Origin of the sequence: Streptomyces sp. NPDC102406 (assembly GCF_044765725.1) — a bacterium.
Taxonomy (GTDB): Bacteria; Actinomycetota; Actinomycetes; order Streptomycetales; family Streptomycetaceae; genus Streptomyces.
In genome coordinates, this window is record NZ_JBIWKP010000007.1 from 171,350 (window position 1) to 227,287 (window position 55,938).

Here is a 55,938-nt window from a genome sequence, read left to right on the forward strand (position 1 = left end):
CGCGTCGACGACGGTGAGCATGGCGCGGAGCGCGACCATGGTCTTGCCGGAGCCCACTTCGCCCTGGAGCAGCCGGTGCATCGGATGGTCGGTCGCCAGATCGTCGAAGATCTCCTTGGAGACCTTCTGCTGGCCGTCGGTGAGGGTGAACGGGAGCTTCGCGTCGAAGGCCGCGAGGAGACCGTCGGGCTTCGCCGCGCGCGGGGCGGCGGTCAGTTGGGTGTCCGCGAAGCGGCGCCGGGCGAGGGCGACCTGGAGGACGAACGCCTCGTCCCACTTGAGGCGGGCGCGCGCGTCGGCGACGTCGGCCTTGGTGTGCGGCCGGTGGATCTTGAGCAGCGCCTCCGGGAGCGGGACCAGGCCCCGGCCCTCCCGCAGTGACTCCGGCAGCGGGTCGACGGCCTCCCGGGCGCTGGGCAGCACCAGGTCGACGGCCTTGGCGATCTTCCAGGACTCCAGCTTGGCGGTGGCCGGGTAGATCGGGAGCAGCGCACCCGCCCAGGAGCCGACGGTCTCGGCCGCCTCCTCCGACGAGTCGGCGCTCAGCAACTGGTACGCGGGATGCGCGAGCTGCATCTTCCGGTTGAACACCCCGACCTTGCCGGCGAACATCGCGCGGGTGCCCGGCAGCAGGTCCTTGTGCGGCTTGTGGATGCCCCGGCCGAAGAAGACGAGCTGGAGCTGGCCGCTGCCGTCGGTGATGGTGACTTCGAGGCGCTGCCCGCTCCCTCCGTTGAACCGCAGGACGCGGGCGGTCGCGACCTGGGCGACGACCGTGACGTGCTCGTCGAGGGGCAGCTCCGCGAGGCGGGTCAGCTCGCCGCGCTCCGCGTATCTGCGCGGGTAGTGGTGGAGCAGGTCCCCCACGGTGTGCAGGCCTAGGTGCTCGGCCATCACCTTCGCGGTGGGGGGACCGAGCACTTTCTTCAGCGGTTCTTCGAGCACGGGCACGAGATCCATTGCACACCACGCCACTGACAATCCCGCGAACGTCCCTGAAAACCGCTGGTCACAAGGGGCTCTCCAGCCCTAGGATGACCGGCTCCGGCCCTTGATCGCGGTCACCTCCCACGGGACCGCCCGACCCGCGCCGTCGCCCGTCCCCCCACCGGCGCAGCGACGATGAACTCACAGACACCGCACACCTTCCAGGTCGACCTGCGCGGCCTCGTCGACCTGCTCTCCCACCACCTGTACTCCAGCCCGAAGGTCTATCTGCGCGAGTTGCTCCAGAACGCGGTGGACGCCATCACGGCCCGGCGCGCCGAACAGCCCGACGCCCCCGCCACGGTGCGCCTGTTCGCGGAGGGCGGGTCGCTGCGGGTCGAGGACTCCGGCATCGGCCTGACCGAGGCCGACGTGCACAACCTGCTGGCGACGATCGGCCGCAGCTCCAAGCGCGGCGACGGCCTGGAGTCGGCCCGCGCCGACTTCCTCGGCCAGTTCGGCATCGGCCTGCTCGCCTGCTTCGTCGTCGCCGAACGGATCCGGGTGGTCAGCCGCAGCGCGCGTACGCCCGACGCGCCGCCGGTCGAATGGACGGCCCGTGACGACGGCTCGTACACGGTCCGTACGCTCCCGGACACGGCCCGCGCGGAACCCGGCACGACCGTGCACCTGGAGGCCCGCGCGGGCGCCGCCGACTGGCTGGCCGGGGAGCGGGTCCTGTCGCTGGCACGGAACTTCGGTTCGCTGTTGCCGTACGACGTGCGTGTGGGGGACGCGCAGGTCACCGACCTGCCCGCCACCTGGAGCCGTGCGTATCCCAGCCCGGCCGCGCGCCGCGTGGCGCTGGCCCGCCACTGCCAGGAGTTGTTCGGCTTCGCGCCGCTGGACTCGATCGACCTGGACGTGCCGCTCGCCGGGATCCGGGGCGTCGCCCATGTGCTGCCGCAGGCCGTCAGCCCGGCGCAGCGCGCGGGGCATCGCGTCCACCTCAAGGGCATGCTGCTCACCGACCGGGCCGAGCATCTGCTGCCCGACTGGGCCTTCTTCGTGCGCTGCGTGATCGACACGGACAGCCTGCGCCCCACCGCCTCACGGGAGTCGCTGTACGAGGACGAGACCCTGGCCGCCGTACGGGAGGCCCTGGGTGAGCGGATCCGTGACTGGCTGACCTCGCTCGCGGCCGGTGACCCCGAGCGGCTCGCGGCGTTCTTGTCGGTGCACCACCTGGGCGTCAAGTCCCTTGCGCGGCACGACAAGGAGATGCTGCGCACGATGCTTCCCTGGCTGCCCTTCGAGACGACGGACGGGCGGCTCTCCTTGGAGGAGTTCGCCCAGCGACACCCCGTCGTGCACTTCACACGGACCGTCGAGGAGTACCGGCAGGTCGCGCCGATCGCCTCCGCGCAGGGCATCGGGGTCGTCAACGGCGGTTATACGTATGACGCCGATCTCGTCGAGGCACTGCCCTCGGTGCGCCCCGGCACGACCGTCTCGCAACTCGACGCGGACACGGTGACCGCGCACCTGGACGCCGTCGACCCGGCCGAAGAACTGGCGCTGTCCGCCTTCCTGGCCGCCGCGCGGGCCAGGCTCGACCCGTTGGGCTGCGACGTCGCCCTGCGCGCCTTTCATCCGCTGACGGTGCCCGCGCTGCACCTGGACGACCGGGCGGCCCGGCACGAGCAGGCGCGCGCGGAGGCCGAAGCGCAGGCCGACGATCTGTGGGCGGGCATCCTCGGCTCACTGCGCGGCAGCGCCCCGCGCGCGCGGCTGGTGCTCAACCACCTGAACCCGCTGATCCGCCGGGTGAGTTCGCTCGCGGACCCGGAGCTGATCGGCACGGCGGCCGAGGCGCTGTACGGGCAGGCGCTCCTGATGGCGCAGCGCCCGCTGCGCCCCGCCGACTCCGCGCTCCTGAACCGCTCGTTCATCGGCCTCCTGGAGTGGGCCACGCACCCTGGCACCGGAAAGGACGACGCCCGATGAACACGGCCATGGACCTGGACGCACTGCGCCGCGCGATGGCGGAGAACGCCGCGCAGCCCGAGGGGCCCGCCCGCGGCGCCCGTGCGGAGCGGTTGCTCGTGGAGGCGGAGAAGGTCGGTGAACCGCTCGCCGTGATCGAGGCGCTCGGCCACCAGCTCCAGATGTACAACTACAGCTCCGAGAAGGACAAGATGTTCGTTCCCTTCGCGCGCCTGCTGCGCATGTGGGACGAGCGCCCCGAGGACTTCGACGCCTACGAGACGCATTCGCTGCACTGGGTCTTCAAGTGGATGTCCGGCGGCATGCTGAACCAGCCGCACATCCCGCTCGCCTCCGTAGAGAAGTGGCTCGGCGAGATGGAGCACCGCTACAAGGTGGCCGGTCACTCCGAGCGGGCTGTCCGTATGAGCGAGTTCTACGTCGCCGACCACGTGGGCGACGAGGAGCGGGCCACGCGCGCGTACGAGGCGTGGCTGGCGGCCGACCGCGACGACATGGCGGACTGTCATGCCTGCGAGCTGAACGGGCAGGGTGAGCGCCAGTCGGACCTGCGGCGGGACGAACGGGCGCTTGAGTTGTGGCGGCCCGTCCTGGAGGGTGAGCACCGTTGCGCGCACGAGCCGCACGCCACGCTCGCCGCGTCGCTGCTTCCCCTGTTGCGCCTGGGCCGTCCCGAGGAGGCCCGCGCGAACCACCTGCGCGGCTACCGTCTCGTACGGTCCATGGAGTCCATGCGGACCGCTTTCGCCGCGCACGTCGAGTTCTGCGCCCTGACCGGCAACGAGGCACGGGCCCTTGAGCTGCTGGCGGAGCGGCCCGCGTACTTCACGGACAGCGGTAACCCGCAGGCCCTGATGCAGTTCCTCGCCGTGACGGCGCTCGTCATGGACCGGCTGGTCGTGCTCGGCCTGGGCGAGCAGGAGGTTCCCGGGCCCGTGGGCCGCGCGTGGACGGCCGCCGAACTCGCCGTCCACGCGCGCGCGGAGGCGTTGTCCCTCGCCGCCCGCTTCGACGAGCGCAACGGCACCGCCCGCGTGAGCACGCGGATCCGGCGCCGGATGGACCAGCCGCCTGTGCTGGAGCGACTGCCCCTGGGCGTACGCGTCGTACGGACGGCCCCTGCGAAGCCTGCGGCCCCGGTGCCCGCGGAGCCGGCCTTGGACGCGGCGGCCCTGGTGGCCGAGGCGCGGCGGACGTCGGAGTCCGAGGGCGGCCCCGACGCGGCCCGCGCCTGGCAGGCGGCGGCGCGGGCCGCCGAGGCGGAGGGCCTGGAGCTCACCGTCCACGACCGCGCGGAGATCACCGACTACGCGGCCATGGAGTCCGAGGACGCGCCCGAACTCTTCGCTCGCGCGGCCGAGTTGTACGAGGCGGCAGGCGCCCCGGACGAGGCGAGGGCGGCACGCGCGCGGGGTGCGTACGCGCTGTCCCGCGCGGGGCGGACCGACGAGGCCTTCGCCGCCGTCCAGGAGCCGTACGAGCAGGTGCTCGGCATCCTGGAGGGCCTGGACGCCACGGGGGCCCGCCCGGCGGCCGCCGTGTTGGCGTGCCGCGCGCGCATCCTGCTCGCCGTCCACTCGGGGGACGCCGAGATCGCGGCGGCCGAGGAGTGCGTCCACCGGCTGCTCGCCCTCACGGAGCGGTTCGGCGACGTCCCGCGGCTCGCCTCGCAGGCCGCGTCGGCGCGGTCGATGCTCGGGGACATCGCGGTGCATCGCGGGGATGCCGGGACGGCCGTGGCGCTCTACGAGGAGGCCGCCGCCGCGCACGTGGCGGCGGGGCGTCCCTGGCTGGCCGTGGACTGCTCGGTGCGGCTCGCGGGGCTCGCGCGGGAGCGGGACGACGTGGCGGGCGCCGAGCGGGCGCTGCGGGCGGCGCTGGAGCACGGAGCGGCGCACCTGGACCCGCACGGCGCGGCACGGCTGCACCTTCAGCTCGCCGACGTCCTGGCCGCCACCGAGCAGTACGGGGCCGCGTCCGCGCACGCCCTGGAGGCCACGCACTGGGCCGACGAGGCGGGCGGCGACGCCGGGCTGGGTGCCTGGGCGCGCTTCCAGTTGGGCGGCCATCTGGTGCGCGAGGAGCGGATGGCGGAAGCCGCCGAGGTCCTGGAGTCGGCGCTGCTCGACCTGACCGAGGAGGACCACGGCGACGGGGCGATCGTGCAGGCCCACTGGTGGCTCGGTGACTGCGCCCGCGCGCTCGGCGAGCACCTTCGGTCCGCCGAGGCGTGGCTGAGGGCGGCGGAGACCGCCCAGCACTGGCCCGAGCAGCGTGACCACGCGATGCTGGCCAACCTGGCGGCGGACGCCCTCGACCGCGCCGGACGGCCCGAGGACGCGGATCGCGCCTACGCGCGCGCGGGCGAGCTGTGGGGCTCCCTCGGGCAGGTGTACGCGGTGGTGCGGTGCCTGCGCGCGCGTGCCTGGCTGGACTCCGCGTCGGCGGACGACGAGCGGGAGCTGATGGGCGCGGCGATCCGTGCCTGCGAGGAGGCGTTGGCCCGCGACGACGCCGACCGCCGGGCCCTGCTGTCCGAACTCGGTCACACGCACCGGCAGTTCGCCGAGCTGCTGGTCAGGCGCGACGACGAGGAGGGCACGGTCCACCTGGAGCGGGCCGTCGCCGCGTTCGACGGAGCGGGCGACACGGAGCGCCGGGACGAGGCCCGCGCGGCGCTCGCGCGATAGGCCCTCGGGGCGAGCGGCTACTCGACGCCGATCAGCAGGGGCGCCGACTGCCGCCCGCCCCGGTACACCACGGTGTCCACGGCCAGGTAGGTCTCGCGCACATGCTGTTCGAGGCCGTCCGCGACCTCCTGGGGGATCTCCTCGCCCAGGACGAGCGTGACGAGTTCGCCGCCGGCCGCGAGCATCCGGTCGAGCACGGTGCGGGCGGTGGCCGGGACCTCGTCGCCGATGACCGCGACATCGCCGTCGATGAGGCCGAGGACGTCACCGGCCTGGCAGATGCCGGCCATCGTCCACGACTGCCGTTCGGCGACGGCCAGCTCGGCGTACCTGGTCGCCCCGGCGGCCGAGGTCATCGCGACGACGTCCTCGTCGAAGCGCCGGTCGGGCTCGTGCACGGCGAGCGCGGCGATGCCCTGCACGGCGGACCTGGTGGGGATGAGGGCGACGCGCACTCCCTCGGTCCTGGCCTGCTCGGCCGCGGCGGCCGCGGTGTGCCGCAGCTCCGGGTCGTTCGGCAGCAGCACCACCTCGTGCGCGTGGGCACGCCGGATCGCGTCGACCAGTTCCCCGCTGGCGGGCGGCTCGCCGGGCCGGTCGGGCACGGTCGTCGCCCCGGCCTGCGCGTACAGGCCCGCGAGCCCGTCGCCCGGCACGACTGCCACGACGGCCCGCTGCACCCGCTCGGGCGGCGGCGCCGAGGAGCGGGCGGCGTGCGCGTCGCCGAGGCCGAAGTGCGTAATGCGGATCCGGTGCGGGCGGCCCGCCTCGACGCCCGCCTCCACGGCCGCGCCCGCGTCGTCCACATGGACGTGGACGTTCCACAGGCCGTCCCCGCCCACGACGACCAGGGAGTCCCCCAGAGCGTCGAGCCTGGCCCGCAGCCGGGCCACGGCGGCGTCGTCGGCCTCCAGCAGGTAGATGACCTCGAAGGCGGGCCCGGCCGCGCCGTCGTCCTCCGGGCAGTCGAGGGGAGGTTCAGCGGAGTCGGCGTCCCCGCGCGCGTGGGCGGCGGTACGGGCGCGTACCGGAGCGGCCTGCCCGGAGACGGCCTCGCTCAGCGCGCCGAGCACCACGACCAGGCCCCGTCCGCCCGCGTCCACGACGCCGGCCCGGCCCAGCACGGCGAGCTGCCGCGGGGTCGCGTCCAGGGCCGCGCAGGCTCCTTCGTAGGCGGCGCGCAGCACTGCCGCGCAGTCACCGCCGACGGTGGCCGACGCCGCTTCCGCCGCCGCGGTCGCGACGGTCAGGACCGTGCCCTCCACCGGGCGGGCGACCGCCTCGCGTGCGGACTCGGCGGCCCGGCGCAGCGCGAGCCGCAGGGCGCCCGCGTCCGCCGCGCTGTGATTCGCGTCACCGTCCCGGCCGTCGGCGAGCACCTGCGCCATGCCCCGCAGGAGCTGCGCGAGGATCGTCCCCGAGTTGCCGCGAGCGCCCAGGAGGGCGCCGTGGGCCATCGCGCGCATCACGTCGGGCAGCGCGGGCACGGCGGGGCGGAGACCGGCCTCAAGGCCCGCGAACACCGCTTCGACGGCCTGCTGCGCGGACTCGACGGTCAGGTAGAGGTTGGTACCGGTGTCGCCGTCGGCCACGGGATACACGTTGATCGCGTCGATCTCCGCGCGATCGCGGCCGAGCGCGTCGAGGGCCAGCGAGCACCAGGCGCGTACGGCGACGACGTCGAGCACCTGCGGCACCTGCGCCTCCTTGAGCGGCTGATCCGGCCTCGCAGAGTAGACCCCGGCGGGTGACCTCCGGGGAAGGGGCCCGGTCCGGCTGCCGGGGCGGTGGCCTGGGCAGTCATGGTAGTTTCGTTGAACCGAAGCAGCCGTTGTATGCTGCTCCGGTTGCCCGATATCCATCGGGCTCTCCCTGGCACCGCCACTCAGATCTTCGATCCTGATTCCGGCATGCCGGGATCAACCGTAAGTGCATCTGAAGTCTTTGGAGTGACCCGTGGCTGCCAACTGCGACGTCTGCGGCAAGGGGCCGGGCTTCGGCAACAACATTTCGCACTCGCACCGCCGTACGTCCCGTCGCTGGAACCCGAACATCCAGCGTGTGCGTGCAGTGGTCGGTCGGACGCCGAAGCGGCTCAACGTCTGCACCTCGTGCATCAAGGCCGGCAAGGTCTCGCGCTGACGTTTCGCGTAGCGCGGCCACCTCGCTGGTTGCTTGAAAGAGCCGGTCCCCTCGGGGGCCGGCTCTTTCGTATGCCCGTCCGCGGGGACGGCACGCGGCTCACCGCGTACCGGCGTCGGCCCTGAACCGCCAGCCGTGGTCCACGGGCCCGATCCCGCCGCCGAGGGCGAACCCCGCGGCGATCGCTCCGGTCACGTAGTCCTTGGCCGCGCGCACGGCCTCGGGCACCGTGCGCCCCTGTGCCAGATGGGCCGCGATGGCGGAGGCGAGGGTGCAGCCCGTGCCGTGCGTGTGGCGGTTGTCGTGGCGCGGGGCGCGCAGCCAGTGCTCCTCGGCGCCGTCCGTCAGCAGATCGACCGCCTCGGCCGAGCCCCCGGGCACGGCACCCGCGCCACCGGCGCCCAGATGTCCGCCCTTGATGACCACCCACCGCGGCCCGTACGCCAGCACGGCGGCGGCGGCGCGGCGCATGTCGTCCTCCGTCGCGACGCGGACGCCGGTGAGCTGGGCCACCTCGTCGAGGTTGGGTGTCGCGACGGTCGCCGTCGGCAGCAGTTTCGTGCGGACGGAGTCCAGCGCGGACGCGGCGAGCAGCGAGTCCCCGTGCTTGGAGACGCCGACCGGGTCGATCACGACGGGGGCATCGGTGTCCGTGAGCAACTCGGCGACGCACTCGACGAGTCGGGGTGAGGACAGCATGCCCGTCTTGACGGCCTGGACGCCGATGTCGTCGACGACGCTGCGGTACTGGGCGCGTACCGCCTCCACGGGAAGCTCCCAGGCTCCCTGGACGCCGAGGGAGTTCTGCGCGGTGACGGCGGTGAGCACGCTCATACCGTGGGTGCCCAGGGCGAGCATGGTCTTGAGGTCGGCCTGGATGCCGGCCCCGCCGCCGGAGTCGGATCCGGCGACGGTCAGCACCCGCGCGGGCGCGGCGGTGGAGGCGGTCACGACTCGATCTCCCCGCCGGGGACGTCGTCCCCGAAGTGGTCCCAGCCGCCCTTGCTGGTCCAGGGCGCCCCGTCCACGGTGACCTGCGGCAGGGCGGAGGGGTGCACCACGTCGCCGATGACCTTCCAGCGGGCGGGCAGTTTCACGTCCGGCGGGAAGGTGGCCACGATCGCGTGGTCCTCTCCCCCGGTCAGCACCCATTGCAGTGGGTCGACGCCGACGGCCTGGCCGATGTCGTTCATCTGGGACGGCACGTCGACCTTCCCCGACTTGATGTCGATGCGGACCTTGCTGGCCTCGGCGATGTGGCCCAGGTCGGCGATGAGCCCGTCGCTGACGTCGCACATGGCGGTCGCGCCGAGTCCGGCCGCGGCGGGCCCCGCGTGGTAGGGCGGCTCGGGCCTGCGGTGTGCCTCGACGAAGGCGCGCGGGGAGCGGAAGCCGCGGGACAGCACGGCGTACCCGGCCGCCGACCAGCCCAGCCACCCGGTCACGGCCACGACGTCGCCGGGCCGTGCGCCGGCGCGCGTCACGGGATCGTGGTTGCGCAGATCGCCGAGCGCGGTGATGGCGATGGTGATGGTGTCGCCGCGCACGACGTCGCCACCGACCACCGCGGCGCCCGCCACCTGGCACTCGTCGCGCAACCCGTCCATCAGCTCGGACGGCCAGGACGCGGGCAGTTCGGCGGGTACGACCAGGCCGAGCAGCAGCGCGGTGGGCACGGCGCCCATGGCCGCGATGTCGGCCAGGTTCTGCGCGGCGGCCTTGCGCCCGACGTCGTACGCCGTGGACCAGTCGCGCCGGAAGTGCCGGTTCTCCAGCAGGACGTCCGTGCTGGCGACGACCCTGCGGTCCGGCGCGGCGATCACCGCGGCGTCGTCGCCGGGGCCGATCCGTACGGCCGGGGTGGTGGTGAGCCGTGAGGTCAGTTCTCGGATGAGTCCGAACTCCCCCAGCTCGCCGACGGTGCCCTTCATGCGCGTACTGCCCCTTCTGCCCCGGCCTGCTCGCGGTCGCGGGCCGTCTCTGTCATGGGTACGGTTTCTGTCATGGGCCCGCCCTCTGCTTCCCTCATGGGCCTGCCTCTACGCTCGCTCGTGCGTCCGCCGCGGACACGGCGGGTACGCCACAGCCACCCCGGGTCTCCCCGCGACGAGCGGCGACGCGATACCGTGGCGTCCCTTCTCCCCACATGATCCTCGTGGCCGCCCTGGAGGTTCCGTGGTACAGGCGTACATCCTGATCCAGACCGAAGTAGGCAAGGCGTCGACCGTCGCCGAGCTGATCGCGAAGATTCCAGGAGTGATCCAGGCCGAGGACGTCACCGGCCCCTACGACGTGATCGTGCGCGCGCAGGCCGACACGGTCGACGAACTGGGTCGCATGGTGGTCGCGAGGGTCCAGCAAGTGGACGGCATCACGCGCACTCTGACCTGCCCGGTCGTCCACCTGTAGCCCCCGTCTACCCTGTGCCGGTGAACTCTTTCCGTCACCGGCTCCGCACTGTCATCGGGCTGCCCGCGCTCTGCCTGCTGGTCGGCGCAGCGGGCTGTTCCCCGGCGGACGGTGGCGCGTCGGTCGCGGTTCCCCGTCCCGGCGCGACGGCCACGAAGCTGTGCGAGAACCTGGACAAGGTCCTGCCGTCGAAGATCGACGGCCTGAGCCGCGAGGACCCCGAGCCTGCGTCCACGTTGACCGCGGGCTGGGGAGGCACCGCGATCATACTGCGCTGCGGTGTCCCGCAACCCCCCAAGATGATCGATCCGAAGGTGGCCGAGGGCGCCGACCCCGACGCCGTGGCCGGCGGGGTGAACGGTGTCGACTGGTTGATGGAGGAGCAGGACGACGGGTCGTACCGCTTCACCACCGCCGGCCGCGAGGCGTATGTCGAGGTGAGCGCGGAGAAGGGGCGGGACAGCTCCGGGCCCCTCGTGGACCTGGCACCGGCCGTGAAGAAGGCGATCCCGAAGGGGATCGCCTCCTGAACCGGTGCGCGGCCCGCGCTAACGCAGGCCCGTCGAGCGCCGCAGGGCCGCCTGGAGCAGGCGGTCCACCAGCTCCGGGTAGCTGACGCCGCTCTCCTGCCACATGCGCGGGTACATCGAGATCGGCGTGAAACCGGGCAGCGTGTTGATCTCGTTGATCACGAACTCGCCGTCCTCCGCGAGGAAGAAGTCCGCCCGGACGATCCCCTCGCAGGAGACGGCCTCGAAGGCGGCCACGGCGAGCCGCTGGACCTCCGCCGTCTGCTCCGGGGTGAGCGGCGCGGGCACGATCCCGGCCGCGGAGTCGATGTACTTGGCCTCGAAGTCGTAGAAGTCGTGGGCCTGTACGGGCGGGATCTCGGCCGGGACGGAAGCGCGCGGCCCGTCCTCGAACTCGAGCACACCGCACTCGATCTCGCGCCCGACGATCGCCGCCTCGACGATGACCTTCGGGTCGTGGGCGCGGGCGGTCTCCATGGCCTCGTCGAGCCCCTCGAAGGACTCGACCTTGGTGATGCCGATGGACGATCCCGCGCGCGCGGGCTTGATGAACAGCGGCCAGCCCTGCTCGCCCACGAACTCGGCGATACGCCGCCGCGCGCCTTCCTGGTCGCGTTCCCACTCGCGCGGGCGGACGACGAGGTACGGCCCGACCTTCAGCCCGAAGGACGTGAAGATCCGCTTCATGTACTCCTTGTCCTGGCCGACGGCCGAGGAGAGCACACCGCAGCCGACATAGGGCGTGCCGGACAGGTCGAGGAGGCCCTGGAGCGTGCCGTCCTCGCCGTACGGGCCGTGCAGCACGGGGAAGACGACGTCGACGTCGCCGAGCACCTTGGGCACGGAGCCGGGCTCGGTGTAGACGACCTCGCGCGAGGCCGGGTCGACGGGCAGCACCACGCCGCCCTCCAGTGAATCCGCGAGGTCGGCGACGTCCGGCACCTTGCGGTCGGTGATGGTCATTCGCTCGGGGTCGTCCGAGGTCAGCGCCCAACGCCCCTCGCGCGTGATGCCGATGGGCAGCACGTCGTACGTGGAGCGGTCGATGGCGCGCAGGACGGCACCGGCGGTGACCACGGAGACGCCGTGCTCGGAGCTACGACCACCGAAGACGACGGCGACACGCGGCTTCTGCCCGCTCGCACCGGCCTCCGCGGAGGCAGAAGGCGCGGCGGGCGCAGGGCTCTGGGGGAGGTTTTCGCTGCTCATATCGCGTTGAGCGTACCTGCTGGTAGTACGTGAGTCAGCGTCCGCGAAGCCTTGCCGCCGGTGGGGCTCAGCGTCGTTCGGGCTTGGCGGAGCGCGACATCAGCTCCTTGACGGCGACGACCGGCGGCTTGCCCTCGTGGACGATGCCGACGACCGTCTCGGTGATCGGCATGTCGACTCCGTGACGGCGCGCCAGGTCGAGCACGGACTCGCAGGACTTGACGCCCTCGGCGGTCTGCTTGGTGACGGCGATGGTCTCCGCCAGCGTCATGCCCTTGCCGAGGTTGGTGCCGAAGGTGTGGTTGCGGGAGAGCGGCGAGGAGCATGTGGCGACGAGGTCGCCGAGCCCGGCGAGTCCGGCGAAGGTCAGCGGGTCGGCGCCCATGGCGAGGCCGAGCCGGGTCGTCTCGGCGAGGCCGCGCGTGATGAGCGAGCCCTTCGTGTTGTCGCCGAGGCCCATGCCGTCCGCGATGCCGACGGCGAGCCCGATGACGTTCTTGACGGCGCCGCCGAGTTCGCAGCCGACCACGTCGGTGTTGGTGTACGGCCTGAAGTACGGGGTGTGGCAGGCGACTTGGAGGCGCTGGGCGACGGACTCGGCCCGGCAGGCGACGACCGCGGCGGCGGGCTGGCGGGCGGCGATCTCCCGGGCGAGGTTCGGCCCGGTGACGATCGCGACACGGTCCGGCCCGACCTGCGCGACGTCCTCGATGACCTCGCTCATCCGCATCGCCGACCCGAGCTCGACGCCCTTCATCAGCGAGACGAGCACGGTGTCGGGGGCGAGCAGCGGCGCCCACGCGGTGAGGTTGCCGCGCAGCGTCTGCGAGGGCACGGCGAGCACGGTGAAGTCGGCGTCCGCCGCGGCCCGCGCCACGTCGGTCGTCGCCCGCACGCTCGCGGGAAGTTCGACGCCGGGCAGGTAATCCGGGTTGGTGTGGGTCGAGTTGATGGCGTCGACGAGTTCGGCGCGCCGGCCCCAGAGCGTGACCTCGCAGCCCGCGTCCGCGAGGACCATGGCGAAGGCCGTGCCCCACGAACCGGTTCCGAAGACGGCTGTCCGCACGGGTCGGGTCACTTGTTCTCCTCCGAACTGCCGCTGTGCGTCTGCGACTTGCGGCGCTGCTGGATACGCGCCTCGCGCGGGTCGTAACGCTTCTGCGGAGCCTTCTCACCGCGCAGCTCGGCCACCAGGGAGGTGATCTCGCTCATGATGACCTCGGTCGCCTCCTTCAGCAGATCCGGGGTCATCTCCTTGTCGTAGAACCGCGTCAGGTCGACGGGCTCACCGGCGAGGACACGGTGCGTCTTACGGGGAAAGAAATGCGGCTTCTTCGCATAGGGGGCGAGCGCCTCGGTGGCGCCCCACTGGCCGACGGGAATGACCGGACACTGCGTCTGCAAGGCGACGCGCGCGACACCGGTCTTACCGGCCATGGGCCACAGATCCGGGTCCCGGGTGAGCGTTCCCTCCGGATAGAAAGCGACGCACTCGCCGCGCTCCACGGCGGCGATCGCGGCACGGAAGGCGCTCAGCGCGTTCGTCGTCTCGCGATAGACGGGAATCTGGCCGGTGCCGCGCATCGCGGCGCCGACGAAGCCCTTGCGGAAGAGGCTGTGCTTGGCGAGGAATCGCGGGACCCGCCCGGTGTTGTACTGAAAGTGGGCGTAGAGGAACGGGTCCAGATGCGAATTGTGGTTCACCGCGGTGATAAATCCGCCGTCAGCGGGAATGTTCTCCATTCCGCGCCAGTCCCGCTTGAACAGAACCACCAGGGGCGGTTTGCACAGGACCGCTGCGAAGCGGTACCAGAAGCCGATTCTGCGGCGGGACACTCGGACACCTTCCTCTAGGACCTGGCAGGTCGGCCCGTCGGGCCGCACAAGTGTCACCCCAGGCCACCGGTCTGTCGAGAACACCGTACGCCCGCCCGAACCGGCCCACCTCATGCACAGGTCACAATAGGCGGGTGCAGTGGACCCTGGTGATACCGCTGAAACCGCTGGTGCGGGCCAAGAGCAGGCTGGCGCCCGCGGCCGGGGGCCTGCGTCCGGGCCTGGCGCTGGCATTCGCCCAGGACACCGTGGCCGCCGCACGGGCCTGTGCGGCGGTGAACGATGTGGTGGTCGTCACGGACGACGCGCGCGCGGGCGCTGAACTGGCCGCTCTCGGTGCCCGTATCGTCCCCGACACTCCCCGGGCGGGTCTCAACGCCGCTCTCGCACACGGTGCGGCAGCCGTACGGGCGCGTCGGCCCGCCGCACCCGTGGCGGCACTGAACGCGGATCTCCCCGCACTGCGTCCCGCCGAATTGGCCCGAGTTCTCGGCGCGGCCACCGCATTTCCCCGGGCATTTCTGCCGGATGCCGCCGGAATCGGTACCACGCTCTTGTCGGCGGCGCCCGGCGCGGAATTGCGGCCCGTATTCGGCGCGGCGTCACGCGCCCGGCACACGGCGTCCGGCGCCGCGGAACTCACCCTCGACGGCGTCGACTCCGTACGCCAGGACGTCGACACCGGCGACGATCTGCGCACCGCGCTCGCCCTGGGCGTGGGCGCGTACACCGTGCGGGCCGCGGCCGGGCTGCTGACGGTGGACTGAGTACGCTGCCTGTATGCAGGCCACCGCGTACACGTACGACCCCGACTCCCGCTCCGGCAGCGTCCTTCTGGACGACGGCACGCCGGTGCCGTTCGACGCCGCCGCCTTCGACGCGGGCGGACTGCGCCTGCTGCGGCCCGGCCAGCGGGTGCGGATCGAGGTCCACGGTGCGGGCGAGGCGCGGCAGATCACCCTCGTGACCCTCCAGACCTTCTGAGCGCCCGGCCTCGGACATGCCGCGGGCCGGGCCCCCCGAGGGGAGCCCGGCCCGGCGCGTGAGCAGCCCGTGGCGTACGCCCTTACTTCTTGCGGGCGGTGGTCTTCTTGGCGGTGGTCTTGCGCGCCGTCGACTTCTTGGCGGGCGCCTTCTTGGCCGTGGCCTTCTTGGCGGGCGCCGTCTTCTTGGCGGTGGTCTTCTGCGCCGTGGCCTTCTTGGCGGGGGTCGCCTTCTTCGCGGCGGCCGTGGTCTTCTGCGCCGTGGCCTTCTTCGCGGGGGACGCCTTCTTGGCCGTCGTCTTCTTCGCCGCGGCCGTGGTCTTGGCGGCGGAGGTCTTCTTCGCCGGCGTCGCCTTCTTCGCGGCGGAGGTCTTCTTCGCCGTCGTCTTCTTGGCCGCGGCCTTCTTGACCGTCGCCGAAGCGGCGCCCGTCAGGCTGCCCTTGGGCGCCTTCTTGACCGCGACATCGTTCTTGGGGAGCTTCTTCGAACCCGCGACGAGGTCCTTGAAGCCCTGGCCCGCACGGAAGCGCGGCACCGAGGTCTTCTTGACCCGGACGCGCTCACCCGTCTGCGGGTTGCGGGCGTAACGGGCCGGACGGTCGACCTTCTCGAACGAACCGAAGCCGGTGACCGAGACGCGGTCACCGTTGACCACGGCACGGACGACGGCGTCGAGTACCGCGTCGACGGCGTCGGCGGCCTGCTGACGGCCACCGACCTTGTCGGCAATCGCTTCTACGAGCTGCGCCTTGTTCACGTCTTCCCCTTCGGAGACATTGCCGGAACGAATCTCTTTCGGCCCGGCTTTTTCGCACGTTAGGCAGATATATACCGCAAATCAAACATGAAACGGGCTAATCACCCTTGTGCCGCAACGAACTCGGCCGTCTCAGAGTTCCTCTTCGGTACCGGAACCCTCTTCGAAGTCGTCGAGGTCCGCACTGAATCGCTCCAGACGTCCGGCCGCGCCGGCGAGATCATGTTTGGCCGCGGCCGTAATGGCCAGCAGCTTCCGGGTCAGCGCCATCCGTACGCCCTCCGGGACTTGCAGTGCGCGCACTCGGGCGTGCGCTTCCTTGAGCTGGTTCGCGACCGCCATGTAGAGCTGGAGTTGGCCGTCGTGTTCCATGCACAGATTGTGCCATCTGGGGCGAGTTGTCGCCTCCGCAGGGGGTAACTCCCGCCCCGCACGGGCCTTCTGGCCCCCTGCGCGGCACGCCCGCCCAGAGCAGCACCGATGGCCGCCTACCCCGGGAACACCCCTGTCATACAAGGGAGTTGGCAGGCCCCGGAGGCCACGCTCCGGGAGCCGCCGGGCGCCTTCGGGGGCGGACATGGAAGTACCCCCAACCGATGCACGATTGGGGGTACGGGCCTTTCGGATGTGGCCTGAATGCGCCTTGCCCAGCGGCGGATCAGACCTGGATCGTCCGCGGCTTGTGCGCGGGACGGTTCGCCTCGTAGGCGGCGATGTCGCTCTCGTTGCTCAGCGTGATGCTGATGTCGTCGAGCCCGTTCAGCAGTCGCCAGCGGGAGTTCTCGTCCAGTTCGAAGGGGGCGGTGACGCCTTCGGCGCGGACTTCCCGCTTCTCCAGGTCGACCGTGACCTCGGCCTGCGGGTCGCTCTCGACCAGCTCCCACAGCGCGTCCACGACCTTCTGGTCCAGGACCACGGTCAGCAGGCCGTTCTTGAGGGAGTTGCCCCGGAAGATGTCGGCGAACCGGGAGGAGATGACGGTCTTGAACCCGTAGTTCTGCAGGGCCCACACCGCGTGCTCACGGGACGATCCGGTGCCGAAGTCCGGACCGGCCACCAGCACGGTGGCACCCGCGCGCTCCGGCTGGTTGAGGACGAACTCGGGGTCCTTGCGCCAGGCCTCGAACAGCCCGTCCTCGAACCCGTCCCGTGTCACCTTCTTGAGCCAGTGAGCAGGGATGATCTGGTCGGTGTCGACGTTGCTGCGGCGCAGCGGGACGGCCCGGCCGGTGTGCGTGGTGAATGCTTCCATGGCTGATCAGACTCCAGCGGGCGTACGGGCGTCGGCGTCGGACAGGTCGGCCGGGGAGGCCAGATGGCCGAGTACGGCGGTGGCGGCGGCGACCTGGGGCGAGACCAGGTGCGTACGGCCGCCCTTGCCCTGCCGGCCCTCGAAGTTGCGGTTGGAGGTGGACGCGGAGCGCTCGCCGGGGGCGAGTTGGTCCGGGTTCATGCCCAGGCACATGGAGCAGCCCGCGTGCCGCCATTCGGCGCCGGCCTCCTTGAAGACCTTGTCCAGGCCCTCGGAGACGGCCTGGAGGCCCACGCGCGCGGAGCCCGGCACGACCAGCATCCGTACGCCGTCGGCGACTTTGCGGCCCTCGACGATCGCGGCGGCGGCGCGCAGGTCCTCGATGCGGCCGTTGGTGCACGAACCCACGAAGACGGTGTCGACCTTGATGTCGCGCAGCGGCTGCCCGGCGCTGAGCCCCATGTACTCCAGGGCCTTCTCGGCGGCGAAGCGCTCCGAAGCGTCTTCGTACGAAGCCGGGTCGGGGACGCGGGCCGAAAGCGGCGCACCCTGGCCGGGGTTGGTGCCCCAGGTGACGAACGGGGAGAGTTCCTCGGCCTTGATGAAGACCTCGGCGTCGAAGACCGCGTCGTCGTCGGTGCGCAGCGTCTTCCAGTACGCGACGGCGGCGTCCCAGTCCTCGCCCTCGGGCGCGTGGTCGCGGCCCTTGAGGTACTCGAAGGTGGTCGCGTCGGGGGCGATCATGCCGGCGCGGGCGCCCGCCTCGATCGACATGTTGCAGATGGTCATGCGGGCTTCCATCGAGAGCTTCTCGATGGCGGAGCCGCGGTACTCCAGGATGTAGCCCTGGCCGCCGCCGGTGCCGATCTTCGCGATGATCGCCAGGATCAGGTCCTTGGCCGTGACGCCGTCGGGCAGTTCACCGTCGATCGTGATGGCCATGGTCTTCGGGCGGGCCATCGGCAGGGTCTGGGTGGCGAGCACGTGCTCGACCTGCGAGGTGCCGATGCCGAACGCCAGCGCGCCGAACGCGCCGTGGGTCGAGGTGTGCGAGTCGCCGCAGACCACGGTGGTGCCCGGCTGGGTCAGGCCGAGCTGCGGCCCCACCACGTGGACGACGCCCTGCTCCACGTCGCCCAGCGAGTGCAGGCGCACACCGAACTCGGCGCAGTTCTTGCGCAGCGTCTCGAGCTGGGCGCGCGAGACCGGGTCGGCGATCGGCTTGTCGATGTCGAGGGTCGGGGTGTTGTGGTCCTCGGTGGCGATGGTGAGGTCCAGGCGGCGCACCGGGCGGCCCGCCTGCCGGAGGCCGTCGAAGGCCTGCGGGCTCGTCACCTCGTGCAGCAGGTGCAGATCGATGAAGAGGAGGTCGGGCTCGCCCTCGGCGCGCCGGACGACGTGGTCGTCCCAGACCTTCTCCGCGAGTGTCCTACCCATCGCTTTCCCTTCGACCGACCGTGTGCGCCGGCCCAACTAGAGATTCGGATCGCCGTCGCACGTACCCCTCGTACCGGACGTCGGCTGCCGGGCCCGTTGGTCCGCGGGCCGGTGTCCGTACAGAGTGGCAAGTTCCACGGAAAATTGAACTTGCGTTTCACAGAGTGAGACGGGAGTATCGACGCATGGACAACAGTAGCGGCGTCGGCGTTCTGGACAAGGCAGCCCTTGTCCTGGGCGCCCTGGAGTCCGGGCCCGCGACCCTCGCAGGACTTGTAGCGGCCACCGGACTGGCAAGACCGACGGCCCACCGCCTGGCGGTGGCCCTGGAACATCACCGCATGGTGGCGCGGGACATGCAGGGCCGTTTCATTCTCGGCCCCCGTCTCGCGGAGCTCTCGGCTGCGGCCGGTGAGGACCGCCTGCTGGCCACCGCGGGCCCGGTGCTCACGCATCTGCGGGACGTCACGGGCGAGAGCGCGCAGCTCTATCGCCGCCAGGGCGACATGCGTATCTGCGTCGCCGCGGCGGAGCGCCTGTCCGGCCTGCGGGACACGGTGCCGGTCGGTTCGACCCTGACCATGAAGGCGGGTTCGTCCGCGCAGATCCTGATGGCCTGGGAGGAGCCGGAGCGCCTGCACCGCGGTCTCCAGGGCGCCCGCTTCACGGCGACGGCCCTGTCGGGTGTACGGCGCAGGGGCTGGGCCCAGTCGATCGGTGAGCGGGAGCCGGGCGTCGCGTCCGTCTCCGCGCCGGTGCGAGGACCGTCGAACCGTGTGGTGGCCGCCGTGTCGGTCTCCGGCCCCATCGAGCGTCTGACGCGCCACCCGGGGCGGATGCACGCCCAGGCCGTCATCGACGCCGCGGGCCGTCTCTCCGAAGCTCTGCGCCGCACGGGCTGAGTCCCAACTCGTCTTCTTCTTCCGCCAGTTCCGCCAGTTCCGGCCGGTCGCTCCAACGCCGCAGCGACCGGCCGGAGTTGTCTCCTGGTCGGCTCCCGCGCCGTACGCGAAGAGGCCCTTCCCGCACGGGGAAGGGCCTCTTCGTCTACGTACCCCCGACCGGATTCGAACCGGCGCTACCGCCTTGAGAGGGCGGCGTGCTAGGCCGCTACACAACGGGGGCCTTGCGGATGTGACCCGCGGTTGCAGATGAGCTCTGCGAGCTGGCCTACCAGGACTCGAACCTAGAATGACGGTACCAGAAACCGTAGTGTTGCCAATTACACCATAGGCCAAGGTGGTATATACCAATTGGTCCATACCGAGTGGTCGAACCCTGCGATCCGACCCGTACCCCCGACCGGATTCGAACCGGCGCTACCGCCTTGAGAGGGCGGCGTGCTAGGCCGCTACACAACGGGGGCCCTAGCGATCCTGCATCGTGGTCGGCGGGAGCTACCCATAGCCGTCCTCGCGGGAAGGATCTGTACCCCCGACCGGATTCGAACCGGCGCTACTGCCTTGAGAGGGCAGCGTGCTAGGCCGCTACACAACGGGGGCTTTGTGGACCTGGGATCCACGGTTGCAGATGAGCTCTGCGAGCTGGCCTACCAGGACTCGAACCTAGACTAACGGAACCAGAAACCGTCGTGCTGCCAATTACACCATAGGCCACCGTGACGCAATCCCCTGCGGGATCTCTGTCCGGCTTGCGCTTCCGGGGCCCGGCCTTGCGGCTCGCTTCCCTCGGCGCAGGAAGAACATTACCCGAAGGTCTCCGGCGCTCCAAAACGGGTATCGCGGGCCAGCAGCGGCGGGAGCTGGTCGAGGCCCGTGATGCGCACCAGCTCGGGCCGGCCGCCGATCGCGGCGCGGTCCAGCCAGATCCCCACCAGTCCCGCCTCGACCGCGCCGCGCGCGTCGGTGTCCGGCTGGTCGCCCACGTACGCGACCTCGTGCGGCGCGAGGCCGAGCTGGTCGCACACGGCGTGGAAGGCGGCGGCAGCGGGCTTGGCGACGCCCAGCTCGGCCGCGCAGAGGAGGGCCTCGAAGCGGTCCCGGACGCCGAGGACGCGGAGTTTGCGGTCCTGGTTGTGGAGCGAGGAGTTGGACAGCACCGCGTGCCGGTAGCCGGTGGCGAGGGCGTCGAGGACGGGCACGGTGTCCGGGAAGAGGCTCCAGGCGGCCTCGTAGTGGCCGAGATACCGGCCGAACCACGCGTCGGCCGCCCCGTCGTCCAGCGCCTCCCCCACGAAGGCCCGCACCCGCTCCCTGCGCTGCCCCTCCCAGTCGGTCTCCCCGGCCTCGAACCGGGCCCAGTACGTACGGGTCAGGGTCTTCCAGCGGGCGAGGGCGTGCTCGACGGTCCCGAAGGTGTCGAGGAGGCCCTCGGCGGTGAGGTGGGCGCGCATGCCGGTGGCGTCGGCGGTGGCGTAGTCGAAGATCGTGTCGTCGATGTCCCAGACGACGGCGCGGAGGGGCATGCGGCGACCCTAACGCCGAGCGGCCTGCCGGGCGGGGGGTTCCCGTCCGGCAGGCCGCTCATGCGGACGGCAGGCTCAGCCGGTGCAGCCGTACTGCCAGGAGCCACAACTCCACGGGCTGCCTCAAAATTGGTGTGAGGCCGACGCCACCGGCAGGGTCACTTCGACAGCTTCGCCAGCGCCGCGTCGATGCGGGTCAGCGTCTTCTCCTTGCCCAGGATCTCCAGGGACTCGAAGAGCGGGAGGCCGATCGTGCGGCCGGTGACCGCCACGCGGACCGGGGCCTGGGCCTTGCCGAGCTTGAGGCCGTGGGCCTCGCCGGCCGCCAGGACCGCTTCCTTGAGGGACTCCGGGGACGTCCAGTCCGCCGACTCCAGCTTTTCGCGGGCCGTGACGAGGAGGGCGTCGGAGCCTTCCTTCATGGCCTTCGTCCAGCTCGGCTCGTCGAAGACCGGCTCGGGCAGGAAGAGGAAGTCGACGTTGTCGGTGATCTCGGAGAGGACCTTGAGGCGGGTCTGGGCGTGGGGCGCGATCGCCGCCCACTTGGACTCGTCGAAGTCCTCGGGGGCCCACGGCGCGAACGGAGCCTTCAACCAGGGCTCGCAGCGGGCCGCGAAGTCCTTGGGGTCGAGCATGCGGATGTGGTCGCCGTTGATCGACTCGCACTTCTTGAGGTCGAAGCGGGCCGGGTTCGGCTGGACGTCCGCGACGTCGAAGGCCGCCACCATCTCCTCGATCGAGAAGATGTCCCGGTCGGCGGAGAGGGACCAGCCCAGCAGGGAGAGGTAGTTGAGCAGGCCCTCGGGGAGGAAGCCGCGCTCGCGGTAGAGGTTCAGCGACGACTGGGGGTCGCGCTTGCTGAGCTTCTTGTTGCCCTCGCCCATGACGTACGGGAGGTGGCCGAAGACGGGCGTCTGCCGGGCGATGCCCAGGTCCTTGAGCGCCGCGTAGAGGGCGATCTGGCGGGGGGTCGAGGAGAGCAGGTCCTCGCCGCGCAGGACGTGCGTGATCTCCATGAGCGCGTCGTCGACCGGGTTGACCAGTGTGTACAGCGGGGCGCCGTTGGCGCGGACGATGCCGTAGTCCGGCACGTTCTCCGGCTCGTACGTGATGTCGCCGCGCACCAGGTCGGTGAAGGTGATCGTCTCGTCGGGCATCCGGAACCGCACGATGGGCCTGCGGCCCTCGGTCTCGTACGCCTGCTTCTGCTCGGCGGTCAGCTCGCGGCAGTGGCCGTCGTAGCCGGAGGGCTTGCCGGCGGCGCGGGCCGCGTCGCGGCGGGCGTCCAGCTCCTCCGTCGAGCAGTAGCAGTGGTAGGCGCGGCCCGCGGCGAGGAGCTTGTCCGCGACGTCCTGGTAGATGTCCATGCGCTGCGACTGCCGGTACGGGGCGTGCGGGCCGCCGACCTCGGGGCCCTCGTCCCAGTCGAAGCCGAGCCAGCGCATCGAGTCGAGGAGCTGGTTGTACGACTCCTCGCTGTCGCGGGCCGCGTCGGTGTCCTCGATGCGGAAGACCAGCGTGCCCTGGTTGTGGCGCGCGAAGGCCCAGTTGAACAGGGCCGTGCGGACCAGACCCACGTGCGGGTTACCGGTGGGCGAAGGGCAGAAACGGACACGGACGGTGGGGGCGGATGCGCTAGCCACGCTTGACAACCTTGTTGGTGAGAGTGCCGATGCCTTCGATGCTGACGGCGACCTCGTCGCCGACCTGCAAGGGGCCGACCCCTTCCGGGGTGCCCGTGAGGATGACGTCGCCGGGGAGGAGGGTCATTGCCTCGGAGATGTTGGCGATCAGTTCCGGGATGGACGTGATCATCTGGGAGGTGGAGCCGAGTTGCCGCTGCTGCCCGTTGACCGTGCACTGGATGCCGAGGTCGGAGGCGGCGGCCACGTCGAGGTCCGTCTCCACCCAGGGGCCGAGCGGGCAGGAGGTGTCGAAGCCCTTGGCGCGCGCCCACTGCTTCTCGCGCTTCTGCACGTCGCGGGCGGTCACGTCGTTGGCGGCGGTGTAGCCGAGGATCACGTCGTTGACGCGCTCGGGCGGGACCTCGCGGCACATACGGCCGATGACCACGGCCAGCTCGGCCTCGTGGTGCAGCTCCTGCGAGAAGGAGGGGTACTGGATCTCGTCGCCGGGTCCGATCACGGACGTGGACGGCTTGAAGAAGGCGAAGGGCGCGTCGGGCACCTCGTTGCCCAGCTCCCTGGCGTGCTCCGCGTAGTTGCGGCCGAAGGCGATCACCTTGTTGGGGAGCACGGGCGGCAGCAGCCGGACCTTGCTCAGCGGGACCTTGGTGCCGGAGAGCTCGAAGTCCGCGAAGGGGATGCCCTTGATGATGTCGAGGACGAGCTCGTCTGGCTTGTCGCCCTCGACCGCGCCGAAGGCGACGTTCCCGTCGATGGAGAATCTGGCGATGCGCACGGGTGGCTGCGCCCCTCATTCTTGCGTTGGGCCCGGGTGGGATGTGACCGGTCCAGGCTAACGCGGCGCCCCTACTGCGGCTTCTCCATCAGGATGGTGCGCTTCGGGTTGGCCGTGTTCGTCGGCAGCTCGCGGGGGTGCTCCGGCACGAGCGGCGCGGCCTGGATCTCGTCGGCGTCCTTGAGGTGCGCGAGGGTGGTGCGCCGCGGGTTGGCGAGGTGGAGCATCGTCGTCGTCTTCATGGCTGTGCTCGGGAACCTTCTCGTCGTCGGTCGGGTTGTCGGCAGATCCGTCTGTGTAAAGCGTCAGGCTAAACATCTGATTCCCGTCGAAAGCCGGGAAGTTGTGATCGTTAGTATGTGAGTTTGCTCACGAGGGGCCACCCAAAACGGGCACTTCGGACCGGCGCTACACCTCCCCGAAACGGACATTGCCCCACTGAAGCCATCATTCCGCTGCCGATCATCGCGACTGGGACACCCCCCGGCCGTACGGAGAACGTCCGCGAATGCCCCGTTTCTCCTAGATCACTTTCTACGTCTCGTGACCCTGCCCTCACACGGCGTCACGGGGGATGCGGTGCGTCCCTCGGCCCTTGTTGGAGATCCTGCACTGTGCTGAAATTCCCGGGACCGCCGCGGGACGGACCGGCGCACGAGAGCGCGACTCAGCGCCGGGCTGCGGCGGCGAGGGGGAATCCAGCGCCGGTCACTCACGACCACAGGGGGGCGTTTCAGGTCGCCCTTCGAACTACGCCGACACCGTCCTGCCCTCGTATGCGGGTGGGACGCCTGGTCCAGAGGTTGCGACGCTAGTGCAGGGACGTAAGAACAGGGATGGCAGCGCTGCGGCGGAGCCGGAGCCGCGCGGCGGGACCGGCCCGATAACAGGCGGCTCCCAGCCCCCGCACGCCCAGAACCCGGGGCGCACGGCGTCTGTCGACGCCGGGGAGCGCGACGGGCGCTCCGCCGCGCCCGGCGGTTCGGCCACGCCCGCGCCCACCCCGGCCAAGGGACCCACGGGCCCCGGGCCGCGAATAGCCCTGCGCAACTGGCGCATCTCGACCCGTCTGGTCGCGCTGCTCACGCTGCCCGTGGTCGCGGCGACCTCGCTGGGCGCGTTGCGTATCTCGGAGTCCCTGGACGACATCCAGCAGCTCGACAACATGAAGCTGCTGACGGAGATGACGAAGCAGGCCACCGACCTGGCGTCGGCGCTCCAGGAGGAGCGCGACCAGTCGGCGGGGCCGCTGTCCAACAACCCCAAGGCGACCGACGACTTCAGCATCAAGGCGGCGCGGGCCAAGACGAATCGTGCCCGCGACACCTTCTTGCAGAGCACGACCGACATCGAGGGTGACAGCAGCAGCCTCAACGGTGTGCGTGAGCACGCCGTGCAGATCGCCCACGAGCTGATCAGCCTCAACAAGATCCGGCAGAACTCGTACGCCAGCAAGACCAACTCGTCGCAGACGGTCGAGGCGTACGCCCGCATCATCGAGCAGTTGCTGTCCCTGTCGACCGACATGGCACAGGCGACCAGCAGCCCCGAGATGATCCAGCGGACCCGTGCCCTGGCCGCCTTCTCCTCGGCCAAGGAGTACGCCTCCGAGCAGCGCGCCATCATCGCCGCCGCGCTGCCGCCCAACAGCTCGTCGTTCGGCAGCATCTCCGAGACGGACCGTCAGTACGGGTTCGCCGCGGCCGAGAACCAGGACTCGCAGCTCGACTCGTTCCGCAGCGTCTACGGCGACGTCGCCGTGCAGGAGCTCCTCAAGCCCCTCGACGAGAACAACGCCACCATCAAGGCGGCGGACAACTACGCCGAGCGGGTCCTGGCCAAGCCCGGCGGCATCAAGACCCAGGACAAGCGCTCCTACAAGGACTGGGTCGACGCGGACAGCTCCCGTATCCAGGAGATGTCCAAGATCGAGCTGACCCTGCTCAACCAGATGGAGCAGCAGGCCCGCGAGCTGCGCAACTCCTCCGAGCAGTCGGCCATCATCAACGGTGCGCTGATCCTGATCGTGCTCGGCGTCTCCCTCGTCGGCGCGTTCGTCGTGGCCCGCTCCATGATCCGCTCGCTGCGCCGGCTCCAGGACACCGCGACCAAGGTCGCCCAGGACCGGCTGCCCGAGCTGGTCAAGCAGCTCTCCGAGTCCGACCCGCAGGACGTCGACACGTCCGTGGAGTCGGTCGGTGTGCACTCCCGGGACGAGATCGGCCAGGTGGCCGCGGCCTTCGACGACGTGCACCGCGAGGCCGTCCGGCTCGCCGCCGAGCAGGCCCTGCTCCGGGGCAACGTCAACGCGATGTTCACCAACCTCTCGCGCCGCTCCCAGGGCCTCATCCAGCGTCAGCTCTCGCTCATCTCCGAGCTGGAGTCCCGCGAGGCCGACCCCGACCAGCTCTCGTCGCTGTTCAAGCTCGACCACCTCGCGACCCGCATGCGTCGTAACGGTGAGAACCTGCTCGTCCTCGCGGGTGAGGAGCCCGGCCGTCGCTGGACGCGGCCCGTGCCGCTCGTCGACGTGCTGCGTGCCGCCGCGTCCGAGGTGGAGCAGTACGAGCGCATCGAGCTGGCGGCGGTGCCCGCGACCGAGGTCGCCGGCCGCGTCGTCAACGACCTCGTGCACCTGCTCGCCGAGCTGCTGGAGAACGCGACCTCGTTCTCGTCGCCGCAGACCAAGGTGAAGGTGACCGGTCACGCGCTGCCCGACGGGCGGGTGCTGATCGAGATTCACGACACGGGTATCGGTCTGTCCCCCGAGGACCTCGCCGCGATCAACGAGCGGCTCGCGTCGCCGCCCACCGTGGACGTGTCGGTCTCGCGCCGCATGGGTCTGTTCGTGGTCGGTCGTCTCTCCCAGCGGCACGGCATCCGCATCCAGCTCCGGCCCTCCGACTCCGGTGGTACGACCGCGCTGGTCATGCTGCCCGTGGACGTCGCCCAGGGCGGCAAGAAGGTCCCGGGCGCGGCCGGACCCGGTGGTCCCGCCGCCGCGCAGGGTGCGGCCGGTGTCGCCGGTGCGCGGCGTGGTGTCGCGCCGGGCGCCGCGGGTGGCGCCGCGAGCCGTCTCGGTGCCGGGCCCGGTGCGGCGCGACCGCAGGTCGGCGCGGGTGCCGGTGGCGGCCGGGCGGCGCTGCCCGGCCGGGACGGTGGCGCTCAGAACCAGCAGAACCCGCAGGGTCAGCAGAACCCGCAAGGACCTCAGGGTCCGCAGGGTCCGCAGCGCCCCCAGGGGCCCGGCCCTCAGGGATTCGCTCCCCAGGGTCCGCAGAACCCGCAGCACCCGTCGGGTCCGCGTGACGCCGGGCCGCAGCGCGGCCCGCAGGCACCGCAGCGCCCGCAGGCCCCCCTGCCCGCCCGCGCGCAGCAGAACCCGCAGGGTCAGCAGAGCCCGCAGCACGGCCAGGGCCGCCAGAACCCGCAGAACCCGCAGGCCCCGACCGGTGCAGGCACCGGTGTCTTCAACGGCGTCGGGCAGGGCCCGGTCCCGCCGCAGCAGCGCACGCACAGCGACCCCGCCGAGAAGCAGGGCCGGCGCCGTCCGGTGCTGCCTCCGCGCGGTGGGCCGCGTGCCGAGCTGCCGGGCGGCAACCCGCAGCCCCGCGTGCCGAGTTGGAGCGACGAGAACGCGCAGCCGCAGCTCGACGCGCCGCGCGGTCACGACGAGCCGGACTCGACGTCGCAGTTCCCGCGGATCCAGGACGAGCACCAGGGTCCGGGGGCCACGGCCGAGTTCGCCCGCCCCGACTACGACGCGCCCCGGCCCGTCCAGGACCAGGGTCAGGGTCAGGGTCAGGGTCAGGGTCAGGGTCAGGGTCAGGACTCGGGCCAGTTCGTCCGCTCCGATGTCTTCGGTGGCGGACCGGCCCACCAGGACCCGTCCACCACGGGCCAGTACGAGCGTCCGCAGGACGTCTCCGCCACCGGTCAGTACCAGCGGCCCCAGGACCCCTCGAACACCGGGCAGTACGGTGCCGGGCAGTACGACACCGGCCAGTACGACACCGGGCAGTACAACGGCCTGCCCCAGGACCCCTCGAACACCGGGCAGTACGAGCGTCCCGCCGCCCCGCGTCAGCAGGGTGTGCCCGTGCAGCCGCAGCAGGAGTACCTGCCGCCTGCCACCGGGCCCGGCGACGGTCGTACGCCGCTGTACGACACGCTGGAGACCAACTGGTTCCACGGCCAGCAGGGCCAGGGCCAGGGCGAGAGCGGTCAGCAGCAGGGGCAGAGCCAGGGTCAGGAAGCGCCGCAGGGGCTGCCGGGCCGGGCCCTGCCGCAGCGCGGCGCTCAGCCCACCGCTCCCCAGCAGTCCGCGCGGCGTCCGCAAGGACAGGCTCCCGCGGTCCCCGACTCCGGCCAGAACCAGGCCGGTTGGCGGCAGTCCCCGAACGACGAGCTGATGCGTCAGGCCGAGCGGGTGCGCAAGCCCGCCGCGGGCGGCGTCACCGTCTCGGGTCTGCCGCGCCGCGTGCCCCGCGCCAACCTCGTGGCGGGCACGGCCCAGGAACAGCAGCAGAGCCAGACCGGCCCGCAGGTCTCGCGCGCACCCGACGAGGTGCGCGGACGGCTGACCAATCTCCGTAGGGGCATCCAGCAGGGCCGGCAGGCCGGTGGCACCGGTCAGACCGGCAGCTACCCCCGCCCCACTCACCAGCAGGAGCGTTAGTTGAGCCAGATGAGCCAGGCGGCACAGAACCTGAACTGGTTGATCACCAACTTCGTGGACAACACGCCGGGGGTCTCCCACACGGTCGTGGTGTCCGCGGACGGGCTGCTGCTCGCGATGTCCGAGGGCTTTCCGCGCGATCGCGCGGACCAACTGGCGGCCGTGGCATCGGGTCTGACCTCGCTGACGGCGGGGGCCTCGAGAATCTTCGAGGGCGGCCCGGTCAATCAGACGGTCGTGGAGATGGAGCGCGGCTTTCTTTTCATCATGTCCGTCTCCGACGGATCATCGCTCGCCGTGCTCGCGCACCCGGACTGCGACATCGGTCTCGTGGGGTACGAGATGGCGCTCCTCGTCGACCGGGCGGGCGCCGTGCTCACCCCGGACCTGCGCGCGGAGCTACAGGGCACCTTGTTGCACTGACGGGGGTGACGACCGGTAACCCCGGCCACACCTGAAGTCTGGCGCATCACCAGCCCCGGAATCCAGAGAAGTCACGTAATCCCCTCCCGATCTGCGTCCCGTCACCGTATGGCCGTCACAATCCCCCCACCGGCCCACCCTCAGACGGCAGGCCCCCGGCCCGCCGTCCCGCCCGGAGGATCCATGACCCCGCCCACCGCTCCTCACGATCCGTACGGCAGTGCAGCCGCACACGACGCCTACGGTTTTGAGGGCGACCAGCCGCTGGTCCGCCCGTACGCGATGACCGGCGGCCGGACCCGGCCGCGCTACCAGCTCGCCATCGAGGCGCTCGTCAGCACGACCGCCGACCCGGCGGCCCTCGGGACGCTGCTCCCCGAGCACCAGCGCATATGCCATCTGTGCCGTGAGGTGAAGTCGGTCGCCGAGGTGTCGGCTCTGCTGGCGATGCCGCTCGGCGTGGCCCGGATCCTCGTGGCCGACCTGGCCGAGGCCGGGCTCGTGGCGATCCATCAGCCGGGTGGCGACGAGAACAACGGCGGTGCGCCGGACGTGACTCTGCTCGAAAGGGTGCTCAGTGGACTTCGGAAGCTCTGACGGGGCGACGGGGGCCGCTCCCCGTTCGACCACCTCGGCGAAGATCGTGGTGGCCGGTGGCTTCGGCGTCGGCAAGACCACGTTCGTGGGTGCTGTCTCCGAGATCAACCCGCTGCGGACCGAGGCCGTCATGACCTCGGCGTCCGCCGGTATCGACGACCTCACCCACACCGGGGACAAGACGACCACGACGGTCGCCATGGACTTCGGCCGCATCACGCTCGACCAGGACCTGATCCTGTACCTGTTCGGCACGCCCGGCCAGGACCGTTTCTGGTTCATGTGGGACGACCTGGTGCGCGGCGCCATCGGCGCCGTCGTCCTCGTGGACACGCGCCGCCTCGCCGACTGCTTCCCGGCCGTCGACTACTTCGAGAACAGCGGCCTGCCGTTCGTCGTCGCCCTCAACGGCTTCGACGGACATCAGCCGTACAACCCGGAGGAGGTGCGCGAGGCGTTGCAGATCGGGCCCGACACCCCGATCATCACGACGGACGCCCGCCACCGTGCGGATGCGAAGAGTGCGCTGATCACGCTGGTGGAGCACGCCTTGATGGCTCGTCTCAAGTAGACAGAAACAGTCGGAAGTCGGCCATCAAGTGGCTCAATCCGTACGGCAGTTGTCGTAAGCCTTTTGAAGGCCCTTCGATGACCCCTGTGGCCTTTGACACGCGGGGCCGCTGTGTTCATAACGTTTCGACAGAGAATTCCGGGGGTGCAGACACAGGTCGCGCACACCCGGCTCCACTGTGCTCACAAGAGCCCCGCCTTTTGGCGGGGCTCGCTCTTTATGACCGTTTTATCTGGGGCATACATCACTGGGAGCTTCCGCTTCCGACTGTTTGGAAGTGCGCCGTCTGACGTGCTGGAATGCGCTGAACTGCCCAGTAAGAACGGGCCTGGAGACATACCGCGGCACAACGTAGGTGCCGACGCCGAGAGGTTGTTGGTCGAGTGAGGCGAAGCAAGAACAGTCCCGAGCCGGCTTCGGCACGGGGCAACTTCACCCCGCCGCCGCGCACAGCGGCGCAGGCCGCACCGGCCGAGACGGCGGCGCCCGAGCCGTCGGGCGGCCGGATGTCGCCGCGCAACTGGCGCGTGCCGACGAAGCTGAACGCGATCCTGCTCATCCCCGTTCTGGTGGGCCTGGTCATGGGCGGCTTCCAGGTGAAGGGCTCGATCGACACGTGGCACGAGGCCGAGGACGCCGAGAGCACCGCGCGGCTCGTCCAGGCATCGCTGACGTACGGCAACCGCCTCGTCGAGGAGCGCGACATCTCCGCCGCTCCCCTGCTCCAGGGCAAGAAGAACGACCCGAAGGTCGTCAAGGCCCGCGCGGCGACGGACGCCGCCGCCGACGCGTTCCACGCCGCGGCGAAGAACATGCCGCACAAGGAGGGCCTGGAGCGCCGCATGGCGCAGTTCACCCAGGTCGAGGGCGGCCTGGACAAGCTCCGTGCCGCCTCCTACACCTCCAAGCTGCCCGGCGTCTCGACCGAAGAGGGCTACGTCGCCATCCAGCACCCGCTGATGGAGTTCGCCAACGAGCTGGGTCTCGGCACCGGCAACATCACCAGCTACGGCCGTACGGTCTACGCGATCTCGCTGTCCAAGGCGGCGCTCTCCCTGGAGCGCTCCATCGGCATGCACCTGCTGGTGAAGCCCGGCCCGACCATGACGACCTTCGCCAAGCAGCGCACCGCGCTCGGCAGCTACGCCTACCTCGAAGGCATCGCCCTCGAGGAGTACAAGGGCGGCGGTACGCCCCAGGACCTCAAGCGGCTCGACGAGACGATCGAGCAGCTCAAGAAGGACGGCGCCGAGCAGGCCGCCGCCGCCAAGGCGAAGGACCCCAGCTACGTCCCGCCGCCGGCCGACACCACCGAGATGGTCGGTGACATCGTCGCGCTGCCCAGCACGCAGCCCAGCGCCCGGCTCGCCCTCGCGCAGAAGGGCGTGACGGCCGAGAACTGGTGGGCGGTCAACACCGCCAAGTTCGACGCCTACCGCACGATCGAGTCGGACCTCGCCGACAAGGCCGTGAGCGAGGCGTCCGGTATCGCCGACGACGCCAAGCAGCAGGCGATCATCACCGGTGCGGCCGTCGTGGTCGCCCTGCTCGCCGCGTTCATCATCGCCGGGATGATGGCCCGCCAGATGTCCCGCGCCATGCGCCGCCTGCGCTCCGCCGCCTTCGACGTGGCAGAGCAGCGCCTGCCGATGCTGGTCGACCAGCTCTCGCGCACCGAGCCGGGCCGCGTGGACACCCGCGTCCAGCCCATCCCGATCACCACCACGGACGAGATCGGCGAGGTCGCCCGCGCCTTCGACCAGGTCCACCGGGAGGCGGTGCGGCTCGCCGCCGAGCAGGCCCTCCTGCGCGGCAACATCAACGCGATCTTCACCAACCTGTCGCGCCGCAACCAGTCGCTGATCGAGGGCCAGCTCACCCTCATCACCGACCTGGAGAACAACGAGGCCGACCCGGACCAGTTGGAGAACCTCTTCCGCCTGGACCACCTCGCGACCCGTATGCGCCGCAACGGCGAGAACCTGCTGGTCCTCGCCGGTGAGGAGCCGGGCCGCCGCTGGGACCAGCCGGTCCCGCTGGTCGACGTCCTGCGCGCCGCCGCCTCCGAGGTGGAGCAGTACGAGCGCATCGAGCTGTCCGGCGTCCCTGAGGCCGACATCCACGGCCGCGCGGTCACCGACCTCGTGCACGCGCTCGCCGAGCTCCTCGAGAACGCCACGACGTTCTCCTCGCCGCAGACCAAGGTCCGCGTCACCGCGACCCGTCTCCCCGACGGCCGCATCATGGTCGAGATCCACGACAAGGGCATCGGCCTCACCGCCGAGGACTTCGCGGACATCAACCACAAGCTGGCCAACCCGCCGACCGTGGACGCCGCGATCTCCCAGCGCATGGGTCTGTTCGTGGTCGGCCGCCTCGCCGACCGGCACGGCATCCGCGTCCAGTTGCGCCCCTCGGGCGAGCAGGCGGGCACGACCTCGCTGGTCATGCTCCCGGACGCGATCACGCACGGCGGCGGCGGTCAGCACCAGGGCGACCCGGAGCTGTCCGAGTTCACCGTGTCGACGATGATTCCGCAGCAGCAGGCGTTCGAGAAGGAGCCGCTGCGCACCGCGGCCGAGCTCGGCTTCGACGACAGCCGCTACGACATCCCGGACGACGCGCGCGAGCTGGACCCGGTGGGCCGCTCCCTGATGCGCGAGGAGCGGCGTGCGGCCCTGGAGGCGCAGACGCAGGGCCAGGAGGGCGAGGCCGACCGCCCGCTGTTCCGTGACGAGGTCGCGCCGCAGCGGCCCGACCAGCAGACCCAGCAGCACCAGGCGTCGTACCCCGACCAGTCCGCGTACGACGGTCAGCAGCTCGGCTATGAACCGCAGCAGCAGATCTCCTACGACGATCAGGGTCAGGGCGTCTACGACGACCGGCAGCAAGTCGGGTACGACAACCGGCAGCAGAACGGGTATGACGGGTTCGCCCCCGCGCAGCCGTCCCTCGACGGGAACCAGCCGGGCGGCTACGACCACCAGTCGGGCGGCTACGAACAGGAGTACGCCCCGCAGAACGGTTATGCGGAATCCCCCCGGGAGTCCTACAACGCCTTCGAGCAGCCCGTCCGCCAGCCCGCCCAGCAGCCCGACTGGCAGGCGCAGGACGGCTACCAGGACGGTTACCGGGGCGACTTCCAGGCTCCGTACACGCCTGAAGCGGAATCCGCGCAGACCGCTGACGCGGCGGACCGGGAGAGCGTAGGCTTCGACTCCGGTCCCTCCGCCGGTCCGGGGATGCCGGCCGGCCCCTCCCCCTCCGTGACGCACGCTCTGACCGACGCCGGCCTTCCGCGCCGCGGCGCCGGCGGCCCCCAGCGCCAGGAGCAGGCCCCCGAGCCGGCCCAGGAGCAGGCTGAGGACCAGCCCGCGGAGACCACCGGCGACCCGAGCTGGCGCTCGACCAACGACGAGCGGTGGGGGCGCGCGGAGCGGCTGAAGCAGCCCAAGGCGGGCGGCGTCACCGCCTCCGGACTGCCGCGCCGGGTACCCAAGGCCAACCTGGTCGAGGGCACCGCGGAGTCGACGCCGCAGGGCGGTCCCCAGATCTCCCGCGCTCCCGAGGACGTACGGGGCCGCCTGAGCAATCTGCGCCGCGGCGTGCAGCGTGGGCGCAGTGAAGGCGGGAGCGAGCAGCAGTGACCGTAGCGAACGCAGTGACCGTAGTGACGAAGTACGGCCAGGACAGCGGGTTTCCCGGTGGCCCTGACAGCACCTACAACCAGGAGCGTTAGTGTGAGCCCGATGAGCCAGGCGGCACAGAACCTGAACTGGTTGATCACCAACTTCGTGGACAACACCCCCGGGGTGTCCCACACGGTGGTGGTCTCCGCCGACGGACTCCTTCTGGCGATGTCCGAAGGGTTCCCCCGCGACCGCGCCGACCAGTTGGCGGCCGTCGCGTCGGGACTGACCTCGTTGACCGCGGGCGCGTCCCGCATCTTCGAGGGCGGCGCGGTGAACCAGACAGTTGTGGAGATGGAGCGAGGATTCCTCTTCATCATGTCCATCTCCGACGGTTCTTCCCTTGCCGTCCTTGCACACCCGGAGGCGGACATTGGCCTCGTTGGGTACGAGATGGCACTTCTTGTCGACCGCGCGGGCACGGTTCTCACGCCCGACCTGCGCGCGGAGCTTCAGGGAAGCCTTCTCAACTAGCAGACAGACGGTGCGTTTTCGCGTCCCGTGGCCGTAAAGTTTCGGGACGCGGCTCCACAGTGATGGTGCCCAGCGCAGTCGGAGGAGGAGTACGTGTCTGGTTCAGCAACACCGCCGAGCGGTTCGTCGGCCCACTGGCCGCACTACGGCCCTGCCCAGGGTCAGGGTCAGCCCGGCGTCGGTCGTGACGACGGGTCGCAGAACCGGTACAACTTCCCTTCCACGCCGAGCCACGCCCGGCCGGTCCGGCAGCCCGGTCCCTACGACCAGCCGTCGGCGCCCCGCATCCAGCCCGTGCAGCCGCAGCCACGTCCCGACGCGAGGACCGCGCCCGCCGCGAACAACCCCCTGGTGCGCCCGTACGCCATGACGGGCGGTCGCACCAGGCCGCGCTACCAGCTCGCCATCGAGGCGCTGGTGCACACGACCGCGCAGCCGCACCAGTTGCAGGGCCAACTGCCCGAGCACCAGCGGATCTGCAACCTCTGCCGAGAGATCAAGTCGGTGGCCGAGATCTCGGCCCTGCTCACCATCCCCCTCGGCGTGGCCAGGATTCTCGTCGCCGACTTGGCGGAGGCGGGCCTGGTCGCCATCCATCAGCCCGGCGGCGACGAGAACGCCGGCGGCCAGCCAGACGTGACACTGCTCGAAAGGGTGCTCAGTGGACTTCGCAAGCTCTAGCGGAGGGCCGGTTGCTCAGAGTCGCTCCACCACGTCCGCGAAGATCGTGGTGGCGGGCGGCTTCGGCGTCGGCAAGACGACGTTCGTCGGCGCCGTGTCGGAGATCAATCCGCTGCGTACCGAGGCCGTCATGACGTCCGCGTCCGCGGGTATCGACGACCTCACCCACACCGGGGACAAGACGACCACGACGGTCGCCATGGACTTCGGCCGCATCACGCTCGACCAGGACCTGATCCTGTACCTGTTCGGCACGCCCGGCCAGGACCGTTTCTGGTTCATGTGGGACGACCTGGTGCGCGGCGCCATCGGCGCCGTCGTCCTCGTGGACACGCGCCGCCTCGCAGACTGCTTCCCGGCCGTCGACTACTTCGAGAACAGCGGCCTGCCGTTCGTCATCGCCCTCAACGGCTTCGACGGCAACCAGCCCTACGGCCCCGACGAGGTGCGCGAGGCCCTTCAGATCGGCCCCGACACCCCGATCATCACGACGGACGCCCGCCACCGCGCCGACGCGAAGTCCTCGCTGATCACGCTGGTGGAGCACGCGCTGATGGCGCGGCTGCGGTAGGTACCCGCGACGTACGACGACGGCCCCGCTCTCCCGAAGGAGGGCGGGGCCGTCGTCGTAGGTCGCGTCGGGTGGGGCGCTCAGCGCCAACTGTGCGGGGCGCGGAAGCCCGGCTCGCGCTCCAGGCGGCGCCAGCCCGCGCGGGTCAGGCGGCCACGGTGGGCCGGGGCCTCGGGGGTTGCGGCGGCGCGGGCGAGGAGGATCGCGGTGATGGCCGCGACCTCCTCGGGCTCGGCGTGGCCCTTCTCGACACGGATGTCAGGTGTGGACATGGGCAGGTCTCCTACGGCTAGGTCGACAGGGCGCCGTTACTGGGGCGGGTTGCCGTGCTTGCGGGAGGGCAGGTCGGCGTGCTTGGTGCGGAGCATCGCCAGGGAGCGGATGAGCACCTCGCGCGTCTCGGCGGGGTCGATGACGTCGTCGACCAGGCCGCGCTCGGCCGCGTAGTACGGATGCATGAGTTCGGCCTTGTACTCCTTGACCATGCGGGTGCGCATGGCCTCGGGGTCCTCGGCGTCGGCGATCTGACGGCGGAAGATGACGTTGGCCGCGCCCTCGGCGCCCATGACCGCGATCTCGTTGGTGGGCCAGGCGTAGGTGAGGTCGGCGCCGATGGACTGCGAGTCCATGACGATGTAGGCACCTCCGTACGCCTTGCGCAGGATGAGCGAGATGCGCGGCACGGTGGCGTTGCAGTACGCGTAGAGCAGCTTCGCACCGTGGCGGATGATGCCGCCGTGCTCCTGGTCGACGCCGGGGAGGAAGCCCGGCACGTCGAGGAGCGTCACGATGGGAATGTTGAAAGCGTCGCACATCTGGACGAAGCGGGCAGCTTTTTCGCTGGCCTCGATGTCCAGGACGCCGGCCAGCGCCTGCGGCTGGTTGGCGACGATGCCGACGACCTGGCCGTCGAGGCGGGCCAGGGCGCAGATGATGTTGCGCGCCCAGCGCTCGTGGACCTCCAGGTAGTCGCCGTCGTCGACGAGCTCCTCGATGACCTTGGCCATGTCGTAGGGGCGGTTGCCGTCGGCCGGGACCAGGTCGAGGAGGACGTCGCCGCGGCGGTCCGCCGGGTCGTCCGAGTGGGTGGTCGGCGGGTTCTCGCGGTTGTTCTGCGGGAGCATCGACAGGAGGTAGCGGACCTCGCCGATGCAGGTCTCCTCGTCGTCGTAGGCGAAGTGGCAAACGCCGCTGGTCTCGGCGTGGACGTCGGCGCCGCCCAGACCGTTCTGGGTGATCTCCTCGCCCGTCACCGCCTTGACCACGTCCGGCCCGGTGATGAACATTTGCGAGGTCTCGCGGACCATGAAGACGAAGTCGGTGAGGGCGGGGCTGTAGGCCGCGCCGCCCGCGCACGGGCCGAGCATCACGCTGATCTGCGGGATGACACCGGACGCCTTGGTGTTGCGCTGGAAGATGCCGCCGTAGCCGGCGAGCGCGGAGACGCCCTCCTGGATACGGGCGCCCGCGCCGTCGTTCAGCGAGACGAGCGGCGCACCGGCCGCGATGGCCATGTCCATGATCTTGTGGATCTTCGTGGCGTGGGCCTCGCCCAGGGCGCCGCCGAAGATCCGGAAGTCGTGCGCGTAGACGAAGACCGTGCGGCCCTCGACCGTGCCCCAGCCGGTGATGACACCGTCGGTGTACGGCTTCTTGGCCTCCAGGCCGAAGCCGACCGCGCGGTGCCGACGAAGCTGCTCGACCTCCTTGAACGACCCCTCGTCCAGAAGCAGCTCGATGCGCTCGCGCGCCGTCAGCTTGCCCTTCGCGTGCTGGGCCTCGGTCGCCTTGTCGCTCGGTCCGCGCAGGGCCTGCTGACGGATCGCGTGCAGCTCGGCCACGCGCCCACGGGCGTCGGTGGGCTCGTCCCCGGGGGCGGAGGCGGTGTCGTCCAAAACGGTCATGTAGTGACCTTACGAAGCCGACCAAGGAAACGGGCCGTCGACTTCGAACAGTCTCCGGCCCGTTTTCCTGGTAGGCCCGGACAGAACCCGGCCCGCATGCAGGCGAAGCTACTGCTCAGGACCCTCCCGCCTTGTGGAGGTCATACAAAGGCCGTCGGTGAGATGCGCCTCACACCGGGTCGGTCGGGTGGGGGCCGTTCACAGGGCGCCCGCGTACACGGCCGAGTCGCCCAGTTGCTCCTCGATCCGCATGAGCCGGTTGTACTTGGCCGTGCGGTCGGAGCGGGACAGGGAGCCCGTCTTGATCTGGCCGCAGCCGGTGGCGACGGCCAGGTCGGCGATCGTCGTGTCCTCGGTCTCGCCGGAGCGGTGCGAGATGACCGCCGCCCAGCCGGCCCGCCGCGCGGCGGACACGGTACCGAGCGCCTCGGTCAGCGTACCGATCTGGTTGACCTTGACCAGGACCGCGTTGCCGACCCCGGTGCGGATTCCCTCGCGTACGAGCGTCTCGTTCGTGCAGAACACGTCGTCGCCGGTGAGCTGGCAGCGGGCGCCGACGCGGGCGGTCAGTGCGCGCCAGCCGTCGAGGTCGTCCTCGGCCATGGGGTCCTCGACGGAGAGCACCGGATAGCTGTCGATCAGTTTGGCCAGGTGGTCGACCTGCTCGGCGGTGGTGCGCCGGACGCCCTCGCCCTCGTAGACGTAGAGGCCGTCGCGGTGGAACTCCGAGGACGCCGGGTCCATGACGAGGCCGATGTCCTGGCCGGGGCGGTATCCGGCGCGTTCGACGGCGGCCATGACGAAGTCGAGGGCTTCCTCGGCGGTGCGCAAGGCGGGCGCGAAGCCGCCCTCGTCGCCGACGGCCGTCGAGTGGCCGGCGGCGAGCAGGTCGCGGCGCAGGGTGTGGAAGACCTCGGAGCCCATCCGGACGGCCTCGGCGAAGGTCGCGGCGCCGACCGGCGAGATCATGAACTCCTGGAAGTCCAGCGGGTTGTCGGCGTGGGCGCCGCCGTTGACGATGTTCATCATCGGCACCGGCAGGACGCGGGCGTCCGAGCCGCCGAGGTAGCGGTAGAGGGGCAGGCGGTGGGCGGTCGCGGCGGCCTTGGCGGTGGCCAGGGAGACGCCGAGCAGGGCGTTGGCGCCGAGCCGGGACTTGGTGGGGGTGCCGTCGAGCGCGACCAGGGCCGCGTCCAGGCCCGCCTGGTCGTCGGCGTCGCGGCCGGTGACCGCTGCCGCGATCTCGCCCCGCACGTGCTCGACCGCCCGGTCGACCCCCTTGCCGTGCCAGCGCCGCGAGTCGCCGTCGCGCAGTTCGACGGCTTCGCGGGCGCCGGTGGAGGCGCCGGAGGGGACGGCGGCGCGGCCCAGGGACCCGTCGGCGAGGACCACGTCGACCTCGACGGTGGGGTTGCCGCGGCTGTCGAGGACGGTGCGGGCGGTGACGGAACGGATGGCGGTGGTGGTGCCGGTGACGGTCATGGGAGTTCCCTCGCTTGTCACGTGCCGGGCCCCGGCTGCGACGACGCTGGCGCTGAGCCCGACACCCGGACTCTACAGCATTGCTGTTCAGTTCTGCTGTTCAGTAATGCTGTTCAGCGGCCCTGTTCAGTTTGGCTGCGCAGGCACGGCGGGGCCGCTACCCGCGGGTTAAAGTTCCGTATGCCCACCCCGGAATCCGCCGCCGTCGCCGCCGAACTGCGTACCGCGATGGGCAAGCTCACGCGGCGCGTGAAGCACGAGGACAAGATTCCGCTCGGGCAGGTGGCCGTGCTCGGCGCCCTGGACCGCGAGGGCGCCATGACCACCAGCGACCTCGCCACCGATCAGCGCGTACGCCCCCAGTCGATGGCCCGCGCCGTGGGTCTTCTGATGGAGCAGGGTCTGATCACCCGGCGCCCCCACCCCACGGACGGCCGTAAGTCCCTCGTCGAGCTCACCGACGCCGGACGGGTCGCGCTGGAGACGGAGCGGGGCCGCCGGGCGGGTTGGCTCGCCCAGGCCATCGAGGCCGAACTCACCGGCGAGGAGCGGGAGTTGCTGGCGCGCGGCGCCGCCCTCATGGAGCGACTGGCCGCGCGCTAGCGTCCGCGGACGTCCGGCTCAGCAGCCGCCGCAGTTGTAGTAGAGGACGTCCCAGTGGTTGCCCTCGTCGGCGTAGATGTTGCCGGAGCCCGACTGGTACTGGGGCGCGCCGTCACCACGAAGCCCGATGTAGGTGAAGGTGTTCTTGATGTAGTTGGTGACGCAGGTGTTCTTGCCGTAGTCGAGCTTGTAACCGTTCCAGTGGGAGTACGTGCCGCTCGCGTGGCCGGTCTCCGTACCGCCGGTGATGTTGAGGGCGCAGCCGGTGGCGCGCTTGAGGGTCTGGGCGCCCTGGGCGGTGGCGAGGTTGAGCTGGTCGAAGGACGTACAGGTGGAGTTGGCGCGGTTCGAGCAGCCACCTGACGAGGACCAGGTGATGCCGACCGAGCTGAACATCGAGGTCGCCGTGGAGTGACTGATCTTGGTGACGGCGAAGGCGTCCGTCGCCGTGGTCAGGACGCCGAAGCCCGGCGCCACGAGGGCGCCGGTGGCGAGGGCGAGCGCGGTGAGTGCGGAGCGGATGCGCATGAGGGGGTCCTCCCTGCTGCTGGGAACGGCTGTGGTGCAGGTGGAGCGCCGTGGTGCGGGCGGCAAGGAGATGGTCCCGGGTTCTACGCGCGTCCGGAAGAGGGCCTGCACGCACCCCGTCGGGACGTGGGGGAAAAGAGCCGCCGCGCTTCTGTTGAAAGTTGAACATCATCGCGCTACAGTCGTCCTCAGTTGATAGTTCAACTTTCAACATCACGCGGCACCGTCGTGCCGCCCGTCCCCAAGGAGCACGTCATGGGCATCTTCGGCCGCAAGAGCGAGACCGCCACCACCACCCCCGCCGCCGTCGCGGTCGACCCGGGCCTGGCCGCCCTCACCGGCGACTACACGGTCGACGCCGCGCACACGACCCTCGGTTTCGTCGCCCGGCACGCCATGGTGACGAACGTGAAGGGCGGCTTCACCGACTTCACCGGTGAGCTGCACCTGGACGGCGAGGACCCGAGCAGGTCCACCGCGACGTTCGACGTACAGATGGCGAGCATCGACACGGGCAACGCCGACCGCGACGCTCACCTCAAGAGCGCCGACTTCTTCAAGATCGACGAGTTCCCGGCGATGACGTTCCGTACGACGTCCGCCGAGGCGCTGGGCGGCTCGGACTACCGCGTCACGGGCGACCTGTCGATCCTCGGCACCACCAGGCCGCTCACCATCGACCTGGAGTACAACGGCTCCGCGAAGGACCCGTTCGGCAACGTGCGCGTCGGCTTCGAGGGCAAGGCCGAGATCCTGCGCTCCGACTGGGGCCTGACATGGAACGCGGCGCTGGAGACCGGCGGCGTCCTCATCTCCGACAAGATCAAGCTGAGCTTCGACATCTCGGCGATCAAGAACGCCTGACCCCTGCGGGGCGACCAGCGAGTTGAGGCGGCCACGAGACGCGTGGCCGCCAACTCGTCGTGTCCGGCGCCCGCGCGCGTGACCTGCCTCACACCGGCCCCGTCCGATGTCACATCCCGGCCCTCCCCGGCCGTCAGGGCTGTGAGCACCGACGGGAGGCAGTCATGTCCGACAGCACCACCCATGCCACACCGCGGCAGGCACCCACGGCCGGCGAGCGCGTCGCCGACTGGGCCGACGGCCGCCTCGGCATCCACGGCCTGGGCCGCAAGTATCTGCGCAAGGTCTTCCCCGACCACTGGTCGTTCCTGCTGGGCGAGATCTGCCTCTACACGTTCATCGTCCTGGTCCTCACCGGCGTCTATCTGACGCTGTTCTTCCATCCGTCGATGAACGAGGTGGAATATCACGGCGGCTACGTCCCGCTGAACGGCGTCCGGATGTCGGAGGCGTACTCCTCGACTCTCGACATCAGTTTCGACGTGCGCGGCGGACTGCTCATCCGGCAGATCCACCACTGGTCGGCGTTGATCTTCGTCGCGGCGATGTTCGTGCACATGATGCGGCACTTCTTCACCGGTTCGTTCCGCAAGCCGCGCGAGCTGAACTGGCTGTTCGGCTGGCTCCTGCTGTTCCTCGCCCTGTTCGAGGGCCTGCTCGGGTACTCGCTCCCCGACGACCTGCTGTCCGGCGCGGGCATGCGCCTCATCGAGGGGATGACGCTGTCCGTCCCGGTCGTCGGGACGTATCTGACGTTCTTCCTCTTCGGTGGCGAGTTCCCGGGTGACGACATCGTGGCCCGCTTCTACTCGATCCACGTCCTGCTGCTGCCGGGCATCATGGCGGCGCTCGTCGTGACCCACCTGATCCTCGTCTTCTACCACAAGCACACCCAGTTCCCCGGGCCCGGAAAGACCGAACGCAATGTGGTGGGCCAGCCGTTCTTCCCCGTCTACCTGGCCAAGGCGGGCGGCTTCTTCTTCCTGGTCTTCGGCGTCGTAGCGGCGATCGCGGCCGTCGCGTCGATCAACCCGGTCTGGGTCTACGGACCCTACCGCCCCGACCAGGTCTCGACGGGCGCCCAGCCCGACTGGTACCTCGGCTTCGCGGAGGGGCTGGTCCGTGTGATGCCCGGCTGGGAGTACGCCTTCTGGGGCCACACCCTCAACCTCGGCATCCTCGTCCCGCTCGTCGCGTTCCCGCTGTGGCTGGTCCTCATCGGCATCTGGCCGTTCGTCGAGGCGTGGATCACCGGCGACCGCCGCGAACACCATCTCCTGGACCGGCCCCGCAACCGGCCCGTGCGCACGGGTCTCGGCGTCGCCTGGCTGACCGGCTTCTTCGTGGCGCTCGGCGCCGGTGGCAACGATCTCATCGCCACGCACTTCCATCTCTCCGTGAACGTCATCACGTGGTGCGCCCGCGTCGCGCTGATCGCCGGTCCCGTCCTCGCGTACGTCGTCACGAAGCGGGTCTGCCTCGGTCTCCAGCGCCGGGACCGCGACAAGGTCCTGCACGGCCGGGAGACGGGCCGCATCAAGCGCCTCCCGCACGGGGAGTACGCCGAAGTCCACGAGCCCCTGTCGCAGGGCGAGCTGTATCTCCTCACCCAGCACGAGGAGCCCGCCGCGCTCGAAGCGCCGCCCGACACGGACGAGCACGGCGTACGGCGCCGCGTGCGCGCCACGCAACGGGTGCGGGTCGCCCTGTCCCGGTGGATGTACGGGGAGGGGTCCCGGATCCCCAAGGCCCGGCCGCACGAGATCGAGAGCGGCGAGGAGCGGGCGCCCGTACGTCAGCACTGAGGGCCCGGCCCCGGCTCCGCCTCGAACTCGCACCACACGCTCTTTCCCGGGTCCCGCTCGCCGACGCCCCACTTGTCGGCGAGCGCCGCGACCAGGAGCAGTCCCCGGCCGTGTTCCTCCTCCGCCCGCGGTGCGCTCGGCGCCACCGTGCCGTCGCCGCTGTCGTGCACCTCGACCCGGATCACCCGGTGCGCACACATCGCGATGTGCAGCCGGAAACCTCTCCCCGGCGGCACGCCATGCAGCAGCGCGTTCGTCGCCAGCTCGCTGACGCACAGGAGTACATCGTCAAGGCGTTCGATTGCATGCCAGTCATCGAGAGCCCAGGCTGTGAACGCGCGGGCCGCAGGCACCGATTTGCTTTCGCGCCGGTAGAACGCCTCGCGCCGGTACGGCAGTTGTTCCATGCGGTGACTGTCGTACGGGGACCGTGGCCGGGGCAGCGCGGCAGGTCGTACATCTGCGTTTGTACGAGTCCGGGCGGGTCCGGGTGTGTGGAGAATGGGAACGGTGCGCGTATGAAGAAGCAAGTGACTTCGTGGCATGCGGTCGGGGCGCAGATCGCGCATTTCCGTAAGTGGTCCGGGCTGACGCAGACGGGTCTGGCCGACCGGCTGTGCGTCAGCCACGACAAGATGGCCTCCATCGAGCAAGGCCGACGCCCGGTCGATCTGGCACTGGCGGCCCGGATCGACGATCTGCTGGAGACCAAAGGGGTTCTGGCCGTCGCGGTGGCCAAAGTGCCGAAGAAGGAGAAGTACCCGCTGATCGTCGCGGACTTGGTGGAGTTCGAGGAGAAGGCCCTGACGATCCTGACGTACGAGCAGCAGACGGTGCCCGGTCTGCTCCAGACGCCGGAGTACATGCGGGCGGTCTTCGACTCCAGTTATCCGCCCGTCGGCGACGAGACAGCCGAGGACTGGGTCAACGGACATATGGACCGGCAGCGGATCTGGACGCGCGAGCATCCGCCCTGGGCGCACTTCATCATCGAGGAAGCCGCGCTGCACAAACCGGTCGGCGGTCCCGAGGTGATGCGCGGGCAGTACCTTCGCATCCTGGAGTTGGGCCGACTGCACGGCCTTGGCGTGCAGATCATGCTGACCAAGCAGTGGCCGCACGCGGGGCTCGCCGGTCCGATGGTGCTGCTGGAAAACCCTGACCACGACTTTGTCGTCTTCGTCGAGGGGCACCGGGTGAGCACGGTTCTGGACAGCCCCGAAGACGTAAGTAACCTGCACCTGAAGTATGGAATGCTGCGGTCACAGGCGCTGTCCCCCGACGAGAGCGCGCGTCTGCTGGACGGACTGCTAGGAGCCTCATGAACACCGCGGCACCCACCACAGGACTCGGCTGGGTCAAATCCAGTTACAGCACGGACCAGGGCGGCAACTGCCTGGAGGTCGCCGCCCACGCCACCGCCATCCACATCCGCGACTCCAAGAACGACCCCGCCACCGGAGCCGTGCTCACCGTCACCCCGGGGACCTGGGTCGCGTTCCTCCGTACCCATGTCGCCCGCCCCTGAGCGGAGCGTCGACGCCGAGCAGGTCAGGCGGGAGATTCTCGATCCGGACGCCGGGTCGGACCCGTACACGTTGACCGGCGCCCACATTCGCGGGGCGCTCGCGCTGGACGGGGCCGAGATCAGGCGGCTCGTGCGGTTCGAGGGGTGCCGGTTCGACGGGCCGATGACGCTGGAGGGCGCGAGCACGCTGGCGTTCACCGTCGCGGACTGTGTGCTGCCCGGGTTCGTGGCGCCGACGGCGCAGATCGGGGGGCGGCTGGATCTGCGGGGGTCCACGATCACCGGCGGGCCCCGGGGCGCCGTGAACGTGACCCTGGCGCACATAGCGGGTGGGCTGATGCTCGACCGCGCCCACTTGGTGGCGACCGAGGGGATCGCGCTGAACGCGGGCGGTCTGGTCATGCAGGGCGGTGTCTTCTGCAAGAACGGGTTCGTGGCGCACGGCCAAGTTCTGCTGCCCGGCGCCGAGTTGCCCGGCGGGCTGTGGATGCAGGGGGCGCGGATCGTCGCGGAGGCACCGGAGGAGCTCGCGTTCAACGGGGACGCGCTGCGGGCGTCGACGGTCCGGCTGCACCAGGGGTTCCGGGCGGAGGGACGGGTGCGGCTGCGCGGGGCGCGGATCGAGGACCTGTTGTCGTTCCACGAGGCAGAACTCCTGGGCGTCGGCTCGTCGTTGATGGCGGTCGGGGCGCAGGTGGAGGCGTTGGACCTGCGGTTCGCCCGGCCCCCGGCGGGCGGCGTGGACCTGCGCAACGCGCGGGCGACGCGCCTCCAGGACCGTCCGTCCACCTGGCGTGCCCCGCTGGGTCTGGACGGGCTGGTGTACGACTGGATGGAGTCGACGGCCACCACGCAGCACGAGGACACCGCGAACCGGCTGGCGTGGCTGCGCCTCCAGTCCGGGTTCACCCCACAGCCCTACGAGCAGCTTGCGTCGCACTACCGGAAGCTGGGGCACGAGGACGAGGCGCGGCGGGTCCTTCTGGTGCGGGAACGGCGGCGGCGGGCCACCCAGCGCCCCCTCGGGCGGCTGTGGGGCTGGCTCCTGGAGGGGACCGTCGGCTACGGCTACCGGCCGTGGATCGCCGGGATCTGGCTGGTGGTGCTCACCCTGGTCGGCTCGCTCGTCTTCCACACCCACACTCCCCTGCCGAACAAGAAGGGCGAGGGCGCGCCGTTCAACCCGGTCGCGTACACCCTCGACCTGCTGATCCCGGTGGGCGGGCTCGGTCAACGGGACGGCTGGCACTGGGCCGAAGGCGGCGTCCAGGGGCTCGCGTACGTACTGATCGCCCTTGGCTGGGTGCTGACGACGACCGTCCTCGCCGGTGTGACCCGGGCCCTCAGCCGTAATTAGGCGCGCTGCGGGCCGGGTGTCACTGGCTGTGCGAGAACGCCCTGATCGCGCGCCACCTGCGCAGGAAGAACCGGAAGAACACCGCTTCCTGCGCCAGCGCGTAGACCGCCGCGGCGACCACCACCACCAGCGTCGGTGTCCTGCCGTGTCCGTCGACGATTCCCGCGAGGAAGTAGATCCCCACGACATGGGCCAGGACCCCGGCCGACAGCATGTAGGCCGCTGTGGCCGCGTACGGGTAACTCATGTGCGTACGCGTGGAGATGAGGCCGGACTCCCAGGACAGCAGGCCGGGCTCGGAGAGGTGCTCGTTGATCCGGGTCTCGATCCCCGCGACGCCCCGGCCCGCGCGCTGGGAGCGGTGGTACTCGCCGAGCCATATCAACAGGCTCGCCTTCGCGCTGACCGGGATGAACACGAGGCAGATCGGCACGATGAGCAGCGGGGAGACGGACGTACTGAGGATGGCCGCCATGATCACGGCGAGGGAGGTGAACGCGAAGTTCATGATCTGAATACGGTTGCTGATGGCCTGGAGGCTCTCCTGGCGCAGCGAGTTGTACTCGGTCAGCAAGGCTTGTACGGCGACCGGGAGGACCGCGGCGGGGGGCGGGTCGGGGGCCGGTTCCGGCGGCGGTGTCGGTGGGCGCGGCCCCGGCGGCCCGAGCGCGGTCATCCACCCACCCCGGAGGCGGAGAAGTCCGGGAAACGGTCGCCGTCACGTCCGTAGGCGTACGGTAGGGGGCGCAGGCCCAGAGCCGCCGCCCGGCGAAGATTGGCCTCGCGGTCCTCGACCAGTCCGGTCCGGCGTCCGGCGAGCGCCTCGGCCGCGATGTCGAGAAGACCCCGCCCGGGGGTCCCCTTCGTCACGCCGAGGTCGTGCGACACGTAGACGAGCGCCGGGTCGATCCACTTGTCCAGGTCCAGGGCCGTGGCCTGTCTCGCGTACCAGAACGACGTGTTGTTCGAGGCGATGCCGAGGTCAGCGCCGGTCGCGGCGGCGGACTCGATCAAGTCCTGCGCCCAGGGGCTCGGGGCCAGCAGGTCCCGCTCGACCTGGCGGATCAGCTCCGCGGGCAGCGGCACTCCGAGTCCGGCCGCGCACTGCTCCCAGTAGTCGGACTCCTCGGCGGGCGCGACGGAGAAGGAGTCCCAGAGCTGTTCGCCGACGGCCTCGGCCTCGCGCCGCGGGACCCCGAGCCGGTCGGCGAGCCCCTGTCCCGGCGTGAGGAGCAGCGTCTCCCAGGGGTCGCAGAAGAGCACGCCCCCGAGATCGAAGAGGATCACGTCTGCGTCGGGCACGGTCTGCTCCGTTCACGGCCGGTGCGCACAGTGCTGGCCGCATCACGGTAGCAGCCCGCCGCCCATCGGCGGGGGAGGTCGAACTCGGCCCGCCACGGCGCGCGTTGCCGCTCAGGGACGCGTCAGGAACCGCCCCCGAAGTCACCGCCTCCGCCGCCGAAGTCGCCGCCGCCCCCGTCCCCGAACCCGCCGCCGAAGTCGCCGCCGAAGTCCGAGGAGTCGAAGTCGGCCCCCGAGTAGTCGCCGCCGCCGAACTGGTCGCCGCCGAAGTCGCCGTATCCGGTGCCGTAGTCCGCCCCGTACGCCGGGCCCGACATCATGGAGCCGAGCATCGTGCCGACCAGCAGGCCGGGCAGGATGCCGCCGCCGAAGTAGCCACCGGCCCAGGGGCCGTACATCGGGCCCGCGTCGTAGTACGGGCGGCGCTCGCCCGCCCCGGCGTCGACCGTGCGCACCAGCGGTTCTACGCCGTCCCGCAGCCGGGTCGCGTCCGCCGCGCAGACCGGGACCTCGCGGGGCGCTCCGCCCGGCGGCGTCCACCGCGCGTCCTGGACCGAGGGTCCGTGGCGCGGGTCGAAGAAGCAGGGCGCGCGGCGTTCGGGCAGGGGGCGGCCCTCGCGGCGGGCGGCCAGCAGGGCGAGGGAGAAGCGGCCGTCCTCCAGAGCCTGGGTGACGCCGCGTACGTCTTCGGGACGCTGGGCCGCGGCCATGTACTGCTTGGCCTTCTCGTACGCGTCGAGGGCCCGCTCGTAGTCGGCGCGCATCGCGTCGTCGGCGCCCGCCTCGGCCGGGTGGAAGTCGAGCCGGTCCAGTTCCTCGCCGAACGCGGTGATGTCCTCGTCGACCACGACCCGCAGCTTGTCCAGGGCCTCGCGCTGCTCCTCCTCGCGGCGGCGCCGGTTGCGGCGGGTGAGGGCGTAGACCCCCGCGCCACCGGCCAGGACGACCGCGCCGACGCCGATCAGCCCACCGACGGGGACACCGCTGTCCGCGTCCGCGCCGCCGCCCCAGGACGAGGGGGCCGTGCCGCGCGCCGTGCGGACGGCCGTGTCCACGAAGTCGTCGAGCTGCTGCCGCGCCGGCTCGCCGCGCACGCTCGTCGTCAGGTTCCGAACGGCGTCGTTCGACATGACCTGGTGGTCGGCGCGGGCGTCGAAGGCGTCACCGAGCCGGACGCCGTACACGCCGACGACCCCCGTCTTCGTACGGAGGTCGTTGAACAGGTCCCGCTTCGGGAAGTCGGCGGGCAGCACCACCACCATCACCGGCTTGTCCGCGTCCTTGATCTTCTTCTCGAGCGCGTCGACGTCCTGCGAGGTCAAGTCGCCGGAGACGGCCGGATCGACGTACACCGGGCCCTTCTCCAGGGCGTCCGCGACGGTGGAGACGTCCGTCCCGGCGAAGGCGGCGGGCGCGGCGGTCAGCATCGCGGCGAGGGCGAGCAGCGGGGCGGCGACGGCTGCTATGGAGGGCCTCATACCTTGACGCTAACCCAGTCGGGGCGGGAATGACGGGTCGGGGTGGTTCGCGACCTGAAGCCTTGACGTGAGCATGAAAGCATCTTTAACTCACGTCTTGAACTAAGCCATGAGCGTTGACTGTCGGGACACAGGAGGCATCGTGCGCACCCTCTCAAGACCCCCCACCCTGATGCGGCTGCTGCTGGCCGGGGCGCTGACCACCGTCGGCCTCGCAGGCGCGGGAGCGAGCACGGCCCACGCCGCGGGCGAGCAGGTCACCGTCCATCTCACCACCACCGACGACAGCGGCGGTCGCCATGTGACGCGCGGGCTGCAACAGCAGGCCCCGGTGGCGTTCCAGGCGGGCACCGGTGGCAGCGGCACCGTGATCACCGTCGACGAGAACACCCGCTACCAGACGTTCACGGGCGGCGGCGCCTCCTTCACGGACACCGCGGCCTGGCTGATGAACAGCAGTGGCGCCCTGTCGACGGCCACCCGTGACGCGACGATGAGGAAGCTGTTCTCGCCGACCGAGGGCATCGGGCTCTCCTTCGTCCGCAACCCCATGGGCGGCTCCGACCTCGCCCGCTTCGGATACACGTACGACGACGTACCGGCCGGGCAGAGCGATCCGACGCTGGCCAAGTTCTCGATCGCGCACGACCAGGCCGACGTGCTGCCGCTGACCAAGCAGGCCAAGCAGCTCAACCCGGCCGCCACCGTGATGGCCTCGCCGTGGACCGCGCCCGCCTGGATGAAGGACAGCGGGCAGCTCAACGGCGGCTGGCTGAAGGCCGAGAACTACGGGGCCTACGCGAACTACTTCGTGAAGTACCTCCAGGCGTACCAGGCGGCCGGGGTGCCCATCGACTACGTCACCGCGCAGAACGAGCCGACGTGCTGTTCCGGCTACCCCTCGATGAGCTGGAACGGCTCGGGGCTCGCGTACTTCACCAAGAGCGAGCTGCTGCCGAAGCTGGCCGGCGCCGGTCTGCGGACCAAGGTGCTCGCCCACGACTGGAACTGGGACACCTACGACGCCTACGCGGCGCCGACCGTGGACGACGCGGCGGTGCGCGCCCACCCGAACTTCGGCGGGATCGCCTGGCACGGCTACGGCGGCGACATCGCCAAGCAGACCGAGATCCACTCCAAGTACCCGCAGCTCGACGCCTTCCAGACCGAGCACTCGGGCGGCACCTGGATCGCCGACCAGCAGCGCGAGGACATGATGAACATCATCGACTACACCCGCAACTGGGCGAAGTCGGTGACCAAGTGGTCGCTGGCCGTGGACCAGAACCGCGGTCCGCACAACGGTGGCTGCGGCACCTGCGACGGGCTGATCACCGTGCACAACGGGGACGCGAGGAGCGGGCAGGTCGACTACACCATCGAGTACTACACGATGGGGCACCTGACGAAGTTCGTGCGGCCCGGCGCCTCGCGGATCGCCTCGACCGCTTCGAGCACCGTGCCGAACGTCTCCTGGCGCAACACCGACGGCTCGAAGGCCGTCATCGCCTACAACGGCGCCTCGACGGCGAAGGACGTCACCCTGAACTGGGGCGGCCAGCACGTCACTTACTCACTGCCGGGCAGGACGTCGGCGACCTTCACCTGGAGCGGGACGCAGGCCGGGGGCGCCGACCGGGTGGGGGCCTTCCACGGGCTCGGCGGCAAGTGCCTCGACGTGCGGGACGGGTCGACGGCCAACGGGGCCGTCGCGCAGATCTGGTCGTGCGTCACCGGATCGCAGAACCAGACGTGGACCGTGAAGGCCGACGGCACCGTGCGAGCGCTCGGCAAGTGCCTCGACGTGAGTGGGGGCTCGACCGCCGACGGCGCGAAGGTGCAGCTCTACGACTGCAACGGCACGGGTGCGCAGCAGTGGCGGTACGAGGCGTCGTCCGGGGACCTGGTCAATGCCGCCGCCGACAAGTGCCTCGACGTGACCGGGAATTCCAGCGCGGACGGGACCGCTGTGCAGATCTGGTCGTGCACGGGGGCCGGTAATCAGAAGTGGGCCCTGTCGTAGGTGGCCGTCACGGGGCTCTGCCCCGGACCTCGATCGCCGGAGGGGCTTGATCCACAGCCCCTCCGGCGATGCGACGCGGCTACTCGACCGGCTCGACCCCGGCGCGGAGCAGGCCGTACGTGTACGCGTCCTCCAGGGCGTTCCACGACGCCGCGATCACGTTCTCCGCGACACCGACCGTGGACCATTCACCGGCGCCGTCCGTCGTGGAGATCAGCACGCGGGTCGTGGAGGACGTGCCGTGCTTGCCCTCCAGGATGCGGACCTTGTAGTCGACCAGCTCCATCTTGGCGAGCTGCGGATAGATCTGCTCCAGGCCGACGCGCAGGGCGCGGTCGAGGGCGTTGACCGGGCCGTTGCCCTCCGCGGTGGCGACGATGCGCTCGCCCTTGGCCCACAGCTTCACGGTCGCCTCGTTGGCGTGGCTGCCGTCGGGGCGGTCCTCGACGATGGCGCGCCAGGACTCGACCTCGAAGTAGCGGCGGGCCCGGCCCTCGGCCTCCTCGCGCAGGAGGAGTTCGAAGGAGGCGTCGGCGGCCTCGTACGTGTAGCCCTGAAGTTCGCGGTCCTTGACGCGCTCGACGACCCGGCCGACCAGTTCGCGGTCGCCCGAGATGTCGACCCCCAGCTCCTTGCCCTTCAGCTCGATCGAGGCGCGGCCCGCCATGTCGGAGACCAGCATCCGGATGCGGTTGCCGACCAGGTCCGGGTCGATGTGCTGGTACAGGTCCGGGTCGACCTTGATCGCGGAGGCGTGCAGGCCCGCCTTGTGGGCGAACGCGGAGACACCGACATAGGGCTGGTGCGTGGAGGGGGTCAGGTTCACGACCTCGGCGATCGCGTGCGAGATCCGCGTCATCTCGCTCAGCGCGCCCTCGGGCAGCACCTTCTTGCCGTACTTCAGCTCCAGGGCCGCGACGACGGGGAACAGGTTGGAGTTGCCGACCCGCTCGCCGTAGCCGTTGGCCGTGCACTGCACATGGGTGGCGCCCGCGTCGACGGCGGCCAGCGTGTTGGCGACCGCGCAGCCCGTGTCGTCCTGCGCGTGGATGCCGAGGCGGGCCCCCGTGTCGTCCAGGACCGTGTGCACGATCGCCTGCACCTGGGCGGGCAGCATGCCGCCGTTGGTGTCACAGAGCACGACGACGGAGGCGCCCGCCTCGTGCGCGGTGCGTACGACCGACTTCGCGTAGCCGGGGTTGGCGCGGTAGCCGTCGAAGAAGTGCTCGCAGTCGACGAAGACCCGCCGCCCCTGCGCCACCAGGTGGGAGACGGTGTCGCGGACCATCTCCAGGTTCTCCTCCAGGGTGGTGCGCAGGGCCAGTTCGACATGCCGGTCATGGGACTTGGCGACCAGGCAGATCACCGGAGCCCCCGAGTCGAGCAACGCCTGGACCTGCGGGTCCTGCGCCGCCTGGGCGCCCGCGCGGCGGGTCGCGCCGAACGCGACGAGCTGCGCGTTCCGGAAGTCGATCTCCTCGCGTGCCCGGGCGAAGAACTCCGTGTCACGGGGGTTGGCGCCGGGCCAGCCGCCCTCGATGAAGCCCACGCCGAAGTCGTCCAGGTGCCGTGCGATGGTCAGCTTGTCCGCGACCGTGAGGTTGATGCCCTCACGCTGCGCTCCGTCGCGCAGGGTCGTGTCGAAGACGTGGAAGGAATCGTCGAGTTCGTTCATGCTGATCTGGCTCCTGTATGGGATCTCGGTCTACCGGAATGACCGGCTCCACCGTCCGACTATGATCCCGCGCGCTCTCCGCCTGGCTGCGGGTGGGCCAGAAACAGAAAAACCCCTCGCGGGTGCGAGAGGTCTGCGCGCGGGTCGAGGACGACGGTGTCCGCCCGTACGTGGTCGTACGTGGCGGTCACTGCGGACCGGCGCGCCTGCTGCCAATAATCATGGCGAACGAGAGCACGCCCGCAGTCTGCCACAGCCCGGACGGGTCCGGACTGTGGTCTCACGATGCGGGCGAAGGATCTTCAGGCCGCCGGTTCCATGGCCGTCTCCGCCGACTTGACCCGGTTCAGGTCGATGTCGCGGGTCTCGCGCATGCTCAGGTAGACGATGAGCGACACGGCCGCGCACCCGGCGACGTACCAGTAGAAACCGGACTCCATGCCGCCGTCCTTGAACCACAGGGCGACGTACTCGGCGGTGCCGCCGAACAGGGCGTTGGCGATGGCGTACGGGAGGGCGACGCCGAGGGCGCGGATGCCGGTCGGGAACAGCTCGGCCTTCACGCACGCGTTGATGGACGTGTAGCCGGTGACGACGACGAGCGCCAGCAGCGACAGTCCGAGGGCGGGCCAGAAGGAACCGGCGTGCCGGAGCAGCGTCATGATCGGGACGGTCAGGAAGGTCGAGCCGACGGCGAAGGTGATCAGCAGCGGGCGGCGGCCGATCCGGTCCGAGAGGGCGCCCGCGAGCGGCTGGAGGCAGGCGAAGACGATCAGCGCGCAGAACGAGACGAGGGTCGCCGTCTGCTTGCTGAGACCCGCCGAGTTGGAGAGGTACTTGGTGAGGTAGGTCGTGTACGTGTAGTACGCCACCGTGCCGCCCATGGTCAGCGCGATGACGAGGAACGCCTCGCGCTTGTGCGCCCACAGGGCCTTCACGGTGCCCTTGTCGTCGCCGGCCACCTGGCCTTCGTCGGCGGACTCCTCGTAGACGTCCGTCTCCAGCATGTTGCGGCGCAGGTAGAAGATGACGGCCGCGCCGAGCGCGCCGACGACGAACGGCAGGCGCCAGCCCCAACTGTGCAGGGCCTCGTCGGACAAGGCGCGCTGGAGGATGAGCAGGAGGCCGAGGCCGACGATCTGGCCCGCCGTCATCGACACGTACTGGAAGCTGGAGGCGAAGCCGCGCCGCTTCGGGTCGGACGCCTCGGTGAGGTAGGTGGCGCTGGCCGCGTACTCGCCGCCGACCGACAGTCCTTGCAGGAGGCGGGCGACGAGCAGGACGACGGCGCCGCCGTACCCGGCGACGGCGTAGGTCGGCGCGACGGCGATGAGCACCGCGGACGCCGACATCAACGACACCGTCAGCGTGAGCGCCGCCTTGCGGCCCTTGCGGTCACCGACCCGGCCGAGCAGCCAGCCGCCCACCGGGCGCATGAAGAAGCCGACGGCGAAGATGCCGGCCGTGTTCATGAGCTGGGCGGTCGGGTTGCCGTCCGGGAAGAAGGACCCCGCGAAGTACGTGGCGAAGCTCGCGTACACGAACCAGTCGAACCACTCGACCATGTTCCCGGCCGATCCGACCAGCACTTTCTTCCATTGCTCTCGTCCCATGGGGGGCCACGATGGAGGACCGCCGCGCCCCATGACAAGGGTGTACCAAGCAACGATCGCGCGTACTTGCGTTCATTTCGTTCACGGCGGGTTCAGGCGCGGCGGGCGAGCTCCGCGAACGTGGCCAGCCAGTGGTCCGTGGTGAAGTCGCCGTTGCCGACGGCGGGGAGACCGGCCGCGAGGTGGGTGTCGGCGGCCTCGGTGAGACGGGCCCGTACCGGGCCTCCGGCCAGCGCGCCCGCGACGGCGCGCAGGGCGGCGGCCCGGGAGAGGGTGAGGCCGAGGAGGTGACCGATGTGCGGATCGGCGTGGTCGGAGACGACCGGGACGTCGAGCACGGCACAGGGCGCACCGGTGCGCAGCGCGGGCAGGAACCGGTCCAGCCACTCGGGGAACTCGGCCGCGGTCAGGACCCGGCGCATCGCGTCGGCCTCCGTGAGCGCGGGCGACAGGAAGTCCTGGCCGGAGGGTTCCCAGTGGGCGGGCGCGTCGTGGTCACCGGCGAACCAGGTGCGCAGGCGGTCGCGGACGCCGTCGAGGGTCGCGTCCGTGAGACCCGCCGCCTTCCCGGTGTCCAGGATCAGGCCGAGGGAGAAGGCGCTGTTGGTGTGGACGCCGTGGCGCACGGGATACGTGGCCTTCGGCAGCCAGCCCGTGAGCAGCCGCTCGACCGCGTCCACGGCGGGGGCGAACGCGGGGCCCCAGCGCGTGCCGCGGGCCTCGGCGGCGAGCGCGATCAGCCAGGCCCAGCCGTACGGCCGCTCGAACCCGGGCCGGTCCAGGAGGTAGGCGGCCTCGCGGGCGAGGTGGGCGGGGGTGAGATGCCGGTCGAGTACGTCGGTGTACGGCGTCGCGGTGGCGGCGGGGAGTTCGGGGAGGGTCCGCATGAGCAGCCAGTGCATGTGCACCGAGGAGTGCCAGTCGTAGGCGCCGTAGAAGGCCGGGTGGAGGGCGCTGGGACGGGTGTTCTCGGCGGGGGATGTGACGAGGTGGGCGGGGAAGTTGGGGAACTCGCGGGTGACGTTGGCTGCGGCTAGTTCGGCGGTCTTTTCCGGGCTCGGCATGGTTCCTCTCCGGGGGGGTGCGTCGGGTACGGGGCGCGGGCCCGGTGGATGCTGGTCGCGCAGTTCCCCGCGCCCCTGACGGGGCTCGCTCATCGTCCGGTGCGCCCTTCGTCGTGGCTGGTCGCGGGCGAAGGGCGGCTAGTGGGTGGTGCCCTCCGTGGACCGGAGGTCCTGGGTGGTGGTGGCGGCGGTGGCCAGGAGGGCCCGGACACCGTCCGCCACCACCTCCGCGGGAAGCGACGGCGCCGATCCGTCCAGAACCTGGGACGGGGCCCAGGGAACGTGGACGAAGCCGCCCCGGACGCCGGGGTGTTCGGTCGCAAGAAGGTGCGCCAGCCCGTACGCGACGTGATTGCAGACGAACGTACCGGCCGTATGGGACAGTGCCACCGGCACCCCGGCATCCCGCACCGCCGCCACGCACGCCTTCACCGGCAGGGACGAGAAGTACGCGGCAGGCCCCCCGGGCACGACGGGTTCGTCGACCGGCTGGGCCCCGGCGTTGTCGGGGATACGCGCGTCGTCGACGTTGATCGCGACCCGTTCGACGGTGACGCCGGGACGGCCGCCCGCCTGGCCGAGGCAGACCACCAGTTCGGGCCGGACCCGGTCGAGGGCGGAGCGCAGCGCGGTCAGCGACTCCCCGAAGACACAGGGGAGCTGGACCGCGGTGACGGCGAGACCGTCCGGCGGCGCGGCGGCGACGCGTTCGGCCGCCTGCCAGGACGGGTTCACGGACTCCCCGCCGAAGGGTTCGAATCCGGTGAGCAGGACCCGGGTCATGGGAGATGCCTCCTGAGCGTAGGGACGGGACGGGCGGAACGTCCTCCGAGCGTCCTTCAGACGGCGAAGACCGCCATGATCACGATGTTGCAGACGAGCAGCGCGAGCGCCGTCGGCACCTGTGCCTTGATCGGCCCGTACTGGTCCTTCAGTTCGAGCAGCGACGCGGGGACGATGTTGAAGTTGGCCGCCATGGGGGTGCAGAGCGTTCCGGCGAACCCGGCGAGCATGCCGATCGCGAGCACCCCGGCCTCGTTGCCGTGCATCTGCTGGATGAGCACCGGCCAGCCGATCGCCGCGGTCATCACGGGGAACGCCGCGAACGCGTTGCCCATGATCACGGTGAACAGGAACATGCCGACGCAGTAGGCGATGACGGCGAAGTACTTCGAGTTGTCCGGCAGGAGGTCGTTCACGATGGTGCCGACCTGGGTGCCGACCCCGGCGACGGCGAAGATCGAGCCGAGGACGGACAGGAGCTGGGGCAGCAGCAGGGCCGAGCCCATCGCCTCCAGCATCGAGCGGCCGGAGTGGATCGGGACGGACACCTTGCGCTCGCCCGTGACGAGCATGCCGACGACGAGTGCCGCGATACAGCCGAGGCCGAGTCCGATCAGTGTGGCCTTGCCGGTCTCGAAGAGGCCCGAGTCGTCGAGGAAGGACGCGCAGACGATGGCGACGAGCGGGATGGTGAGCGCCGGGACGAAGAGTTTGTTGCCCAGGCGGGCCGCCGACGCCTCGCGCTGCTCCTGCGTGGTCGTGACGGGGACGCCCTTGCCGATGAAGTTGAACCCGGCGAGCACGATGAGCGCGAGGACGGCGACGCCGAGCGGTTCGGCGGGCAGGGTCCAGCTCGCGCCGCCCTCGACGACTCCGGTGCCGTAGGGGAAGGTCAGTCCGAGCAGGCCCCAGAAGGCGGCGGACGTCCATCGCTTGGGGTTGGTGCGGTCGGCCGCCATCTGGAGGGCCATGACGACGAAGACGAGACCGATGAGCCAGTAGAGCCATTCGACCTTGATCACTTGGCGGACTCCTCACGGGACTGTCCCGATGCCTGCGGCGGCAGCGGCAGGTCGTTCTCGGCGGCGGCCAGGGCCATCTCGCGCTCCAGCTTCTTGTCGAGCAGGAGGAGCCGGGAGCCGTGGATGACGAAGGCGCAGACGGCCAACGGCACCGCCCACAGGGCGAGTTGGGTCGGTTCGAGTTCCTGGTGGTAGGT

51 protein-coding genes, 5 tRNA genes and 1 pseudogene (2 of these 57 only partly in view) are annotated in these 55,938 nt (G+C 70.7%); 23 read left to right on the plus strand and 34 right to left on the minus strand.

The genetic code is table 11. From position 1 onward, the window contains the following. Window positions 1–960, minus strand: the start of a protein-coding gene (recG, locus tag ACIRF8_RS26675) for an ATP-dependent DNA helicase RecG (protein ID WP_404218503.1). Its footprint begins 1,248 nt before the window's first position; 960 of the gene's 2,208 nt are visible here — the first part of the coding sequence; its start codon is at window positions 958–960; its stop codon lies beyond the left edge, outside the window. A gap of 162 nt (window positions 961–1,122) precedes the next feature. Here recG and ACIRF8_RS26680 point away from each other — a divergent pair, with 162 nt between their 5' ends. After that, a complete protein-coding gene (locus ACIRF8_RS26680; protein ID WP_404218505.1) occupies window positions 1,123–2,934 on the plus strand; it encodes an HSP90 family protein in 1,812 nt (603 codons plus the stop codon). Further along, window positions 2,931–5,624, plus strand: a complete 2,694-nt coding sequence (locus tag ACIRF8_RS26685; RefSeq protein ID WP_404218507.1) for a tetratricopeptide repeat protein — start codon at window positions 2,931–2,933, stop codon at window positions 5,622–5,624. Before ACIRF8_RS26680 ends, ACIRF8_RS26685 begins: the two co-directional genes overlap by 4 nt. Before the next feature lie 17 nt (window positions 5,625–5,641). Here the strand turns inward: ACIRF8_RS26685 and ACIRF8_RS26690 are convergent, their stop codons facing one another. Continuing rightward, window positions 5,642–7,321 carry a DAK2 domain-containing protein gene (locus ACIRF8_RS26690; RefSeq protein WP_404218509.1) on the minus strand — a complete coding sequence of 560 codons (1,680 nt, stop codon included), beginning with the start codon at window positions 7,319–7,321 and terminating at the stop codon, window positions 5,642–5,644. A gap of 259 nt (window positions 7,322–7,580) precedes the next feature. Here ACIRF8_RS26690 and rpmB point away from each other — a divergent pair, with 259 nt between their 5' ends. Next, window positions 7,581–7,766, plus strand: coding sequence for a 50S ribosomal protein L28 (gene rpmB / locus ACIRF8_RS26695; protein WP_003957616.1), 186 nt, complete (start codon window positions 7,581–7,583; stop codon window positions 7,764–7,766). Window positions 7,767–7,865: 99 nt separating this feature from the next. Here rpmB and thiD read toward each other — a convergent pair whose 3' ends face one another. Together thiD and ACIRF8_RS26705 are read right to left on the minus strand one after the other, a co-directional pair. Continuing rightward, window positions 7,866–8,717 carry a bifunctional hydroxymethylpyrimidine kinase/phosphomethylpyrimidine kinase gene (gene thiD / locus ACIRF8_RS26700; RefSeq protein WP_404218511.1) on the minus strand — a complete coding sequence of 284 codons (852 nt, stop codon included), beginning with the start codon at window positions 8,715–8,717 and terminating at the stop codon, window positions 7,866–7,868. Beyond that, complete coding sequence (locus ACIRF8_RS26705; protein ID WP_404218513.1) at window positions 8,714–9,697, minus strand: thiamine-phosphate kinase; 984 nt, start codon at window positions 9,695–9,697, stop codon at window positions 8,714–8,716. The genes thiD and ACIRF8_RS26705 overlap by 4 nt, the downstream gene beginning before the upstream one ends. 244 nt (window positions 9,698–9,941) lie before the next feature. Between ACIRF8_RS26705 and ACIRF8_RS26710 the strand changes: the two genes are divergently transcribed. Both ACIRF8_RS26710 and ACIRF8_RS26715 read left to right on the plus strand, forming a co-directional pair. Then, on the plus strand, window positions 9,942–10,175 hold the full coding sequence (locus tag ACIRF8_RS26710) for an Lrp/AsnC family transcriptional regulator (RefSeq protein ID WP_383270803.1): 234 nt from the start codon (window positions 9,942–9,944) through the stop codon (window positions 10,173–10,175). A gap of 20 nt (window positions 10,176–10,195) precedes the next feature. After that, on the plus strand, window positions 10,196–10,705 hold the full coding sequence (locus tag ACIRF8_RS26715) for a DUF3515 domain-containing protein (RefSeq protein WP_404218516.1): 510 nt from the start codon (window positions 10,196–10,198) through the stop codon (window positions 10,703–10,705). 18 nt (window positions 10,706–10,723) lie between these two features. On the opposite strand, the gene ACIRF8_RS26720 is transcribed toward ACIRF8_RS26715, so the two are convergent. From ACIRF8_RS26720 to ACIRF8_RS26730, 3 genes are all read right to left on the minus strand, one after another. Beyond that, on the minus strand, window positions 10,724–11,914 hold the full coding sequence (locus ACIRF8_RS26720; protein WP_404218519.1) for a D-alanine--D-alanine ligase family protein: 1,191 nt from the start codon (window positions 11,912–11,914) through the stop codon (window positions 10,724–10,726). 67 nt (window positions 11,915–11,981) lie between these two features. Beyond that, window positions 11,982–12,932 (minus strand): NAD(P)H-dependent glycerol-3-phosphate dehydrogenase, encoded by a 951-nt coding sequence (locus ACIRF8_RS26725; protein ID WP_404218784.1) that lies wholly within the window; start codon window positions 12,930–12,932, stop codon window positions 11,982–11,984. A 56-nt stretch (window positions 12,933–12,988) separates the two neighbouring features. Then, entirely contained in the window at window positions 12,989–13,750 is a 762-nt protein-coding gene (locus ACIRF8_RS26730; RefSeq protein ID WP_404218521.1) for a lysophospholipid acyltransferase family protein, read from the minus strand. Between the two features lie 134 nt (window positions 13,751–13,884). Between ACIRF8_RS26730 and cofC the strand changes: the two genes are divergently transcribed. Together cofC and ACIRF8_RS26740 are read left to right on the plus strand one after the other, a co-directional pair. Continuing rightward, window positions 13,885–14,517, plus strand: coding sequence for a 2-phospho-L-lactate guanylyltransferase (gene cofC / locus ACIRF8_RS26735; protein WP_404218523.1), 633 nt, complete (start codon window positions 13,885–13,887; stop codon window positions 14,515–14,517). A 13-nt stretch (window positions 14,518–14,530) separates the two neighbouring features. Continuing rightward, entirely contained in the window at window positions 14,531–14,734 is a 204-nt protein-coding gene (locus tag ACIRF8_RS26740; RefSeq protein WP_404218525.1) for a hypothetical protein, read from the plus strand. A gap of 82 nt (window positions 14,735–14,816) precedes the next feature. Here ACIRF8_RS26740 and ACIRF8_RS26745 read toward each other — a convergent pair whose 3' ends face one another. The 4 genes from ACIRF8_RS26745 to leuC form a co-directional block, all read right to left on the minus strand. After that, window positions 14,817–15,491, minus strand: coding sequence for an HU family DNA-binding protein (locus tag ACIRF8_RS26745; RefSeq protein ID WP_404218527.1), 675 nt, complete (start codon window positions 15,489–15,491; stop codon window positions 14,817–14,819). A gap of 132 nt (window positions 15,492–15,623) precedes the next feature. Next, window positions 15,624–15,863, minus strand: a complete 240-nt coding sequence (locus ACIRF8_RS26750; protein WP_404218529.1) for a hypothetical protein — start codon at window positions 15,861–15,863, stop codon at window positions 15,624–15,626. A 286-nt stretch (window positions 15,864–16,149) separates the two neighbouring features. Beyond that, window positions 16,150–16,743, minus strand: coding sequence for a 3-isopropylmalate dehydratase small subunit (gene leuD, locus ACIRF8_RS26755; RefSeq protein ID WP_404218531.1), 594 nt, complete (start codon window positions 16,741–16,743; stop codon window positions 16,150–16,152). A gap of 6 nt (window positions 16,744–16,749) precedes the next feature. Next, window positions 16,750–18,180 (minus strand): 3-isopropylmalate dehydratase large subunit, encoded by a 1,431-nt coding sequence (leuC, locus tag ACIRF8_RS26760; RefSeq protein ID WP_404218533.1) that lies wholly within the window; start codon window positions 18,178–18,180, stop codon window positions 16,750–16,752. Window positions 18,181–18,365: 185 nt separating this feature from the next. Here leuC and ndgR point away from each other — a divergent pair, with 185 nt between their 5' ends. Then, entirely contained in the window at window positions 18,366–19,082 is a 717-nt protein-coding gene (gene ndgR, locus ACIRF8_RS26765; protein ID WP_324767461.1) for an IclR family transcriptional regulator NdgR, read from the plus strand. A gap of 150 nt (window positions 19,083–19,232) precedes the next feature. Here ndgR and ACIRF8_RS26770 read toward each other — a convergent pair. From ACIRF8_RS26770 to ACIRF8_RS26810, 9 genes are all read right to left on the minus strand, one after another. Further along, window positions 19,233–19,305 (minus strand) — tRNA-Glu (locus ACIRF8_RS26770). A 40-nt stretch (window positions 19,306–19,345) separates the two neighbouring features. Then, a tRNA-Gln gene (locus ACIRF8_RS26775) sits at window positions 19,346–19,417 on the minus strand. A 56-nt stretch (window positions 19,418–19,473) separates the two neighbouring features. Next, window positions 19,474–19,546: transfer RNA gene (locus tag ACIRF8_RS26780), tRNA-Glu, on the minus strand. A 63-nt stretch (window positions 19,547–19,609) separates the two neighbouring features. Further along, window positions 19,610–19,682, minus strand: a tRNA-Glu gene (locus ACIRF8_RS26785). Between the two features lie 42 nt (window positions 19,683–19,724). After that, a tRNA-Gln gene (locus tag ACIRF8_RS26790) sits at window positions 19,725–19,796 on the minus strand. Window positions 19,797–19,885: 89 nt separating this feature from the next. Continuing rightward, complete coding sequence (locus tag ACIRF8_RS26795) at window positions 19,886–20,605, minus strand: HAD family hydrolase (protein WP_404218535.1); 720 nt, start codon at window positions 20,603–20,605, stop codon at window positions 19,886–19,888. Window positions 20,606–20,763: 158 nt separating this feature from the next. Further along, window positions 20,764–22,248 carry a glutamate--tRNA ligase gene (gltX, locus tag ACIRF8_RS26800; protein WP_404218537.1) on the minus strand — a complete coding sequence of 495 codons (1,485 nt, stop codon included), beginning with the start codon at window positions 22,246–22,248 and terminating at the stop codon, window positions 20,764–20,766. Continuing rightward, window positions 22,241–23,026 (minus strand): fumarylacetoacetate hydrolase family protein, encoded by a 786-nt coding sequence (locus ACIRF8_RS26805; protein ID WP_404218540.1) that lies wholly within the window; start codon window positions 23,024–23,026, stop codon window positions 22,241–22,243. The genes gltX and ACIRF8_RS26805 overlap by 8 nt, the downstream gene beginning before the upstream one ends. Window positions 23,027–23,097: 71 nt before the next feature. Then, window positions 23,098–23,268 (minus strand): hypothetical protein, encoded by a 171-nt coding sequence (locus tag ACIRF8_RS26810; protein WP_404218542.1) that lies wholly within the window; start codon window positions 23,266–23,268, stop codon window positions 23,098–23,100. Window positions 23,269–23,840: 572 nt separating this feature from the next. Between ACIRF8_RS26810 and ACIRF8_RS26815 the strand changes: the two genes are divergently transcribed. The 8 genes and pseudogenes from ACIRF8_RS26815 to ACIRF8_RS26850 all read left to right on the plus strand — a co-directional run bounded on the left by ACIRF8_RS26815 (window position 23,841) and on the right by ACIRF8_RS26850 (window position 34,710). Continuing rightward, a complete protein-coding gene (locus ACIRF8_RS26815; RefSeq protein ID WP_404218545.1) occupies window positions 23,841–27,704 on the plus strand; it encodes a nitrate- and nitrite sensing domain-containing protein in 3,864 nt (1,287 codons plus the stop codon). Between the two features lie 9 nt (window positions 27,705–27,713). Then, window positions 27,714–28,127 (plus strand): roadblock/LC7 domain-containing protein, encoded by a 414-nt coding sequence (locus tag ACIRF8_RS26820; RefSeq protein WP_356494565.1) that lies wholly within the window; start codon window positions 27,714–27,716, stop codon window positions 28,125–28,127. Window positions 28,128–28,310: 183 nt separating this feature from the next. Further along, window positions 28,311–28,724: a DUF742 domain-containing protein gene (locus tag ACIRF8_RS26825; RefSeq protein WP_404218547.1), complete on the plus strand. Its 414-nt coding sequence runs from the start codon at window positions 28,311–28,313 to the stop codon at window positions 28,722–28,724. Continuing rightward, complete coding sequence (locus ACIRF8_RS26830; protein ID WP_404218549.1) at window positions 28,705–29,295, plus strand: GTP-binding protein; 591 nt, start codon at window positions 28,705–28,707, stop codon at window positions 29,293–29,295. The genes ACIRF8_RS26825 and ACIRF8_RS26830 overlap by 20 nt, the downstream gene beginning before the upstream one ends. Before the next feature lie 383 nt (window positions 29,296–29,678). After that, window positions 29,679–33,034, plus strand: a pseudogene (locus ACIRF8_RS26835) (nitrate- and nitrite sensing domain-containing protein). 10 nt (window positions 33,035–33,044) lie between these two features. After that, the gene (locus ACIRF8_RS26840) at window positions 33,045–33,458 is read left to right on the plus strand and encodes a roadblock/LC7 domain-containing protein (protein ID WP_026057603.1); all 414 of its coding nucleotides are present in this window, start codon (window positions 33,045–33,047) and stop codon (window positions 33,456–33,458) included. Window positions 33,459–33,551: 93 nt separating this feature from the next. Further along, complete coding sequence (locus tag ACIRF8_RS26845; RefSeq protein WP_404218551.1) at window positions 33,552–34,139, plus strand: DUF742 domain-containing protein; 588 nt, start codon at window positions 33,552–33,554, stop codon at window positions 34,137–34,139. Then, window positions 34,120–34,710 carry an ATP/GTP-binding protein gene (locus tag ACIRF8_RS26850; RefSeq protein ID WP_356494527.1) on the plus strand — a complete coding sequence of 197 codons (591 nt, stop codon included), beginning with the start codon at window positions 34,120–34,122 and terminating at the stop codon, window positions 34,708–34,710. Before ACIRF8_RS26845 ends, ACIRF8_RS26850 begins: the two co-directional genes overlap by 20 nt. An 80-nt stretch (window positions 34,711–34,790) precedes the next feature. Here the strand turns inward: ACIRF8_RS26850 and ACIRF8_RS26855 are convergent, their stop codons facing one another. The 3 genes from ACIRF8_RS26855 to eno form a co-directional block, all read right to left on the minus strand. After that, complete coding sequence (locus tag ACIRF8_RS26855) at window positions 34,791–34,982, minus strand: acyl-CoA carboxylase subunit epsilon (RefSeq protein ID WP_404218553.1); 192 nt, start codon at window positions 34,980–34,982, stop codon at window positions 34,791–34,793. A gap of 36 nt (window positions 34,983–35,018) precedes the next feature. Further along, window positions 35,019–36,614, minus strand: a complete 1,596-nt coding sequence (locus tag ACIRF8_RS26860) for an acyl-CoA carboxylase subunit beta (RefSeq protein WP_404218555.1) — start codon at window positions 36,612–36,614, stop codon at window positions 35,019–35,021. A gap of 198 nt (window positions 36,615–36,812) precedes the next feature. Further along, entirely contained in the window at window positions 36,813–38,096 is a 1,284-nt protein-coding gene (gene eno / locus ACIRF8_RS26865; protein ID WP_404218557.1) for a phosphopyruvate hydratase, read from the minus strand. A 180-nt stretch (window positions 38,097–38,276) separates the two neighbouring features. Between eno and ACIRF8_RS26870 the strand changes: the two genes are divergently transcribed. Next, window positions 38,277–38,699, plus strand: a complete 423-nt coding sequence (locus ACIRF8_RS26870) for a MarR family winged helix-turn-helix transcriptional regulator (RefSeq protein WP_404218559.1) — start codon at window positions 38,277–38,279, stop codon at window positions 38,697–38,699. Between the two features lie 18 nt (window positions 38,700–38,717). On the opposite strand, the gene ACIRF8_RS26875 is transcribed toward ACIRF8_RS26870, so the two are convergent. Further along, window positions 38,718–39,227: a hypothetical protein gene (locus tag ACIRF8_RS26875; protein ID WP_404218561.1), complete on the minus strand. Its 510-nt coding sequence runs from the start codon at window positions 39,225–39,227 to the stop codon at window positions 38,718–38,720. A 255-nt stretch (window positions 39,228–39,482) separates the two neighbouring features. Here ACIRF8_RS26875 and ACIRF8_RS26880 point away from each other — a divergent pair, with 255 nt between their 5' ends. Together ACIRF8_RS26880 and ACIRF8_RS26885 are read left to right on the plus strand one after the other, a co-directional pair. Beyond that, window positions 39,483–40,091 carry a YceI family protein gene (locus ACIRF8_RS26880; protein ID WP_404218563.1) on the plus strand — a complete coding sequence of 203 codons (609 nt, stop codon included), beginning with the start codon at window positions 39,483–39,485 and terminating at the stop codon, window positions 40,089–40,091. Between the two features lie 164 nt (window positions 40,092–40,255). Beyond that, window positions 40,256–41,896, plus strand: a complete 1,641-nt coding sequence (locus ACIRF8_RS26885) for a cytochrome bc complex cytochrome b subunit (protein WP_404218565.1) — start codon at window positions 40,256–40,258, stop codon at window positions 41,894–41,896. On the opposite strand, the gene ACIRF8_RS26890 is transcribed toward ACIRF8_RS26885, so the two are convergent. Next, the gene (locus tag ACIRF8_RS26890; protein ID WP_404218567.1) at window positions 41,887–42,303 is read right to left on the minus strand and encodes an ATP-binding protein; all 417 of its coding nucleotides are present in this window, start codon (window positions 42,301–42,303) and stop codon (window positions 41,887–41,889) included. The genes ACIRF8_RS26885 and ACIRF8_RS26890 overlap by 10 nt on opposite strands. A 111-nt stretch (window positions 42,304–42,414) precedes the next feature. Between ACIRF8_RS26890 and ACIRF8_RS26895 the strand changes: the two genes are divergently transcribed. From ACIRF8_RS26895 to ACIRF8_RS26905, 3 genes are read left to right on the plus strand one after another with little or no spacing between them, the layout of a single operon-like run. Beyond that, on the plus strand, window positions 42,415–43,221 hold the full coding sequence (locus ACIRF8_RS26895; RefSeq protein ID WP_404218569.1) for a helix-turn-helix domain-containing protein: 807 nt from the start codon (window positions 42,415–42,417) through the stop codon (window positions 43,219–43,221). After that, the gene (locus ACIRF8_RS26900) at window positions 43,218–43,424 is read left to right on the plus strand and encodes a DUF397 domain-containing protein (protein ID WP_404218571.1); all 207 of its coding nucleotides are present in this window, start codon (window positions 43,218–43,220) and stop codon (window positions 43,422–43,424) included. The genes ACIRF8_RS26895 and ACIRF8_RS26900 overlap by 4 nt, the downstream gene beginning before the upstream one ends. Next, window positions 43,408–44,781 (plus strand): oxidoreductase, encoded by a 1,374-nt coding sequence (locus ACIRF8_RS26905; protein ID WP_404218573.1) that lies wholly within the window; start codon window positions 43,408–43,410, stop codon window positions 44,779–44,781. The genes ACIRF8_RS26900 and ACIRF8_RS26905 overlap by 17 nt, the downstream gene beginning before the upstream one ends. 19 nt (window positions 44,782–44,800) lie before the next feature. On the opposite strand, the gene ACIRF8_RS26910 is transcribed toward ACIRF8_RS26905, so the two are convergent. From ACIRF8_RS26910 to ACIRF8_RS26920, 3 genes are all read right to left on the minus strand, one after another. Beyond that, window positions 44,801–45,457, minus strand: a complete 657-nt coding sequence (locus ACIRF8_RS26910; RefSeq protein WP_404218575.1) for a hypothetical protein — start codon at window positions 45,455–45,457, stop codon at window positions 44,801–44,803. After that, the gene (locus tag ACIRF8_RS26915; RefSeq protein WP_404218577.1) at window positions 45,454–46,083 is read right to left on the minus strand and encodes an HAD family hydrolase; all 630 of its coding nucleotides are present in this window, start codon (window positions 46,081–46,083) and stop codon (window positions 45,454–45,456) included. The genes ACIRF8_RS26910 and ACIRF8_RS26915 overlap by 4 nt, the downstream gene beginning before the upstream one ends. A 122-nt stretch (window positions 46,084–46,205) precedes the next feature. Then, on the minus strand, window positions 46,206–47,561 hold the full coding sequence (locus ACIRF8_RS26920; RefSeq protein WP_404218579.1) for a hypothetical protein: 1,356 nt from the start codon (window positions 47,559–47,561) through the stop codon (window positions 46,206–46,208). Window positions 47,562–47,733: 172 nt separating this feature from the next. Between ACIRF8_RS26920 and ACIRF8_RS26925 the strand changes: the two genes are divergently transcribed. After that, window positions 47,734–49,584: a ricin-type beta-trefoil lectin domain protein gene (locus tag ACIRF8_RS26925; protein WP_404218786.1), complete on the plus strand. Its 1,851-nt coding sequence runs from the start codon at window positions 47,734–47,736 to the stop codon at window positions 49,582–49,584. Between the two features lie 79 nt (window positions 49,585–49,663). Here the strand turns inward: ACIRF8_RS26925 and cimA are convergent, their stop codons facing one another. The 6 genes from cimA to ACIRF8_RS26955 all read right to left on the minus strand — a co-directional run. Continuing rightward, the gene (gene cimA, locus ACIRF8_RS26930; protein ID WP_404218581.1) at window positions 49,664–51,259 is read right to left on the minus strand and encodes a citramalate synthase; all 1,596 of its coding nucleotides are present in this window, start codon (window positions 51,257–51,259) and stop codon (window positions 49,664–49,666) included. Between the two features lie 302 nt (window positions 51,260–51,561). Further along, entirely contained in the window at window positions 51,562–52,872 is a 1,311-nt protein-coding gene (locus ACIRF8_RS26935; protein WP_404218583.1) for an MFS transporter, read from the minus strand. Between the two features lie 92 nt (window positions 52,873–52,964). Continuing rightward, a complete protein-coding gene (locus ACIRF8_RS26940) occupies window positions 52,965–53,936 on the minus strand; it encodes a DUF2891 domain-containing protein (protein WP_404218585.1) in 972 nt (323 codons plus the stop codon). Window positions 53,937–54,074: 138 nt separating this feature from the next. After that, the gene (pcp, locus tag ACIRF8_RS26945; protein ID WP_404218587.1) at window positions 54,075–54,719 is read right to left on the minus strand and encodes a pyroglutamyl-peptidase I; all 645 of its coding nucleotides are present in this window, start codon (window positions 54,717–54,719) and stop codon (window positions 54,075–54,077) included. A gap of 56 nt (window positions 54,720–54,775) precedes the next feature. After that, the gene (locus ACIRF8_RS26950; protein WP_404218589.1) at window positions 54,776–55,741 is read right to left on the minus strand and encodes a DUF979 domain-containing protein; all 966 of its coding nucleotides are present in this window, start codon (window positions 55,739–55,741) and stop codon (window positions 54,776–54,778) included. Further along, window positions 55,738–55,938: the end of a DUF969 domain-containing protein gene (locus ACIRF8_RS26955; RefSeq protein ID WP_404218591.1), read on the minus strand. It continues 543 nt past the right edge of the window; only the last 201 of its 744 coding nucleotides appear in the window; its start codon lies off the right edge, out of view; the stop codon is at window positions 55,738–55,740. Before ACIRF8_RS26955 ends, ACIRF8_RS26950 begins: the two co-directional genes overlap by 4 nt.

Excerpts from the sequence above, each read along its gene's own strand:
- ACIRF8_RS26740 (WP_404218525.1), top strand. The coding sequence starts at position 14,531 with ATGCAGGCCACCGCGTACACGTACGACCCCGACTCCCGCTCCGGCAGC.
- ACIRF8_RS26825 (WP_404218547.1), top strand. The coding sequence starts at position 28,311 with ATGACCCCGCCCACCGCTCCTCACGATCCGTACGGCAGTGCAGCCGCA.
- ACIRF8_RS26910 (WP_404218575.1), bottom strand. The coding sequence starts at position 45,457 with ATGACCGCGCTCGGGCCGCCGGGGCCGCGCCCACCGACACCGCCGCCG.
- ACIRF8_RS26725 (WP_404218784.1), bottom strand. The coding sequence starts at position 12,932 with ATGGTCCTCGCGGACGCGGGCTGCGAGGTCACGCTCTGGGGCCGGCGC.
- ACIRF8_RS26925 (WP_404218786.1), top strand. The coding sequence starts at position 47,734 with ATGCGGCTGCTGCTGGCCGGGGCGCTGACCACCGTCGGCCTCGCAGGC.
- ACIRF8_RS26870 (WP_404218559.1), top strand. The coding sequence starts at position 38,277 with ATGCCCACCCCGGAATCCGCCGCCGTCGCCGCCGAACTGCGTACCGCG.
- ACIRF8_RS26895 (WP_404218569.1), top strand. The coding sequence starts at position 42,415 with ATGAAGAAGCAAGTGACTTCGTGGCATGCGGTCGGGGCGCAGATCGCG.
- ACIRF8_RS26905 (WP_404218573.1), top strand. The coding sequence starts at position 43,408 with ATGTCGCCCGCCCCTGAGCGGAGCGTCGACGCCGAGCAGGTCAGGCGG.
- ACIRF8_RS26810 (WP_404218542.1), bottom strand. The coding sequence starts at position 23,268 with ATGAAGACGACGACGATGCTCCACCTCGCCAACCCGCGGCGCACCACC.
- ACIRF8_RS26860 (WP_404218555.1), bottom strand. The coding sequence starts at position 36,614 with ATGACCGTTTTGGACGACACCGCCTCCGCCCCCGGGGACGAGCCCACC.
- cimA (WP_404218581.1), bottom strand. The coding sequence starts at position 51,259 with ATGAACGAACTCGACGATTCCTTCCACGTCTTCGACACGACCCTGCGC.
- ACIRF8_RS26820 (WP_356494565.1), top strand. The coding sequence starts at position 27,714 with ATGAGCCAGGCGGCACAGAACCTGAACTGGTTGATCACCAACTTCGTG.
- pcp (WP_404218587.1), bottom strand. The coding sequence starts at position 54,719 with ATGACCCGGGTCCTGCTCACCGGATTCGAACCCTTCGGCGGGGAGTCC.
- ACIRF8_RS26840 (WP_026057603.1), top strand. The coding sequence starts at position 33,045 with ATGAGCCAGGCGGCACAGAACCTGAACTGGTTGATCACCAACTTCGTG.
- ndgR (WP_324767461.1), top strand. The coding sequence starts at position 18,366 with ATGGACAACAGTAGCGGCGTCGGCGTTCTGGACAAGGCAGCCCTTGTC.
- ACIRF8_RS26680 (WP_404218505.1), top strand. The coding sequence starts at position 1,123 with ATGAACTCACAGACACCGCACACCTTCCAGGTCGACCTGCGCGGCCTC.
- ACIRF8_RS26720 (WP_404218519.1), bottom strand. The coding sequence starts at position 11,914 with ATGAGCAGCGAAAACCTCCCCCAGAGCCCTGCGCCCGCCGCGCCTTCT.
- ACIRF8_RS26795 (WP_404218535.1), bottom strand. The coding sequence starts at position 20,605 with ATGCCCCTCCGCGCCGTCGTCTGGGACATCGACGACACGATCTTCGAC.
- ACIRF8_RS26885 (WP_404218565.1), top strand. The coding sequence starts at position 40,256 with ATGTCCGACAGCACCACCCATGCCACACCGCGGCAGGCACCCACGGCC.
- ACIRF8_RS26685 (WP_404218507.1), top strand. The coding sequence starts at position 2,931 with ATGAACACGGCCATGGACCTGGACGCACTGCGCCGCGCGATGGCGGAG.
- ACIRF8_RS26855 (WP_404218553.1), bottom strand. The coding sequence starts at position 34,982 with ATGTCCACACCTGACATCCGTGTCGAGAAGGGCCACGCCGAGCCCGAG.
- leuC (WP_404218533.1), bottom strand. The coding sequence starts at position 18,180 with ATGGGTAGGACACTCGCGGAGAAGGTCTGGGACGACCACGTCGTCCGG.
- ACIRF8_RS26705 (WP_404218513.1), bottom strand. The coding sequence starts at position 9,697 with ATGAAGGGCACCGTCGGCGAGCTGGGGGAGTTCGGACTCATCCGAGAA.
- ACIRF8_RS26920 (WP_404218579.1), bottom strand. The coding sequence starts at position 47,561 with ATGAGGCCCTCCATAGCAGCCGTCGCCGCCCCGCTGCTCGCCCTCGCC.
- ACIRF8_RS26890 (WP_404218567.1), bottom strand. The coding sequence starts at position 42,303 with ATGGAACAACTGCCGTACCGGCGCGAGGCGTTCTACCGGCGCGAAAGC.
- ACIRF8_RS26900 (WP_404218571.1), top strand. The coding sequence starts at position 43,218 with ATGAACACCGCGGCACCCACCACAGGACTCGGCTGGGTCAAATCCAGT.
- ACIRF8_RS26880 (WP_404218563.1), top strand. The coding sequence starts at position 39,483 with ATGGGCATCTTCGGCCGCAAGAGCGAGACCGCCACCACCACCCCCGCC.
- ACIRF8_RS26750 (WP_404218529.1), bottom strand. The coding sequence starts at position 15,863 with ATGGAACACGACGGCCAACTCCAGCTCTACATGGCGGTCGCGAACCAG.
- eno (WP_404218557.1), bottom strand. The coding sequence starts at position 38,096 with ATGACCGTCACCGGCACCACCACCGCCATCCGTTCCGTCACCGCCCGC.
- ACIRF8_RS26940 (WP_404218585.1), bottom strand. The coding sequence starts at position 53,936 with ATGCCGAGCCCGGAAAAGACCGCCGAACTAGCCGCAGCCAACGTCACC.
- ACIRF8_RS26875 (WP_404218561.1), bottom strand. The coding sequence starts at position 39,227 with ATGCGCATCCGCTCCGCACTCACCGCGCTCGCCCTCGCCACCGGCGCC.
- ACIRF8_RS26935 (WP_404218583.1), bottom strand. The coding sequence starts at position 52,872 with ATGGGACGAGAGCAATGGAAGAAAGTGCTGGTCGGATCGGCCGGGAAC.
- leuD (WP_404218531.1), bottom strand. The coding sequence starts at position 16,743 with ATGGAAGCATTCACCACGCACACCGGCCGGGCCGTCCCGCTGCGCCGC.